Annotated in this window: 50 protein-coding genes, 4 tRNA genes and 1 other RNA gene (1 of these 55 only partly in view); 17 read left to right on the top strand and 38 right to left on the bottom strand. The window is 69.6% G+C overall.

The features are described 5' to 3' along the window. On the bottom strand, positions 1–548 hold the 5' portion of the coding sequence (gene rpoE, locus ACEJ41_RS08230) for an RNA polymerase sigma factor RpoE (protein WP_374011808.1). The gene continues 82 nt to the left of window position 1, outside the view; the window shows 548 of its 630 coding nt (coding positions 1–548); its start codon is at positions 546–548; its stop codon lies beyond the left edge, outside the window. A gap of 285 nt (positions 549–833) precedes the next feature. Between rpoE and ACEJ41_RS08235 the strand changes: the two genes are divergently transcribed. Then, positions 834–2,918 (top strand): 3-hydroxyacyl-CoA dehydrogenase NAD-binding domain-containing protein, encoded by a 2,085-nt coding sequence (locus ACEJ41_RS08235; protein WP_374011809.1) that lies wholly within the window; start codon positions 834–836, stop codon positions 2,916–2,918. A 52-nt stretch (positions 2,919–2,970) separates the two neighbouring features. Here ACEJ41_RS08235 and ACEJ41_RS08240 read toward each other — a convergent pair whose 3' ends face one another. The 15 genes from ACEJ41_RS08240 to ACEJ41_RS08310 form a co-directional block, all read right to left on the bottom strand. After that, positions 2,971–3,321 carry a hypothetical protein gene (locus tag ACEJ41_RS08240; protein WP_374011810.1) on the bottom strand — a complete coding sequence of 117 codons (351 nt, stop codon included), beginning with the start codon at positions 3,319–3,321 and terminating at the stop codon, positions 2,971–2,973. After that, positions 3,318–4,382, bottom strand: coding sequence for a DUF4380 domain-containing protein (locus ACEJ41_RS08245; RefSeq protein ID WP_374011811.1), 1,065 nt, complete (start codon positions 4,380–4,382; stop codon positions 3,318–3,320). Before ACEJ41_RS08245 ends, ACEJ41_RS08240 begins: the two co-directional genes overlap by 4 nt. Before the next feature lie 39 nt (positions 4,383–4,421). Further along, positions 4,422–4,775, bottom strand: a complete 354-nt coding sequence (locus tag ACEJ41_RS08250) for a PilZ domain-containing protein (RefSeq protein ID WP_374011812.1) — start codon at positions 4,773–4,775, stop codon at positions 4,422–4,424. Beyond that, the gene (locus tag ACEJ41_RS08255; protein ID WP_374011813.1) at positions 4,772–5,812 is read right to left on the bottom strand and encodes a DNA polymerase III subunit delta'; all 1,041 of its coding nucleotides are present in this window, start codon (positions 5,810–5,812) and stop codon (positions 4,772–4,774) included. The genes ACEJ41_RS08250 and ACEJ41_RS08255 overlap by 4 nt, the downstream gene beginning before the upstream one ends. Then, the gene (gene tmk / locus ACEJ41_RS08260; RefSeq protein ID WP_374011814.1) at positions 5,809–6,501 is read right to left on the bottom strand and encodes a dTMP kinase; all 693 of its coding nucleotides are present in this window, start codon (positions 6,499–6,501) and stop codon (positions 5,809–5,811) included. The genes ACEJ41_RS08255 and tmk overlap by 4 nt, the downstream gene beginning before the upstream one ends. Next, complete coding sequence (gene mltG, locus ACEJ41_RS08265) at positions 6,498–7,580, bottom strand: endolytic transglycosylase MltG (protein ID WP_374011815.1); 1,083 nt, start codon at positions 7,578–7,580, stop codon at positions 6,498–6,500. Before mltG ends, tmk begins: the two co-directional genes overlap by 4 nt. Positions 7,581–7,668: 88 nt before the next feature. Then, positions 7,669–9,027, bottom strand: a complete 1,359-nt coding sequence (locus ACEJ41_RS08270) for an aminodeoxychorismate synthase component I (RefSeq protein ID WP_374011816.1) — start codon at positions 9,025–9,027, stop codon at positions 7,669–7,671. Between the two features lie 118 nt (positions 9,028–9,145). Next, positions 9,146–10,384 (bottom strand): beta-ketoacyl-ACP synthase II, encoded by a 1,239-nt coding sequence (gene fabF / locus ACEJ41_RS08275; protein WP_374011817.1) that lies wholly within the window; start codon positions 10,382–10,384, stop codon positions 9,146–9,148. Between the two features lie 151 nt (positions 10,385–10,535). Beyond that, positions 10,536–10,775: an acyl carrier protein gene (acpP, locus tag ACEJ41_RS08280; protein ID WP_013535667.1), complete on the bottom strand. Its 240-nt coding sequence runs from the start codon at positions 10,773–10,775 to the stop codon at positions 10,536–10,538. A gap of 187 nt (positions 10,776–10,962) precedes the next feature. Next, entirely contained in the window at positions 10,963–11,709 is a 747-nt protein-coding gene (gene fabG / locus ACEJ41_RS08285) for a 3-oxoacyl-ACP reductase FabG (protein WP_374011818.1), read from the bottom strand. A gap of 59 nt (positions 11,710–11,768) precedes the next feature. Beyond that, positions 11,769–12,710: an ACP S-malonyltransferase gene (gene fabD / locus ACEJ41_RS08290; RefSeq protein ID WP_374011819.1), complete on the bottom strand. Its 942-nt coding sequence runs from the start codon at positions 12,708–12,710 to the stop codon at positions 11,769–11,771. A 102-nt stretch (positions 12,711–12,812) separates the two neighbouring features. Beyond that, the gene (locus ACEJ41_RS08295; RefSeq protein WP_374011820.1) at positions 12,813–13,610 is read right to left on the bottom strand and encodes a serine/threonine protein phosphatase; all 798 of its coding nucleotides are present in this window, start codon (positions 13,608–13,610) and stop codon (positions 12,813–12,815) included. 79 nt (positions 13,611–13,689) lie between these two features. Continuing rightward, positions 13,690–14,670: a beta-ketoacyl-ACP synthase III gene (locus ACEJ41_RS08300; RefSeq protein ID WP_374011821.1), complete on the bottom strand. Its 981-nt coding sequence runs from the start codon at positions 14,668–14,670 to the stop codon at positions 13,690–13,692. Positions 14,671–14,757: 87 nt separating this feature from the next. Next, complete coding sequence (gene rpmF / locus ACEJ41_RS08305) at positions 14,758–14,952, bottom strand: 50S ribosomal protein L32 (protein ID WP_374011822.1); 195 nt, start codon at positions 14,950–14,952, stop codon at positions 14,758–14,760. 96 nt (positions 14,953–15,048) lie between these two features. Further along, complete coding sequence (locus ACEJ41_RS08310) at positions 15,049–15,576, bottom strand: YceD family protein (RefSeq protein WP_374011823.1); 528 nt, start codon at positions 15,574–15,576, stop codon at positions 15,049–15,051. A gap of 119 nt (positions 15,577–15,695) precedes the next feature. On the opposite strand from ACEJ41_RS08310, the gene ACEJ41_RS08315 reads away from it, so the two are divergent. Then, positions 15,696–16,262, top strand: a complete 567-nt coding sequence (locus ACEJ41_RS08315; RefSeq protein WP_374011824.1) for a nucleoside triphosphate pyrophosphatase — start codon at positions 15,696–15,698, stop codon at positions 16,260–16,262. Positions 16,263–16,326: 64 nt separating this feature from the next. Here ACEJ41_RS08315 and ACEJ41_RS08320 read toward each other — a convergent pair whose 3' ends face one another. Beyond that, entirely contained in the window at positions 16,327–18,198 is a 1,872-nt protein-coding gene (locus ACEJ41_RS08320; RefSeq protein WP_374011825.1) for an ArnT family glycosyltransferase, read from the bottom strand. Between the two features lie 41 nt (positions 18,199–18,239). Here ACEJ41_RS08320 and ACEJ41_RS08325 point away from each other — a divergent pair, with 41 nt between their 5' ends. Genes ACEJ41_RS08325 through ACEJ41_RS08340 form a run of 4 tightly spaced genes read left to right on the top strand, consistent with a single transcriptional unit; the run spans position 18,240 to position 22,648 of the window. Further along, entirely contained in the window at positions 18,240–19,199 is a 960-nt protein-coding gene (locus ACEJ41_RS08325) for an AAA family ATPase (protein WP_374011826.1), read from the top strand. Then, positions 19,199–20,155, top strand: coding sequence for a DUF58 domain-containing protein (locus ACEJ41_RS08330; RefSeq protein WP_374011827.1), 957 nt, complete (start codon positions 19,199–19,201; stop codon positions 20,153–20,155). Before ACEJ41_RS08325 ends, ACEJ41_RS08330 begins: the two co-directional genes overlap by 1 nt. A 3-nt stretch (positions 20,156–20,158) precedes the next feature. Then, positions 20,159–22,105: a DUF3488 and DUF4129 domain-containing transglutaminase family protein gene (locus ACEJ41_RS08335; RefSeq protein WP_374011828.1), complete on the top strand. Its 1,947-nt coding sequence runs from the start codon at positions 20,159–20,161 to the stop codon at positions 22,103–22,105. An 18-nt stretch (positions 22,106–22,123) separates the two neighbouring features. Continuing rightward, positions 22,124–22,648, top strand: coding sequence for a Slp family lipoprotein (locus tag ACEJ41_RS08340; RefSeq protein WP_374011829.1), 525 nt, complete (start codon positions 22,124–22,126; stop codon positions 22,646–22,648). A 125-nt stretch (positions 22,649–22,773) separates the two neighbouring features. Here the strand turns inward: ACEJ41_RS08340 and ACEJ41_RS08345 are convergent, their stop codons facing one another. The 4 genes from ACEJ41_RS08345 to dnaX form a co-directional block, all read right to left on the bottom strand. Further along, complete coding sequence (locus ACEJ41_RS08345) at positions 22,774–23,124, bottom strand: histidine triad nucleotide-binding protein (protein ID WP_374011830.1); 351 nt, start codon at positions 23,122–23,124, stop codon at positions 22,774–22,776. 141 nt (positions 23,125–23,265) lie between these two features. Then, positions 23,266–23,859 carry a recombination mediator RecR gene (gene recR / locus ACEJ41_RS08350; protein WP_374011831.1) on the bottom strand — a complete coding sequence of 198 codons (594 nt, stop codon included), beginning with the start codon at positions 23,857–23,859 and terminating at the stop codon, positions 23,266–23,268. 67 nt (positions 23,860–23,926) lie between these two features. Further along, the gene (locus ACEJ41_RS08355; protein ID WP_374011832.1) at positions 23,927–24,247 is read right to left on the bottom strand and encodes a YbaB/EbfC family nucleoid-associated protein; all 321 of its coding nucleotides are present in this window, start codon (positions 24,245–24,247) and stop codon (positions 23,927–23,929) included. Between the two features lie 5 nt (positions 24,248–24,252). After that, entirely contained in the window at positions 24,253–26,061 is a 1,809-nt protein-coding gene (dnaX, locus tag ACEJ41_RS08360) for a DNA polymerase III subunit gamma/tau (protein ID WP_374011833.1), read from the bottom strand. A 129-nt stretch (positions 26,062–26,190) separates the two neighbouring features. On the opposite strand from dnaX, the gene ACEJ41_RS08365 reads away from it, so the two are divergent. Further along, positions 26,191–26,283: transfer RNA gene (locus ACEJ41_RS08365), tRNA-Ser, on the top strand. 121 nt (positions 26,284–26,404) lie between these two features. Then, positions 26,405–26,495: signal recognition particle sRNA small type (gene ffs / locus ACEJ41_RS08370), an RNA gene on the top strand. A gap of 65 nt (positions 26,496–26,560) precedes the next feature. Here the strand turns inward: ffs and ACEJ41_RS08375 are convergent. Both ACEJ41_RS08375 and ACEJ41_RS08380 read right to left on the bottom strand, forming a co-directional pair. Next, positions 26,561–27,319: an MBL fold metallo-hydrolase gene (locus ACEJ41_RS08375; protein WP_374011834.1), complete on the bottom strand. Its 759-nt coding sequence runs from the start codon at positions 27,317–27,319 to the stop codon at positions 26,561–26,563. A gap of 1 nt (position 27,320) precedes the next feature. After that, on the bottom strand, positions 27,321–28,070 hold the full coding sequence (locus tag ACEJ41_RS08380; RefSeq protein ID WP_374011835.1) for a 3-deoxy-D-manno-octulosonic acid kinase: 750 nt from the start codon (positions 28,068–28,070) through the stop codon (positions 27,321–27,323). A gap of 29 nt (positions 28,071–28,099) precedes the next feature. On the opposite strand from ACEJ41_RS08380, the gene ACEJ41_RS08385 reads away from it, so the two are divergent. After that, positions 28,100–29,137: a glycosyltransferase family 9 protein gene (locus ACEJ41_RS08385; protein ID WP_374011836.1), complete on the top strand. Its 1,038-nt coding sequence runs from the start codon at positions 28,100–28,102 to the stop codon at positions 29,135–29,137. A 48-nt stretch (positions 29,138–29,185) separates the two neighbouring features. Then, positions 29,186–32,296 (top strand): spermine synthase, encoded by a 3,111-nt coding sequence (locus ACEJ41_RS08390; RefSeq protein ID WP_374011837.1) that lies wholly within the window; start codon positions 29,186–29,188, stop codon positions 32,294–32,296. Here ACEJ41_RS08390 and ACEJ41_RS08395 read toward each other — a convergent pair. Further along, positions 32,275–32,703, bottom strand: a complete 429-nt coding sequence (locus tag ACEJ41_RS08395) for a hypothetical protein (protein WP_374011838.1) — start codon at positions 32,701–32,703, stop codon at positions 32,275–32,277. The genes ACEJ41_RS08390 and ACEJ41_RS08395 overlap by 22 nt on opposite strands. A 151-nt stretch (positions 32,704–32,854) precedes the next feature. Here ACEJ41_RS08395 and ACEJ41_RS08400 point away from each other — a divergent pair. Both ACEJ41_RS08400 and ACEJ41_RS08405 read left to right on the top strand, forming a co-directional pair. Beyond that, positions 32,855–32,945: transfer RNA gene (locus tag ACEJ41_RS08400), tRNA-Ser, on the top strand. Positions 32,946–33,094: 149 nt separating this feature from the next. Further along, a complete protein-coding gene (locus tag ACEJ41_RS08405; RefSeq protein WP_374011839.1) occupies positions 33,095–33,799 on the top strand; it encodes a PP2C family serine/threonine-protein phosphatase in 705 nt (234 codons plus the stop codon). A gap of 35 nt (positions 33,800–33,834) precedes the next feature. Here ACEJ41_RS08405 and dnaQ read toward each other — a convergent pair whose 3' ends face one another. The 3 genes from dnaQ to ACEJ41_RS08420 are packed head-to-tail and all read right to left on the bottom strand — an operon-like array spanning position 33,835 to position 35,694. After that, entirely contained in the window at positions 33,835–34,569 is a 735-nt protein-coding gene (gene dnaQ / locus ACEJ41_RS08410) for a DNA polymerase III subunit epsilon (RefSeq protein ID WP_374011840.1), read from the bottom strand. A gap of 11 nt (positions 34,570–34,580) precedes the next feature. Beyond that, complete coding sequence (gene rnhA, locus ACEJ41_RS08415; RefSeq protein WP_374014101.1) at positions 34,581–35,027, bottom strand: ribonuclease HI; 447 nt, start codon at positions 35,025–35,027, stop codon at positions 34,581–34,583. A 19-nt stretch (positions 35,028–35,046) separates the two neighbouring features. Then, positions 35,047–35,694, bottom strand: coding sequence for a hypothetical protein (locus ACEJ41_RS08420; RefSeq protein WP_374011841.1), 648 nt, complete (start codon positions 35,692–35,694; stop codon positions 35,047–35,049). A gap of 12 nt (positions 35,695–35,706) precedes the next feature. Here ACEJ41_RS08420 and gloB point away from each other — a divergent pair, with 12 nt between their 5' ends. After that, the gene (gene gloB, locus ACEJ41_RS08425; protein ID WP_374011842.1) at positions 35,707–36,468 is read left to right on the top strand and encodes a hydroxyacylglutathione hydrolase; all 762 of its coding nucleotides are present in this window, start codon (positions 35,707–35,709) and stop codon (positions 36,466–36,468) included. After that, positions 36,465–37,697, top strand: a complete 1,233-nt coding sequence (locus tag ACEJ41_RS08430; protein WP_374011843.1) for a transglycosylase SLT domain-containing protein — start codon at positions 36,465–36,467, stop codon at positions 37,695–37,697. The genes gloB and ACEJ41_RS08430 overlap by 4 nt, the downstream gene beginning before the upstream one ends. 85 nt (positions 37,698–37,782) lie before the next feature. Here ACEJ41_RS08430 and ACEJ41_RS08435 read toward each other — a convergent pair whose 3' ends face one another. Beyond that, positions 37,783–39,759 carry a peptidyl-prolyl cis-trans isomerase gene (locus ACEJ41_RS08435; protein WP_374011844.1) on the bottom strand — a complete coding sequence of 659 codons (1,977 nt, stop codon included), beginning with the start codon at positions 39,757–39,759 and terminating at the stop codon, positions 37,783–37,785. A gap of 542 nt (positions 39,760–40,301) precedes the next feature. On the opposite strand from ACEJ41_RS08435, the gene ACEJ41_RS08440 reads away from it, so the two are divergent. Next, the gene (locus ACEJ41_RS08440) at positions 40,302–41,537 is read left to right on the top strand and encodes a hypothetical protein (protein ID WP_374011845.1); all 1,236 of its coding nucleotides are present in this window, start codon (positions 40,302–40,304) and stop codon (positions 41,535–41,537) included. Here the strand turns inward: ACEJ41_RS08440 and ACEJ41_RS08445 are convergent, their stop codons facing one another. After that, positions 41,538–41,813, bottom strand: coding sequence for a hypothetical protein (locus ACEJ41_RS08445; RefSeq protein WP_374011846.1), 276 nt, complete (start codon positions 41,811–41,813; stop codon positions 41,538–41,540). A gap of 385 nt (positions 41,814–42,198) precedes the next feature. On the opposite strand from ACEJ41_RS08445, the gene ACEJ41_RS08450 reads away from it, so the two are divergent. Together ACEJ41_RS08450 and ACEJ41_RS08455 are read left to right on the top strand one after the other, a co-directional pair. Beyond that, positions 42,199–42,714 (top strand): hypothetical protein, encoded by a 516-nt coding sequence (locus tag ACEJ41_RS08450; RefSeq protein ID WP_374011847.1) that lies wholly within the window; start codon positions 42,199–42,201, stop codon positions 42,712–42,714. Positions 42,715–42,751: 37 nt separating this feature from the next. Continuing rightward, the gene (locus ACEJ41_RS08455; protein ID WP_374011848.1) at positions 42,752–42,976 is read left to right on the top strand and encodes a hypothetical protein; all 225 of its coding nucleotides are present in this window, start codon (positions 42,752–42,754) and stop codon (positions 42,974–42,976) included. Between the two features lie 32 nt (positions 42,977–43,008). Here the strand turns inward: ACEJ41_RS08455 and ACEJ41_RS08460 are convergent, their stop codons facing one another. The 9 genes from ACEJ41_RS08460 to tig form a co-directional block, all read right to left on the bottom strand. After that, the gene (locus ACEJ41_RS08460; protein ID WP_374011849.1) at positions 43,009–45,858 is read right to left on the bottom strand and encodes a class I SAM-dependent DNA methyltransferase; all 2,850 of its coding nucleotides are present in this window, start codon (positions 45,856–45,858) and stop codon (positions 43,009–43,011) included. A 52-nt stretch (positions 45,859–45,910) separates the two neighbouring features. Beyond that, positions 45,911–47,593 (bottom strand): DUF6538 domain-containing protein, encoded by a 1,683-nt coding sequence (locus ACEJ41_RS08465; protein WP_374011850.1) that lies wholly within the window; start codon positions 47,591–47,593, stop codon positions 45,911–45,913. Positions 47,594–47,677: 84 nt separating this feature from the next. Beyond that, a tRNA-Asp gene (locus tag ACEJ41_RS08470) sits at positions 47,678–47,754 on the bottom strand. Positions 47,755–47,829: 75 nt separating this feature from the next. Continuing rightward, positions 47,830–47,904, bottom strand: a tRNA-Val gene (locus ACEJ41_RS08475). Between the two features lie 34 nt (positions 47,905–47,938). After that, a complete protein-coding gene (locus ACEJ41_RS08480) occupies positions 47,939–48,211 on the bottom strand; it encodes an HU family DNA-binding protein (protein ID WP_374011851.1) in 273 nt (90 codons plus the stop codon). A gap of 193 nt (positions 48,212–48,404) precedes the next feature. Continuing rightward, positions 48,405–50,873, bottom strand: a complete 2,469-nt coding sequence (lon, locus tag ACEJ41_RS08485; protein ID WP_374011852.1) for an endopeptidase La — start codon at positions 50,871–50,873, stop codon at positions 48,405–48,407. A 188-nt stretch (positions 50,874–51,061) separates the two neighbouring features. Next, a complete protein-coding gene (clpX, locus tag ACEJ41_RS08490; RefSeq protein ID WP_374011853.1) occupies positions 51,062–52,351 on the bottom strand; it encodes an ATP-dependent Clp protease ATP-binding subunit ClpX in 1,290 nt (429 codons plus the stop codon). Between the two features lie 162 nt (positions 52,352–52,513). Beyond that, positions 52,514–53,137, bottom strand: a complete 624-nt coding sequence (gene clpP, locus ACEJ41_RS08495; protein WP_374014102.1) for an ATP-dependent Clp endopeptidase proteolytic subunit ClpP — start codon at positions 53,135–53,137, stop codon at positions 52,514–52,516. Between the two features lie 115 nt (positions 53,138–53,252). After that, on the bottom strand, positions 53,253–54,554 hold the full coding sequence (gene tig, locus ACEJ41_RS08500) for a trigger factor (RefSeq protein WP_374011854.1): 1,302 nt from the start codon (positions 54,552–54,554) through the stop codon (positions 53,253–53,255). Positions 54,555–54,787: the final 233 nt, after the last annotated feature.

Genomic DNA, 54,787 nt, shown 5'->3' on the forward strand with positions numbered 1-54,787 from the left:
AAGATCCGCGAACGCACCGTGCCGATCGGACACTGCATCTTCTGCGCGATCTCCTCGTAGCTCAAGCCGTCCACCTCGCGCAGGGTGATGGCGGTCCGGAGTTCTTCAGGCAATGCCTCGACGGCCTGCATGACCGTGCGCTCCAGTTCCTCGCGCATGGCTTCGCGCTCGGGGGTGTCGGTGTCGCGCAGGCGGATGCCGACGTCGTACTGCTCGGCGTCGGCGATGTCGATGTCACCCAGCGGCGGGCGACGGTTGTTGGCGACCAGGTGGTTCTTGGCGGTGTTCACGGCAATCCGGTGCAACCACGTATAGAACTGGGCGTCGCCGCGGAAATTCCCGATCGCGCGATAGGCACGCACGAAGGTGTCCTGGGCAACATCCTGGCACTCGCTCCAGTCGGCGATGTAACGCCCGATCAGCCCGACGATCCGGTGCTGGTACTTGCGCACCAGCAGGTCGAACGCCGTGCTGTCGCCACGCTGCACGCGGCGCACCAGCTCGAGGTCCAGCTCCTGGGGTGAATCCTTCTGCATTGCATCGGCCATGCCGGGCCGCACTCCTGTCAGCTCGGCCGTGGCCGTGCCCTGTGACCGCCGTTGCCCGGGAAAGTTCAGCGGCCTGGCGCGGGCCGCTCCGGTATTGGATGGGTCGCAGGCCTGTGCCTGCCCTGGCACGACGGTGGTTGCATCCTTGCAGAACCTTAACCGTGACACGGGCACGATCGCGCATGTCGCCGGTCACGCACCCGCACACCCATGTATGGGATTTGACGCGGTGGAAACAAGCTCGGGATGATAGCCGCTCGCCGTACACGACCGGATGGTTCACGCATGCTCGCAGGTTTCGACGGACTCCGATTCAGCCACTGGCAAGCCACCCGCCGCGAGGACGGCGTCGTGGTGCTGGCACTGGACCGCCAGGACGCCCCCGTCAACGCGCTCTCGCAGGATGTCCTGATCGAGCTTGACGACATCGTCGAGCGCCTGGCCATCGATCCGCCGGCCGCGGTGGTGTTCCGCTCGGCCAAGCCGTCGGGGTTCATCGCCGGCGCGGACCTGAAGGAATTCCAGGAATTCGACCGCAAGGGCACGGTGGACGACGCCATCCGCCGCGGCCAGGCCGTGTTCCAGAAGGTAGCCGAATTGCCCTGCCCCACTGCCGCTGCGATCCATGGCTTCTGCATGGGTGGCGGCACCGAACTGGCGCTGGCCTGCGACTATCGCGTCGCGTCAAACGACCGCTCCACCAGGATCGGCCTGCCCGAGACCCGCCTGGGCATCTTCCCGGGCTGGGGCGGCAGCGCGCGCCTGCCGCGCCTGGTCGGCGCCCCGGCGGCGATGGACATGATGCTGACCGGGCGCACGCTCTCGGCCTCGGCGGCGCGCGCGATCGGCCTGGTCGACCGGACCGTCGAAGCGGCGCTGCTGGAGGATGCGGCCGCCGCGCTGGCGCTGAAGGGCCTGTCGCGGCCGCTGGGCCAGCGCTTCAAGGGCTGGGCCAGCAACACCTGGCTGGCGCGCCAGGTGCTGGCGCCGCAGATGGTCAGGCAGGTCGCGCGCAAGGCGAAGAAGGACCACTACCCGGCACCGTATGCGCTGGTGTCCACCTGGCAAAGCGCCGGAGGCCGCGGCATCCAGGCGCGCCTGGACGCCGAGCGCCGCGCGGTGGTCAAGCTGGCCGGCACACCGACCGCCCGCAACCTGATCCGCATCTTCTTCCTCACCGAGCGCCTGAAGGGCCTGGCCGGCAAGCACGACAGCGGGCCGGCCCTGGCCCGGGTGCACGTGGCCGGTGCCGGGGTGATGGGCGGCGACATCGCCGCCTGGGCGGCATACAAGGGCTTCGAGGTGACCCTGCAGGATCGCGAGCAGCGCTTCATCGATGCGGCCATGGCGCGCGCGCAGGAACTGTTCGCCCGGAAGGTGAAGGACGAAGCCGCGCGCGCGACGGTGGCCGCGCGGCTCAAATCGGACCTGGCCGGCGATGGCGTTGCCCAGGCCGACCTGGTGATCGAGGCGATCATCGAGGACCCGCAGGCCAAGCGCGCGCTGTACCAGGCGCTGGAGCCGGCGATGAAACCCGACGCGGTGCTGGCCACCAACACCTCGTCCATCCCGCTCGACGAACTGCGCCTGCACCTGGCGCGTCCGGCGCAGTTCGCCGGGCTGCACTACTTCAACCCGGTCGCGTCGATGCCGCTGGTGGAGATCGTCCACCACGATGGCCTGGACGACTCGGTGACCCAGCGCCTGGCCGGCTTCTGCAAGGCGCTGGACAAGTTCCCGGTGCCGGTGGCCGGCACGCCCGGGTTCCTGGTCAACCGGGTGCTGTTCCCGTACATGCTGGAGGCGGCCGCGGCCCTTGCCGAGGGCATCCCGGGCGCGGTGATCGACAAGACCGCGGTGGCCTTCGGCATGCCGATGGGGCCGATCGAACTGATCGACACCGTCGGCCTGGACGTGGCCCGCGGCGTGGGTGCCGAGCTGTCGCCGTTCCTTGGCCTGCCGTTGCCGGAGGCGCTGGCCCAGGCGGAGCCCGGAAGGCGCGGCAAGAAGGACGGCCATGGCCTGTACCAGTGGGAGAAGACCGACAAGGGCAGCAGGGCGGTCAAGCCGGAGGTGCCGGCCGGCTACCAGGTGCCGGCGGACCTTGAAGACCGCCTGGTCCTGCCGCTGCTCAACGAGGCGGTGGCCTGCCTGCATGACGGCGTGGTCGCCGATGCCGACCTGCTCGATGCGGGGGTGATCTTCGGCACCGGTTTCGCGCCGTTCCGCGGCGGTCCGATCCAGCACATCCGCGCCACCGGTGCCGATGCGCTGCTCGAACGCCTGCGTACCCTGCAGGCGCGCCACGGCGAGCGCTTCGCCCCGCGCCCGGGCTGGGACAACCCGCTGCTGCGCCAGCCGCCAGACTGACCGGCGGCAGCGGCCCGGGCCGCTGCCGGCACGGCCACGCTCCCGGCGCCAGCTAAGCGGCCCGGCTGGCCAGCCACGCTGCGGCCAGCCAGAGCGCCGTCAGGGCCTGCACCGCGAGCGCGCCGGCAACCAGCAGTGCCCAGGGCCCGCGCCGCAGCCGCCACCAGGCCAGGGCACCCACACCCATGACCAGCACGCTGGCACCGGCCCAGGCCAGCCAGATGGCCGCGGCCACCATGCAGGCGAACCCCTCGCAGCGTTCGGCGCCGATCACGACAGCCGCCACGCACAGGGCAGCCACCGCCACCACGTGGACGCCGCCCACCCATCGCCAGAGTGTCTGCCGCGGCGCGGCGACCGGGGCGCGCACTGCCGGCGGCACCGTGCCCGGCGGCAGGCTCATTCCACGCCCGCCTCGTCCAGCATGCGTTGCAGGAACGCGACCTGCGCGTCGCGCCGGTCCGGGCCGTCGTAGCGGCGCACCACCCACCACTCGCGTGCGGTGACCGATGCACCCGGCTCCAGCGTCACGTAGGGCGCGTGGACCTCCAGTTCCATCAGCCCCGTGTCGGCCTGCTGCGGCTGCCAGTCCAGGTACAGCTCGATCTGGCCCTGGTCGGGATGGATCCGCTCCAGCGGCTGGTGTTCGAAATGGATCAGGAACGCCTGCCCGGAGGCAAAGGCGACCATCCAGCCAGCACTCGGCTGGATGAAGACCTTGCCGCGCCGCCCGTGCAGGCCTTCGCCCGGCGGCGCCAGTTCCAGCGAGAACAGGCCATCGGCCACGGTGCTGAGCAGGCCGTCATACCCATCGCCGGTATCGGAACGCACGCGCACGCCGCTGCCATCGGCGGCCACGGGCACGTACACCCGCGTCTCCGGCAGCACCCGGGTGTTGAACCAGATGTCGCGCGCGACCGGCTGCTTGCGCACATTGCGCATCTCCACCGCCAGTTCGACCGTGTCGGCGCGCTGCGGCGGGATGGAAATGGTCTGGGTGAGCTGCACACCGCTGACCGGGCTGGCCGCGCTCTCCACCACCAGGCGCGCGTCCTCATGCGCCAGCACCCGGGCTGGCGCGTGGGCAAGCCACGGATCCGGCGGCCATTGCGCACCGGCCTTGCGGCGGGCGGCGTTGAGGTTCTGGGAGCGCCACCAGTCGGCTTGCGGGCCGGTCCACACTTCGTGGCCGAAGTAGGCGATGTTGTCGGCGTTGGCATCCACTTCGGGATCGGGCTGGCTGGTGACCGCCTCGCCGACCTTGAGCAGGTTGGGCTGGTCGCGCAACGACAGGTGCAGCACCCGTCCGCCCAGCCGCGGCGAGACCTGCACGTCGAGCGTCTCGCTTTGCAGGACAACCCGGGCCGGTGAATCCCCGGCGGCAATCTCGGTGGCGTGGCCCGGCAGCGGGGCCAACAGGCATGCGGCCAGCAGGCCGGCGATCAGGTTCGGCGCAGCGCGCATGGCGTCCTCCGCAGGTTGTGCCGGGCCGGGCCCGGCCGTTCACATGGTCTGGGTCGGCTTGTCCGCGTTGAGCGTGCCGGCCAGCAGGGTTTCGACCCGGTTCTTCACCGCTTCACCGTCGCCGCCTTCGGGGAACTGCACGCCGATGCCGGCAGTGCGGTTGCCCTGCGCACCGGCCGGGGTCACCCACACCACCTTGCCGGCGATCGGCAGGCGGTCGCTCGAATCAGGCAGGGTCAGCAGCAGGAACACCTCGTCGCCCAGGAAGTAGCGCTTGGGCGTGGGCACGAAGATGCCGCCATGCTTGATGTACGGCATATAGGCGTTGTACAGCGCGGCCTTGTCCTTGACCGCCAGCGACAGGATGCCCTGGCGCCCGCTTGCAGCACTCATCGTCTCTCCCCTCCCCCTGCCCGCGCATCGTCGCGCCAGGCCAGCAACAGATCGGCCATCACCAGGTCCGCGCGCACCGTGCTGCGCAACAGCTCACGGGTACGGTTGGCCGTGTCGAACCACCCCGCCAGCTTGTGCAATCGGGCCGGATCGGTCAAGCCGGCTTCGCGGCCCCGGGCCAGTGCGTACTCGGCGGCATGACGCAGGCGTTCGTCAGCGCGCGCGTCGGCGCTCCAGCGCTGGGCGGCTTCCAGGGGATCGGCACGGCCGGCGGCAATCGCCTCCAGGTCGCCGGCGACCGCGCGCCGCAGCGACAGGCCATCGCCACGCAGCCATGCATCGGCCAGGCCCGGATGCCCGCGCGCGGCCTCCAGCGCTTCGGCGGCGGTGGCCGCGTCATGTCCGCGCCCTTGCAACCAGGCCAGCGCCTCCCCGCCTGGCGGCAGGCGCAGCTCCAGGCGCTGGCAACGGCTGCGGATGGTCGCCGGCAGCCGCGCCGGGTTGGACGCCACCAGCCACAGGTAGCGCCCGGGCAAGGGCTCCTCCAGAGTCTTGAGGATGGCGTTCCACGCGTTGTAGTTGACCGCGTCTGCCGGCTCGATGATGGCCACCCGGGCGCCGGAATCGGACGACACTTCCAGCCGCTCGGACAATGCGCGCATCTGGTCGATCACGATTTCGGTACGCATCCGCGCCGGGGTCGGCTTGAGCCGCCACTCGTAGCCGACCAGGATCAGGTCCGGGTGGGCACTGTGTCCGTGCGGTTGCGCCGGCGAACCATCCGGGCGCACCTCCAGCGGATCGCGCTGCGAGCGTGCGCCGAACAGGCGACAACTGCGGCAGTGCCCGCAGGGCCCGACCTGCGGCACGCGTTCACGACACAGCACGTACTGGGCCAGCGCCTCGACCAGGTCGCGCTTGCCCAGCCCCTCCGGCCCGCACACCAGCAGGCCATGCGCCAGGCGCCCGGCGTCCAGCGCGGCGAGCGCCTGCTGGTAGGCGCGTTGCTGCCACGGCGCGAAGTGCGCGGTGTTCATGCCAGGTCCGCATCCGTCAGCGTGGCCAGGTGCGCGGCCACCGCCGCTGCAACCGCCTCGCCCACCGCGGCCGGCGACTGCGCGGCATCGACCAGGCGGAACCGCTGCGGCTCGGCCTGCGCACGACGGCGGAAGCCCAGCCGCACCCGCTCGAAGAAATCGTCCTGCTCGCTCTCGATCCGGTCGGGCCAAAGGTCGCGGCCGCTGGTGCGTGCGCGGCCCTCGCGCACATCCAGGTCCAGCAGCAGGGTCAGGCCCGGGCGCAGGCCGACCGCACGCCGTTCCAGATCGGCGATCCACTGCGGATCCAGACCGCGACCATCGCCCTGGTAGGCGTAGCTGGAATCGGTGAAGCGGTCGCTGACCACGAAGGCGCCGCGGCGCAGCGCCGGGCGGATCACATGCTGCACGTGCTGCACGCGCGCGGCGAACATCAGCAGCAGTTCGGCTTCGGCGGCCAGTGGCTCGATCCCGGCTTCGCCGCCGAGGGTGTCGCGGGTGCCCAGCAACAGCGCGCGGATGCGCTCGGCCGCCACGGTACCGCCGGGCTCGCGGGTCAGCACCACTTCGTGGCCGCGCTGCACCAGCAGTTCGCGCAGCGAGGCCAGTGCGGTGCTCTTGCCCGCGCCCTCGCCTCCTTCCAGGGTGATCAGGCGCGGATGCCGCGGTGGCGCCGCGGTGCCGGTCACTGGCGATCTCCTGCGGCGGCGCCGCGTTCGGCGATGTCGGCCGGGCAGTTTCGACGGCGCTGGTAACAGTCCACCGCCGCGTTGTGCTCGGCATAGGTGGCGGAAAAGATGTGGGAGCCATCGTTGCGCGAGACGAAGAACAGCGCATCGCCATCGGCCGGGTTGACCGCGGCATTCAGGGCGGCGCGCCCGGGCATGGCGATCGGCGTGGGCGGCAGCCCGGCGCGGGTGTAGGTGTTGTAGGGCGTGTCGGTGGTCAGGTGATGGCGGCGGATGTTGCCGTCGTAGGCGCTGCCGATGCCGTAGATCACGGTCGGGTCGGTCTGCAGCAACATGCCCTTGCGCAGTCGCCGCGAGAACACGCCGGCGATCTGCGCGCGCTCGTGCGCCTGCCCGGTTTCCTTCTCCACGATCGAGGCCAGGATCAACGCCTGCTCGGGCGAGGTCAGCGGGGTGTCCGCCGCACGCGCTTCCCAGGCCTGGGCCAATGCCTGTTCCATCGCCGCATGGGCGCGGCGCAGCACGTCCAGGTCGCTGTCGCCACGCTGGTAGAGGTAGGTCTCGGGCAGGAAGCGGCCTTCCGGATGCTGGCCGGGATGGCCAAGCGTGGACATCAGCGCGGCGTCATCCAGGCCGGACGTGCGGTGCTCCAGCGGGTCGGCCACCGCCAGCGCCGCGCGCACCTGGCGCATGTTCCAGCCTTCGACCAGGGTGAACCGGTAGTGGATCACCTTGCCATCGCGCATGCGCTGCAGCAGGACCCGCGGGCTCATGCCGGGCTCCAGTGCGTACTCGCCCACCTTGAGCTTGCCGGCGGCATCCATCTGCGTGGCCAGCAGGCGCCATTCCAGGTCGTGGCCGGCATCGGCGCCGGCCTGGCGCAGCTTGCGCAGCACCGTGGCGAATCCATCGCCGGATGCAACCTGCACGCTGGCGGCGGCATCGGTGCCGAACGCCGGGGCGTCGATGAAGCGCTGATAGCGCATCCAGCCCCAGCCGCCTGCTGCTGCGGCCAGCAGCAACAGCATGCACAGCAGCAATGCGGTGATCTTCAGTACGCGCTTGAATCCGCCTGCCACGTTCCACATCTCCGGTCACGGTGCCGCTCAGGATACCGCGAGCGCCGGCCGCCACCCGCCGCCGTGGCGGCCATGCACGGCGCAGGCATCACTGGCCTGGTTCCAGCGCGCGCAGCAGGCCGCGGGCCTTGGCCCGGGTTTCGTCCAGTTCGCGCGCGGGGATCGAGTCGATCACGATTCCGGCGCCGGTACGGAACGTCACCTCGCAACCGCTCATCTCGGCACTGCGGATCAGGATGTTGAGGTCCAGGTCGCCGTCGCGGCCGAGCCAGCCGAATGCGCCGGTGTAGGCGCCGCGCGGCGCGCCCTCCAGCTCGGCTATGACCTGCATGCAGCGCACCTTCGGGCAGCCGGTGATGGTGCCACCGGGGAACACCGCGGCAATCACCTGCCCGGGCGTGGCGTCCTCGCGTAGCAGGCCGCGCACGTTGCTGACGATGTGGTGGACATGGGCATAGCTTTCCACCGTCATCAGTTCGTCCACCTCCACGCTGCCGGGCGTGCACACCCGGCCCAGGTCGTTGCGCTCCAGATCGATCAGCATCACGTGCTCGGCGCGCTCCTTGGGGTGGCCGACCAGCTCGCGGATGCGCGCGGCCTCGTCGTCGCCGGGGAAGCGGGCGCGGGTGCCTGCGATCGGCCGGGTTTCAACGCTGCGCCCGCGCACCGACACCAGCCGCTCCGGCGAGGAACTGGCCACCGCCCAGCCATCGCCGGCAAACAGGCCTGCGAACGGCGCGGGGTTGGCCTGGCGCATGCGCGCGTAAAGCGCCGCCGGATCGGGCGCGGTGGCGAAGCGCGCGCGCCAGCCACGCGAGAGGTTCACCTGGAACACATCGCCGGCACCCAGGTAGTCGAGGATGCGCTCCACGCCCTGGAGGAAGCGCTGCGGCGGCTCCTCGTCGATGGCGACCGGCGGCTGCCACGGCGCCAGCGGCGGGTGCGTGGGTGACGCCTCAAGATCGGCGATCAGCACGCCCAGCAACCCGGCGTGGGCCGGTTCGGCCAGCGCGATGCACTGACCGCTGTCGCGGTCGCGCAGCACCGCTGCCGGGCAGCGCAGCGCCAGCGCCAGCGGACGTCCGCCGGGGGCCGGCATCGGCAGGTCGAGCACCGGCTCGACCTGTGCGGCCAGTTCGTAATCCAGCAGCAATGCCCAGCCGCCGTCGAATGGCCAGGGTCGCTGCCGGGCCGGTACGCGCTCGTGCTGCCAATGTGCGTCCAGCACATCGAGGAAGGCGCCGGCCTGGACCTGGCCATCCAGGTCGCGGGTCAGCCCATCGGCGTCCAGCCGCAGGCCGTGGCCGTCGGCCGCCAGCAGCAGGTCCCAGCGCCCCTGTGCGGTGCCGTGTGCCACCGATTCCAGCAACAGCGGATAGCGGGCCGGCGCCCGCCGGTGCAGCGCCAGCAGGTCGGTGTGGGCCGGTAGCGGATGGCGATGGAGCATGGCGGCGGCGCGGTCCGGAGAAAGGTATGGCCTTCGCCGCGGCGCCCGTCCGCTGCGGATGTGCGGCCGCGGAAACGGGCAGCGGAGGTGCCGCGTGCGGCGGCCCGCGGGTCGGGAATCAGACCCGCCCGAACACCAGGGTGCCGTTGGTGCCGCCGAAACCGAAGCCGTTGGACAGGGCGACGTCGACCTTGGCCTCGCGTGCCACGTTGGGCACGTAGTCCAGGTCGCAGCCTTCGCCCGGGTTGGCCAGGTTGATGGTCGGCGGGACGATGCCGTGGTGGATCGCCAGCACCGAGAAGATCGCCTCCACGCCGCCGGCAGCGCCGAGCAGGTGGCCGGTCATCGACTTGGTCGAGCTGACCATCAGCCGGTAGGCGTGGTCGCCGAAGGCGCGCTTCATCGCCAGGGTTTCGGCCAGGTCGCCGAGCGGGGTCGATGTGCCGTGCGCGTTGAGGTAGCCGACCTGCGAGGGATCGACCTTGGCGTCGCGCAGCGCCGCCAGCATGCAGCGCGCCGCGCCATCGCCATCCTCGCTGGGCGCGGTCATGTGGCTGGCGTCGGCGCTGGCGCCAAAGCCGAGCAGTTCGGCGTAGATGCGCGCGCCGCGCGCCTTGGCGTATTCGTATTCCTCAAGCACCAGGATGCCGGCGCCATCGCCCAGGACAAAACCGTCGCGCTCGACGTCCCACGGGCGCGAAGCGCGCTGCGGATCGTCGTTGCGGGTGGACATGGCCTTCATCGAGCAGAAGCCGCCCATCGATGTCGGCGAAGAGCCGCGCTCGGCGCCGCCGGCCACCATCACGTCGGCGTCGCCGTGCTGGATCAGGCGCATGGCGGTGCCGATGGAATGGTTGGAGGTTGCGCAGGCCGACACGGCCGAGAAGTTCGGCCCCTTGAGCCCGCGCATGATGCTGAGCTGGCCCGGCAGCATGTTGATGATGGTGCTGGGCACGTAGAACGGCGAGATCTTGCGTGCGCCGCCCTCGAGATACTTGGCGGTCTGCTGCTCGATGCCGAGGATGCCGCCGATGCCCGAACCGATGATCGCACCGACGCGCTCGGCATTGGACTCGTCGATCTCCAGCCCGGAATCATCCAGGGCCATGAACGAGGCGGCCAGGCCGTAGTGGATGAACGGCTCCATCTTCTTGGCGTCCTTGGGCGGGACGAAGATGGTGGGGTCGAAATCACGGATCTCGCCGGCGATGCGGGTGCTGAACCCGCTGGCGTCGAAATTGGTAACCGGGCCGATGCCGGATCGGCCGTTGACGATGCCGTCCCAACTGCTGGCCAGGTCGTTGCCCAGCGGCGATACCATGCCCATGCCGGTGACCACGACGCGACGCTGACTCATTGGCGGCTCCTGACTGTCTCGGATCGGTTTTTCTGCGCTTGGTACCGGCGCGGATGCGGCCGCCGGATGCGGGCGGGGCCGCACGCAGCGGCCCCGTCCTTGGATGTAGCACCGCGAAAACCGGAGGTTCCGGCCGCGGTTGCGGCGCGCCTCAGCTCTTGACGTGCGCCTTGATGTAATCGATCGCCTGCTGGACCGAGGTGATCTTCTCCGCTTCCTCGTCCGGGATCTCGCACTCGAACTCTTCCTCGAGGGCCATCACCAGCTCGACGGTATCGAGCGAGTCGGCGCCCAGGTCGTCCACGAACGAGGCGCTGTTGGTGACTTCCTCTTCCTTCACGCCGAGCTGTTCGACGACGATTTTCTTGACGCGCTCTTCGATGGTGCTCATAGGTTTCTCTGCTCCAGACGGAGTTGTTGTCGATCGGACCGCCACGGGGTTGTGGTCGGTGCGGGTTTCACTTTCCAGCAAGGCGGATAGTGTAGTCAAAAGCCGCGGCGCCCGGGCACTCCAGGCAACCGCAGCCGAATCAAAAACTTACGAAATCTTTGAAATCCTCGGGTCAGGCCCCGGCCCCTCAGGCCATGTACATGCCGCCGTTCACGTGCAGCGTCTCGCCGGTGATGTAGCCGGCGTCGGGGCCGGCCAGGAACGCCACCGCGCGGGCGATGTCGTCCGGTTCGCCCAGGCGGCCCAGGGCGATCTGGCCAAGCAGCGCCTCCCTGGATTCGGCCGGCAGCTCGCGGGTCATGTCGGTGTCGATGAAACCGGGGGCCACCACATTGACGGTGACGCCGCGGCTGCCGATTTCCTTGGCCAGGGACTTGCTGAACGCGATGATCCCGGCCTTGGCCGCGGCGTAGTTGGCCTGGCCGGCATTGCCGGTGGCGCCGATCACCGAGGCGATGTTGACGATGCGGCCGCGGCGCGCCTTCATCATTCCGCGCATCACCGCCTTGCAGGTGCGGTACACGCTGCTCAGGTTGGTATCCAGGATCGCCTGCCAGTCCTCTTCCTTCATCCGCATCAGCAGGTTGTCGCGGGTGATGCCGGCGTTGTTGACCAGGATGGAGATGGCGCCGAACTCCTTGGCGATGCCATCGATCAAGGCTTCCACCGCGGCCGGGTCGGTGACATCCAGGCGGCGGCCGTGGCCGGCGTGCGCGGCCAGGCGCTGGCCGATGGCCTCGGCGCCATGGTCGCTGGTGGCGGTGCCGATGACGGTGGCGCCGCGCGCGGCCAGCTCGTCGGCAATGGCCGCGCCGATGCCGCGGCTGGCGCCGGTGACCAGCGCGATTTCACCGGTGAGGGGCAGGTTGGTCATTGTCGATCTCGTGTGATGTGTTCGGGCGGTGGCGCCAGGCGCCGGTCCGCGTGCGGAACTCAGCGCCAGTCGGCCAGCGCGGACTGGAAATCGCCGGGCGCACCCAGCGCACGCGCGTCCAGCGACTTGTCGATGCGCCTGACCAGGCCGGCCAGCACCTTGCTTGGACCGCACTCGCCGATGCGGGTGGCGCCGCGCGCGGCCAGCGCCTGCACGCAGCCGGTCCATTGCACCGGCAGGTACAGCTGGCGCACCAGCGCATCGCGGATCGCGTCCACGCCGTCGTGCGCGCGCGCGTCCACGTTCTGCACCACCGGCAGCGCCGGCGCATGCCATTCCAGCGCGTGCATCGCCTCGGCCAGGCGATCGGCCGCTTCCCGCATCAGTGGCGTGTGCGAGGGCACGCTCACCGCCAGCTTGACCATCTTGCGCACACCGCGCTCGGTGAGCAGCGCCAGCGCGCGGTCCACGGCCGCCGCGTCGCCGCCGATCACGATCTGCCCGGGCGAGTTGTAGTTGGCCGGAACCAGCACCTGGCCATCGGCGGCCTGCTCGCAGGCCTCCTGCACCAGCGCGTCATCGGCGCCGAGGATGGCGGCCATCGCGCCGCTGCCGGCGGGCGCGGCGTCCTGCATCAACTGGCCGCGCAGGCGCACCAGGCGCGCGCCGTCCTGCAGCGACAGCACTCCGGCGGCCACCAGCGCGGAGTACTCGCCCAGGCTGTGCCCGGCCAGCATCGCCGGTTGCGCGCCACCCTGCGCCAGCCACGCGCGCCACACCGCCACGCCTGCGGCCAGCAGCGCCGGCTGGGTGTATTCGGTGCGGTTGAGGGTCTCTTCCGGACCATCCTGGGACAGCACCCACAGATCCACGCCGACGCCGCCGGAGGCTTCGGCGAACGTCTGGCGGACCTGCGGGTACAGCTGCGCAAGTTCGGCAAGCATGCCCACGGACTGGGAACCCTGTCCGGGGAAAACGAAGGCGAGCGTCGGTTCGGTCACGCGCTGTGGCAGTACGGGAAAGAGCGGCGATGATACGGGCCACGCGCCGGGTTTGTCTGTACCCGGGCGTATGCCCATGGCCCGATGGGCGAGCCGCGCCCTTCACCCGACGATGGCCTGCAGCAGGTCGAGCTCGCCGTCGCCGATCCAGTCGATCAGCAGCAGCATCAGCGCCAGCGCCAGCCAGGCGGTGGCGCCGTGGATGACGAACACCGCATGCGCGAACGTGCGTGCCGAACGCCCCAGCTTCCGCGCCAGGCGCGCGATGCCATGCAGCCGCATCCCCACATGGCGCGCATGCCGGCCCACCTGCGGCGGCCCGGCGCGCATGACCTCCCCGAGCATCCGCGCCAACGCCTCGGGACGGTCGTGGTAGTACTTGGCCATGCCGAAGGCGAACAGCAGCCAGTCGCGTGCCTGCGCCTGCTCCAGCGGCATCACCTCCAGCGGATCTTCCTCGAAATCGATGAAACCGATGGCGCCGCCTGCATCCAGGGTGATGTTGCGCGGCAGCGGCTGCCCCAGGTAGGCGCCGCGCCGGTGGGCATCGGCGATGGCGGCGATCGTCCTGGCGGCCAGGCCGTCCGTCGCCTGCGGGTCGCCACGCACCGCACGCAGCTGCGTGGAGAGCGTGACGCCGATGTCGCCCAGCAGCAGCGTGTCCCCGTTCTCGCCCAGCACCTCGGGCACGCGTACGCCCAGCGCATCCAGTTCGGCGATGCGGCGGCGCTCGGTTTCCTTGGCCAGCGGGCCGCCATGGTGCGGCGGCGGCCGCAGCGCCGGCAGGTCGAGCTTGCGCGCCACCAGGTCCAGCGAACCCAGGCTCAGCCTGCGGCGGCCTTGCCCATAGCGCTTGATCCAGGCCCGGCGCCCGGCCAGACGCATCGATTGTACGGCCATGGCCTCTCCCTGCACCCGCGCGAAAAAGTGCGGACGATGCCCCATCCTTCCGGAAGGGAAGACGCGAAGACTCGCCCCATCAATAGCGCAGCAGCGCCGAGCCCCAGGTGAAGCCGCCGCCGAAGGCTTCCAGCAGCACCAGTTGCCCGCGCTGCACGCGGCCCGAACGCACCGCCTCGTCCAGCGCCAGCGGCACCGATCCGGCGGAGGTATTGCCGTGGCGGTCGACGGTGACGATGACGCGCTCCATCGGCATGTCCAGGCGCTTGGCCGTGGCTTCGATGATGCGCAGGTTGGCCTGGTGCGGAATCAGCCAGTCCAGGTCGCCACGGCCCAGGCCATTGGCGTCCAGGGTCTCGTCGACCACGCCGTCAAGCGCCCGGACGGCGTACTTGAACACCTCGTTGCCGACCATCTGGATGCGCACGCCACCCTGCGGGTCGCCTGCATCAAAGCCGCTGGACACGCCCGCCGGGCAGGACAGCAGGTCCTTCTTGCTGCCATCGGCATGCAGGTGCGTGGACAGGATGCCGGTTTCGGTGTCGGCCTTGAGCACCACGGCGCCAGCGCCGTCGCCGAACAGCACGCAGGTGGTGCGGTCGGTCCAGTCGACGATCCGGGTAAGGGTTTCAGCGCCGATCACCAGGGCGGTCTTCGCCGCACCGGCACGCACGAACTTGTCGGCCACGCTCAGCGCGTACACGAAACCGGAACATGCGGCATTGACGTCCATCGCCGCGCAGCCGGCAATGCCCAGCTTCTCCTGGATCAGGCATGCGGTGGACGGGAACACCACGTCGGGCGTGGTGGTGCCGACCACGATCAGGTCGATGTCCGAAACGTCGACGCCGGCCGCCTCGATCGCCTTCAGCGCGGCACGGTGCCCCAGTTCGCTGGTGGTCTGGCCGTCGGCCGCCACGCGTCGCTCGCGGATGCCGGTGCGGGTTCGGATCCATTCGTCGCTGGTGTCGACCACCTTGGCCAGGTCGTCGTTGGTCACCACCTTCTCCGGCAGATAGCTGCCGGTTCCGGCGATGCGCGAATAGATCCGCTCGCTCATGCCCACTCCCGCTGAAGGCTCCGCGCGGGAGCCGGACGATTGCCGCTGCATGGCACGCGCCCTCGTGGGCGCGCGCCGGTGCCGGGGTCAGTCTTCCTCGGCTGCCGAGGTCTTGGTCGCGATGACCTTCTTGCCGCGGTAGTAGCCATCGGCGGTGACGTGGTGACGCAGGTGGATCTCGCCGCTGGTGGGATCGGTGGACAGCTGCTTGGCGGTCAGCGCGTCGTGCGAACGGCGCTGGCCACGGCGGGACGGGGTGACTCGGGATTTCTGCACAGCCATGGGATTGCTCCAAACTCGGTTGAATTGCGTGTTCTGATGAGACCTCGAAGCCACCCGCCGGTGCCGTTCCAGGGCGCCTGCACGGCGGCGCGGCCGTTACTGCTTCTTCTTCAGAGATGCCAGCGCCGCGAACGGGCTGGCCGCCTGTTGTTCTTCCTCGCCGGCTGACCAGGTGCGGTCGACCGGCTCGCTGTCCGTCGCCACCGGAACCACCGGCAGCGCCAGGACCAGTTCATCCTCGACCAGGTCCAGTGGGCGCAGCTGGCCATCCTCCGGCACCAGCAACGCCTCGTAGCCCGGCGGCAACGCCGCTTCCTCGTCCTCGTTGCGGATCAGGCCCAGCCGCTGCACCGACTCCACCGCAAACACGAACCGGGCCAGGCTGCGCTGGCACACCAGCGGCAGACCGGCCTGGATCGACAGTTCGGCGAACGGCACCTGCAGGGTGTCATCGCGGCCAAACTCCAGCGCGAAACGGCATTCGCCCTCGGCATCGGCCAGGCTGCCACCGAGCCGGGACATCGCCGACAGCGGAAAGCTCCCCTCGAACCGCCGCCTCGCAGCGACCATCCGCCAAGCATCCAGTGTTTCGGGAACCTGCACGACGGACACACCCGCGGACATAAGCCGCTGAATGTTAAGGACCGTCCCACGCCCTGTCAAACACCCTCTGCCGCGCGGTGACGGGTTTGCCCGCCCTGCGCGCGCGCCGCACACTGGGCCGCGCTCGCACCCTGCCCGCCATGCTGATTCTCGCATCCACCTCGCCCTATCGCCGCCAGTTGCTGGAACGGCTGCGCCTGCCGTTCCGGTGCCTGGCCCCGGGCACCGATGAACGGGCGCTTTGCGGCGAACGCCCGGCAGACCTGGCCGGCCGCCTGGCCGCGGCCAAGGCCGCCGCGATTGCCCTGGCCCATCCGCAGGCCTGGGTGATCGGCTCGGACCAGTGTGCGGAGCTGGACGGCCACGTGCTCGGCAAGCCCGGCAACCGCCCGGCCGCCATCGCCCAGTTGCAGGCGATGAGCGGGCGCACGGTGGATTTCCACACCGCCGTCTGCCTGCGCCGCGGCGACCAGGTGCTGGCCGCCGCAGACCTTACCCGGGTGCGCCTGCGCCCGCTGGAACCGGCCGCGATCGAGCGCTATCTGGATGCCGAGCAGCCCTATGACTGCGCCGGCAGCTTCAAGTGCGAAGGCCTGGGCATCGCCCTGTTCGAAGCGATCGACAGCACCGACCCGACCGCGTTGATCGGCCTGCCGCTCATTGCCCTGGCCGGGCTGCTGCGCGCGACCGGGCACGCGGTGCCGTAGCAGGCGGCACCGGCCCGCGCCCGCAGCGGCGCCTGGCCGTGCATGACCTGCGCCGGCGGTGGAGTCAGTGGCCGCCGTGCGGCGCGACCACGCGCACCGGCTGCTGCGGCCAGTCCTCCACGCTGCCGTCGACGCCGTGCAGGCGCAGCCCCAGCCAGCGCCTGCCGGCCTGGCTGGCCGGCAGGTCGACCCGCGCCCGGAAGCCGACCGCCGGCTGCGCCGGATCGGTGGACTCGGGGAAGTACGCGTCCACCGGGAAGTGGAAGCCATAGTCGGCCTCGGCCACGACCGCCCCGTCCAGGGTCACTTCCACCCGCGACAGCCCCTGCCCGTCCTTGAACGCCCAGCCGCTGATCTCGAACTCCAGCGGCACCTGCTGCCGCGGCGCCGGGGTGTCGATCCACGCCATTGCCGGCGCGCTGCACGGTGCGCCTGCCATCGGCGCAGTGGCCCGCGCCGGTGGCAGGCGCAGCAGCAGGAAGCGTTGCGCACCATGGTCGACCGTCACCGTCCTGCGCACCGGCGGCAATGGCCCCAGCACCGCGCACAACCGGTGGTAGTGCTGCAGGCGCTGGCGCAACGGCAGGTGCTCCGGTGCCAGCACCAGCAGCGTCGGCGCAGGCGGCGGCGCATCGACCTGCAGGCCCCACTGGCGCAACTGCGGTGCGCGGCCGTGGGCGTGGTTGAGCGGATGGTCCAGGACCGCGATATCCGCATCGTCCAGGACGAAACCAAGGGTGGCACCCAGCTTGAAATCCCCGGCCAGCAGACGGGTGCCCGGTGGCATCGCGTCCAGCTCGGCGCGCACCGCGGCGGCTACCGGCGTGCCGCCGGTGAAGTTGCGCGGATAGTGCTTGCTGGCGGCGGTCGTGGCGCGCAGCGACGGGGACGCCAACGCCAGGACCAGGCCCAGCGCCACGCACATGCCCAGCGCCGTGGTGATCCAGGCCATCCGCCGCCAGCGCGGTGGCCAGCGCCCGATGATCATGGCCGCGGCCGGCATCAGCGCCAGCCAGGCCGGCGCGGGCCAGTGGAAGCTCACCCGCTCCTGGTCGGTGACAAAGCCCAGCACGAAGATGCCGCACAGCACGATGGCGCCGAAGGTTCCCAGGAACCGCCACTGCGGGCGGATCGCCCGCCGCGGCCAGGCATCGCGCCAGGCCGCGGCCAGCAACGCGGCGAACAGCATCGGCGTTACCAGCAGCGCCTGCGCCGGCAGGAACATCAGCCCGCCCGCGTGCAGCGCCCACGGGTGCCGGTCGAGCAACTGGAAGCGCAGCCCGGCCTCGCCGTTCTCCATGTTCCACAACAGCAGCGGCACCCAGGCCAGCAGGCCGACGGCCAGGGCCAGCAGCACCCGCGAATCACGCAGCAGGCGACGGCCCTGAGGCACCCAGCACAGGGCCAATGCACCGACCACGACCACGCCGCCGAAGCGGTAGTGGCTGGCAGCGCCCAGGCCCAGGCCCAGGGCCAGCTCCAGCACCGCGCCGGGCGAGACTTCGCGCAGCAGGCGGGTACCGGCACTCAGGCACAGCAGCGTGGCCAGGGCCAGCGGCACGTCCGGCAGCGCCATCACCCCGAGCATGCCCACCAGTGGCGCCAGCACCGCCAGGCTGCCGGCGCGCCAGCCGTTGATCGCACCGAACCACTGCCGGCCAATCCGCACCACCCACCACGGCAGCAGCGCCCCCATCAGCAGGAACGGCAGGCGCAGTGCGAACGGATGCTCGCCGCCCAGGGCCGTGCCCAGGCGCGCCAGCCATGCGGTCATGCCGGGCAGGTCGGAATAGGCGGCGGCCAGGTGCCGGCCTTCCTGCCAGTAGAAGGCTTCGTCCACGAACAACGGCAGGCGTGCGGCAACCACCAGCTTGGCCAGGCATGCCGCCACCCAGAGAGCGGTGAACGTGCGCCTTGCGCGTTGTTCTCCCTGCATACCCGCTACACTCCGGAGCGATCCAGGGACACAGGCACGCGATGGCGCACGACGCCCCCACTTCTTCCGCCCGAATCCTAACCGACGCGTTGCGCGACTCGCTCACACGCGCCCAGGAGCAGGTCAATGGCCTGGTCCTGGGCAAGCCGCAGGAAGTGCGCATGGCCTTCGTGGCCCTGCTCGCCGGCGGCCATGTGCTGATCGAGGACCTGCCCGGCCTCGGCAAGACCACCCTGGCCCACGCCGTGGCCGCGACGGTGGGGCTGTCGTTCCAGCGCGTCCAGTTCACCTCCGACCTGCTGCCGGCCGACGTGCTTGGCGTATCGGTGTACGACGCGGCCACGCGCCGCTTCGAATTCCATGCCGGCCCGGTGTTCACCCAGGTGCTGCTGGCCGACGAGATCAACCGCGCGCCACCGCGCACCCAGAGCGCCCTGCTGGAGGCGATGGCCGAACAGCAGGTCACGGTGGACGGGGTGACCCATGCCCTGCCCGAGCCGTTCTTCGTCATCGCCACCCAGAACCCGGTTGACCTGTCGGGCACCTTTCCGTTGCCCGACTCGCAGCTGGACCGCTTCCTGCTGCGCTTCTCGCTGGGCTATCCAGGCGCCGAGTCCGAACGCGCCCTGCTCACTGGCGCCGACCGCCGCGAGCTGATCGCGCAGGCGATGCCGGTGCTGGGCCAGGACGACGTGTCGGCGCTGCGCGCCGCCGCCGCGCAGGTGCATGCCAGCCAGGCGCTGGTCGATTACGTGCAGGCACTGCTGGCACGCAGCCGCCAGCACCCGGGCGTGCGCGTGGGCCTGTCGCCGCGGGCCGGCCTGGCCCTGCTGCGCGCGGCGCGCGCCTACGCGCTGCTGCTGGGCCGCGAGCACGTGCTGCCGGAAGACGTGCAGGCGCTGTTCGCCGCGGTGTCCGGGCACCGCCTGGTCCCGGAAGCCGAAGCCGGATCCGGTGCGGCGCTGGCCAAGGCCGTGCTGCACGCGGTGCCGGTGGACTGATGCACGCCGTGCTGCGCGGGCTGGGCGCGCGGCTGCGCTCGCTGGAGCGCCCGCGCACCCCGGAGCCGCTGCCGGTGACCATCGGCCGGCGCCGCATCTATGTGCTGCCCACCCGTTTCGGCCTGTTCTACGGCGTGCTGGTGCTGGCCATGGTGCTGGGTGCACTGAACTACAACAACAACCCGGCGCTGCTGCTGGCGCTGCTGCTGGGCGCGGCCGGGCTGGCGAGCCTGATCGCCACCCACCTGCAACTGTCGGGGCTGCGGCTGGAGGGGTTGTCCGCCGATCCGGTGCCGGCCGGCCGCCCGCTTGCCCTGCGCCTGACCTTCTCCAGCAGTGACCGGCGGCGCCGGCGCGGCTTGCGCGCCGACCTGGATGGCCAGCACGCGCGCACCAGCAGTACCGACGACGGCCATCTCGAATTCAGCCTGCCGCTGGCCACCGACCACCGCGGCTGGCTCGCGCCGGGACGCATCCGCCTGTCCACGACCCAGCCACTGGGCCTGGTGTTCGGCTGGTCGGGAGTGTGGCCACGGCAGCGTGTGCTGGTGTACCCGGCGGCGGAGGCCAGCCCGCCCCCGCTGCCCGAAAGCGGCGGCAGCACCGGCCATAGCAGGCTGCATCCGCTGGGCGAAGAACCGCACCAGCTGCGTCCCTATCGCGCCGGCGACCCCGCACGGACCATCGCCTGGAAGCACAGCGCGCGGCGTGACAGCCTGGTGGTGCGCGAGTTCGAGCGCAGCCAGGGCGTGGACCTGGTGCTTGGCTGGGCGGCGACCGCGTCATTGCCATATGAACGGCGCATCTCCCGGCTTGCCGCATGGGTGGACCAGGCCGAGCGCGAGGACCGCCGCTACCGCCTGCAGTTGCCGGGCCAGCCGACGCTGGGCCCCGGCCGTGGGCCGGACCATCGCCACGCCTGCCTGCGCGCGCTCGCGCTGCTGCCGCGGAACTGATCCATGGCCGATTCCGCCCCCTCGCCTGCACTGGATCCATCGGCACGTGGCTGGACCCTGGCCACGGCCGGCCTCGCGTTGCTGCCGCTGCTGTCGATCCTGCCACTGACGCTGGCGGCCGGCTTCGCCATCACCGCGGCATGCGTGGCCGCGCTGGCCTGGCGCGGCACCCTGCCCGGCTGGCTGCGCCTGCTGCTGACCCTGGCCATGGTGGGCGCGGTGTTCACGATCATGGGGACGCGGCTGGGCCGTGACACCGGCTGTGCGCTGCTGGCGGCAATGCTGGCGATCAAGCCGGCCGAGGCCCACACCCTGCGCGATGCGCGCAGCCTGCTCGGGTTTTCCCTGTTCGCCCCGTTCGCCGCGTTCCTGATGGACCAGGGCTTGCTGGTGATGGTGCTGGGACTTGCCGCGGTGCTGTGTGCGCTGCTGAGCCTGCAGCGCCTGGCCGACGCCGAAAACGGCGCGCCGCCGCTGCCGCTGCGCCAGCGCACGATGGTGATGGCGCGGCTGGTCGGCATCGGCCTGCCGCTGGCGCTGCTCGCGTTCTGGCTGTTCCCGCGGCTGGGCACCCCGCTGTGGGGCGTGCCCGAACGTGCGCTGGCGCGGCCGGGGCTGTCGGACACGATGGAGCCGGGTGGCTGGCTGGACCTCATGGCCGACGACGCCCCGGCGCTGCGCGCGGTGTTCCATGGCCCGGTGCCCGCCTCCGAACAGATGTACTGGCGTGGCCCGGTGCTGTGGCGCTTCGACGGCCGCAGCTGGTCGCGCACCGGATGGCTGGACGGCTTGCCGGTTCCGGAAATCCGCGCGTCGGCCACCACGTGGGATTACGAAATCGAACTGGAACCCACCGACCGCCGCCACGTGGTGGCGCTGGACTTGCCGCTGGCGGCGCCGGCGGGCAGCCGCATGGGATTCGACCTGGCGCTCAGCGCCGCACGCCCGCTGTCGGCGCCAAGCCGCTGGCGCCTGCGTTCCTCGCCACCGGCCGCGTTTGAAGCGGAGCTGCGCCCGATCCTGCGCAACATGGCGCTGGAACTTCCGGCCGGATTCAACCCGCGCACCCGTGCACTGGCGCAGCAATGGCGGCGCGATGCCGGCGCGGACGATGCCGCCATCATCGAACGCGCGCTGGCGTGGATCGGCGCCGAGTTCGGCTACACCATGGACGTGCCGCTGCCGGGCCGCCATGCAGTGGACGAGTTCCTGTTCCAGACCCGGCAGGGCTACTGCGAACACTTCGCCTCGGCCTACACCGTGTTGATGCGCGCCGCCGGCATCCCGGCGCGCGTGGTCACCGGCTACGTGGGCGGCTACCGCAACCCGTATGGCGGCTATTGGGTGGTGCGGCGCATGGATGCGCACGCCTGGGTCGAAGTGTGGCTGGACGGCCGTGGCTGGGTGCGGGTGGACCCGACCGCCGCGGTGGCCCCCGAGCGCATCTACGACACCCTCGAGCAGCGTCGCTTCGCCGGTGGAGGTGACGCCGACTTCGGGCTGCTGCGCCTGGGCAACCTGGGCGATTTCACCGACTGGATCAGGCGCGGCTGGAACGACCTGGTGCTGGGCTTCGACGCCAACCGCCAGCAGGCCATGCTCAGTCCACTGGGGCTGCACCAGCTGCAGCCGGCGCAACTGCTGGGCATGTTCGTGGCGCTGGCAGCCCTGGCCCTGGCCGGCATGGTCTGGGTGCTGGCCCGCGGCGAACGCGAGCGCGACCCGCTGCTGCGCGCCTGGCGGCAGCTGTGCCGACGATACGCCCGGCTGGGCCTGGGCCGGGCCACCCATGAGCCGGCACTGGCCTGGGCGGCGCGGGTGGCCACGGCGCATCCGCGCTCCGGCCCGGCGTTGCTGGCGCTCAGCCGACGTTTCGCCGCGTCACGCTACGCTGGCGACCAAACGGGGATGCGCCGGCTGATCGATGACCTGCGCCGGCACCGCCCCTGAAATCCCATGGAGGTCGCCATGCCTGTCCGCCCGTCCTTCCGTTTCATCCTGGCCGCCGCTGCCGCCGCAATGCTGGGCGCGTGCGCCACCGCACCACAGCCGCTGCAGGGCGCGTTTCCCGCGGTGACCCCGCAGCAGGTCGTGGCTGACCCGGTGCCCGGTACCAGCGTGCGCTGGGGCGGGCGGATCGTGGAAACCCTGCCCAAGCAGGATCGCACCTGCTTCCAGATGGTGGGGATGCCGCTCAACGCCAGCGGCCGTCCCGACAGCGGTTCGGCCGATGCCAGCCAGGGCCGCTTCATCGCCTGCCGGGCCGGCTTCTACGACCCGGCCGTGTTCACCCCCGGCCGCGATGTGACCTTCGTCGGCCGCATCGAAGGCACCGACACGGTCCGCATCGGCGAGTACGACTACCGCCTGCCGCGGATGTCGGCCGACATCGTGTACCTGTGGCCGGAAATCCGCGAGGTCGACGTGGTGATGCCGCCGCCGCGCGCGTATTGGGGCCCGTACTGGGGCCCGTGGGGCTGGTGGGGCTGGTAGCGCACTGGCGGCCGTAGCAGTGCGCTTGACCGACGCCGCCTGCGGGCGGCGTCGGCGTATCCGCGGTTGCAAAGCGCCGCGCCGGAAGGCATCGCGCCGGCACGCGGCCGCGCGACGCGCGCCGGTCAGGGTGTTCCGAACTGCCCCAGCGGCGCGCCGGCCAGCAGGTGCAGGTGGATGTGGAACACGGTCTGCCCGGCGTGTTCGCGGCAGTTCATCACCACCCGGTAACCGTCCTGGGCCAGGCCCTCGCGGCGCGCGTATGCGGCTGCCGCCAGCATCAGCCGGCCCAGCAGTGCGGCGTCCCCGGCCGCGGCATCGTCCAGGGTCGGGATCGGCTGGTGCTTGGGAATGAACAGCACGTGCACCGGCGCCTGCGGGGCGATGTCGCGGAAACCCAGGATGTCATCGTCCTCGTAGACGATGCTGGCCGGGATTTCGCGGCGGATGATCTTGCCGAAGATGGTGTCGGTCATTGGAATGCTCGGGAGTGGAAACGGAAGTGCGTCGCCCCCATTGTAGGAGCCGGCCTTGCCGGCGACCGCAGCACCACGGCAAGGCCCATGAAACCCGCGTGCGCGCAGCAGCCCCGATGGGCGTCGCCGCTTGCCCTGCTCCTACCGCGGCATTTCGGCGCGGCTGCCGAAGGCATGCGAGAGCGTGCCACGGTCCACGTATTCCAGTTCGCCACCCAGCGGCAGGCCCTGCGCCAGGCGGCTGGGCCGCACGCCATGCTGTCGCGCCAGTTGCGCCAGGTAGTGCGCCGTGGTCTCGCCCTCCACCGTGGCGCTGGTGGCGACGATCATCTCGCCCACTTCGCCGGCCGCCAGGCGCGTGGCCAGCGCTTCCAGGCCCAGTTCGCGCGGGCCGATGCCGTCCAGCGGCGACAACCGGCCCTGCAGCACGTAATACAGGCCGCGATAGCCGGTGGCAGTCTCGATGGCCAGGCGGTCGGCCGGGGACTCGACCACGCACAGCACCTGGCGGTCGCGGCCGCCACTGGCGCACACCGCACACACCTCGGTCTCGCTGAAATCCCGGCACTGGCTGCAGTGGCCGATCCGCTCGACCGCTTCGGCCAGCACCCGGGACAGGTCACGGCCGCCGTCGCGGCCACGTTCCAGCACGTGGTAGGCCATGCGCTGGGCAGTCTTGCGGCCCACGCCGGGCAACACCCGGAAGGCCTCGATCAGTTGTTCAAGCAGGGACATGGAGGCATGTACCGTGGGCTGCATGACCGGCGCCGCCCGGCCCTGCCGGCCTGGCGGATCCCGGGGTTCAGAACGGCAGCTTCATCCCCGGCGGCAGCGGCATGCCGGCCGAGGCCGCCGCCATCTTCGCCTTGGATTCGGCATCGACCTTGTTGGCGGCGTCGTTGAACGCGGCCGCAAGCAGGTCCTCGGCCATTTCCTGGTCGGACAGCACGGACGGATCGATCCGCACCTTGCGGCACTCCTTGGTGCCGCTGAGGGTGATGTGGACCATGCCACCACCGGCGCTGCCGGTGACTTCCAGCTGGGCCAGTTCTTCCTGGGCGCGCTGCAGGTTTTCCTGCATCTTCTGCGCCTGTTGCATCAGTTGGGCGATATTGCCGCGCATGTCGCTCACTCGTCGTAGGGGCGGATGGAATCGGGCACCACGCGTGCCCCGTGCTGTTCGATCAGGCGCCTGACGCCCGGATCGTTGAGAAAGGTCTGCTCGGCCGCGCTCTGGCGCGAGTCGCGCTCGTGTTCCTGGCGCTGGTGCAGGGTCGGTGCCTGCGCGGCCCCGGCCTCGATCACGATCCTCGGCGGCGACCCCAGCGAGGCGGCCATGGCATCGGCCAGCGCGGCGACCGAGCGCTCGCTGCGCAGGTACTCGAAGCCCGGCTCCAGGGCCAGGGTCAACGCACCATCGGCGTGGCCGACGAAGGCCGTGTGCGCGGCCAGTTGCCGGGCGGGCCCGTTGAGGTCGCAGGCGGCCACGCGCCGCAGCCAGTCCTCGGCATCGACCACGATCGCAGCCGGCGCGGACCCCGCCTGGCCGGTGGCGGGCACGGCCGGTGACGCAGCAGCCGGCGCGGCGGTGGACTCCGGCGCAACGGAGGCGGGCTGCATCACGATGCCAGGCTGCAGCGCGGGGGCTGCATCCCACGGTGGCGGATCCGCCCGCTCAGGCGCAGGCGCGCGCGGCGCCGGCGCCGGCACTGGCGCGGCCGCGGCGGGCGGATTGGACGCTGCCAGCGCGGCGGGTGCCACGGCCGACGCCACCGGCCGCGTCGGGCGTCCGGGCGCGGCCGCATCGCCGCCGGTACCTGCGCCTGCGCCCGGCCCCGCGGCCGGCGGACCGGCGTCGGCGTCGGGACGGAACGCCAGCATCCGCAGCACGCTCATCTCGAAGCCCACCCGCGGCGCAGGCGCCAGGTCGAGGTCACGGCGACCGTTGACCGCCATCTGGTACCAGAGCTGGACCACCTCCGGGCGCACCCGCGCGGCCCAGGCATCCACGGCCAGGCCACCGTCCTCGCGGGCGACAGCAGGCACCAGTTGCCGCACCTGGATCCGGTGCAGTGCCTCGGCCAGCGCCTCCAGCACGTTGCCCCAGTCCGGGGCGAAGCCGGCCAGCGCATCCACCGTGGCCAGCAGCGCCTGGCCATCACCATCGGCCAGCGCATCCAGCAGTGCGGCCACCTGGGTCCGGTCCACGCTGCCGAGCATCGCCCGCACCGAATCTTCGGCCAGGGCACCACCGGCATAGGCGATGGCCTGGTCCAGCAGCGACAGGCCGTCACGCAGGCTGCCATCGGCCGCGCGCGCCAGCTGGCGGATCGCGCCGGGGTCGGCCTGGATCTGCTCGGCGGCCAGGATCCTGGTCATCTGGCCTTCGATCTGGCCTTCGTCCAGGCGCTTGAGGTTGAACTGCAGGCAGCGCGACAGCACCGTGATCGGCAGCCGCTGCGGATCGGTGGTGGCCAGCAGGAACTTCACGTGCCCCGGCGGTTCTTCCAGGGTCTTGAGCAGGGCGTTGAATGCCTGCTTGGACAGCATGTGCACCTCGTCGATCAGGTACACCTTGTACTGCCCGCGCGAGGGCATGTACTGCGCGTTCTCGATGACCTCGCGCACGTCGTCCACGCCGGTGTTGGAGGCCGCGTCGATCTCCAGCAGGTCGATGTAGCGGCCGGCATCGATGTCGGTGCAGGCCGGGCATTCACCGCAGGGCTCGGCGCTGACGCCCTTCTGGCAGTTGAGCGACTTGGCGAAGATCCGGGCGATGGTGGTCTTGCCGACCCCGCGGGTGCCGCTGAACAGGAAGGCATGGTGGACCCGGCCGGTATCCAGGGCATTGCCCAGCGCGCGCACGACGTGTTCCTGCCCGACCAGCTCGGAAAAACGCTTCGGGCGCCATTTGCGGGCGAGGACGAGGTAGGACATCGGGCTGCCGCCTGGAACAGGACCGGCATTGTGCCACGCCCGTCCGCGCCGCCCGGCCTCGCTTGTGGACAACTGCGCGCGCAGCTAGAATCTGCGCCCCGTTGCACCGTCCGCGATGCAACGGGATCCGGAGGGGTGTCCGAGCGGTTGAAGGAGCACGCCTGGAAAGTGTGTAAGCGTCTAAACCGCGCTTCGGGGGTTCGAATCCCCCTCCCTCCGCCAGTTTCAGGGAAGCAGGTACCGGACCCGCCTGCTGCATCCCGTCCCGTTCCGCGCAGGCAGCCGCATGCGGTGCTGAACGGAACCGGGCCGCATCCACGATGCGCCCATGTCCATGGTGGCCCCGTCGGCCCCCCGCGACGCTAGGTCGAAAACTCCGCCAGGGCCGGAAGGCAGCAACGGTATCGATCGACGCGGGCGCCGGGGTCAGCCGGCGGGGCCGCCACCTTTCCGGCTCCCCACGCCTGCTTCCATGCCGCCTGCTTTCATGCCGGCGGCGTCATTGCGGCGCGCGCATCGCGGTCGGCTCGGCCAGCGCGTGCACTTCGCCCGGCCTGGCCACCGCATAGCCGCGCGCGGCCAGCGCCGCGGCATCGGCCTGGCTGGCGTAGTGGTACAGCAGCATGCGCTGGCGCAGGGCCTGGCTGTATTCGCGCTCCAGGTCGTCCAGCCCGGTGTGCGAGGGGTTGCCGTGCAGCGCGCAGTCATGGGCAACGAGTTCGCCATCATCGGCGTGACAGGCCAGCATCTCGGGGATCGGCCGGGTATCGCCGCTCCACACCAGGCTGCCGCGCAGGCGCAGGCCGAACGCCGTCTCCGGCCAGTGGTGGCGCACCGGGAACACCTCCAGGCGCATCCCGTCGTGCCAGAACGCATCGCCAACCGGGATCAGCTGGAAGGCATCCCAGAAATTGGCCCCGCCCTCGGCCAGCACGTTGGGGTAGTCGCCCACCCGCCGGTGCAGCAGCGGCACCACCGGCGCGGGCACGTACAGGCGCACGCGGCCACGACGCTGCGGATCGAAATAGGTGGACACGAACAGCCGCTCGAACCCGGCCACGTGGTCCAGGTGCACGTGGGTCAGGAAGATCGCCGCCGGTGCGCGACCGTAGAGTGCCTCGAATGCGGTGAGTCCTTCGGCGCCGCAGTCGATGGTCAGCCACGGCGCTCCGCCGCGCTCGATGCTGGCCATCGCCGATCCCAGCTCCACCGCCGATGCGTTGCCCACCCCATGCAGCCGCAGCGCCCAGCCGGACACCTCAGCAGCCTCGCTTCCAGGCCAGTTCGTAGGCGCGGCGCAGGCGGGCGAAGTCACGCTCCAGCTCGTCGCGCGCGCGGCCGCCGCGCAACTTGAGCAGCGAGCGGTACAGCCGGCGCAGGTTGCCCTCGCGCCAGCCGGTGGCCGGGATGCGCATGCGCCCGCGGTCGAAATCGATCATCCAGCCACGGCCATTGCCGTCGAACAGCAGGTTGTGGGCGTTGAGGTCGGCATGGTCCAGGCCTTCGCGGTGGAAACGCGCGATCAGGCGCCCGGCCTCCTCCCATGGTGCACCGCTGCCGGCCACCAGTGCGCGGTCGGCCAGTGAGCGCACGCCCTCCAGGCGTTCGAGCAGGATCGACGCGCGATAGCGCAGTCCCTCGCGCTGGTACGAGGCTGCCAGCGGCCGCGGGACCGGCAGCCCGCGGCCGAGCAGTTCGCGCATCAGCCGGAACTCGGCAAAACTGCGCGTGCGGGCAACCCCGTGCCACAGGTAGCGATCGCGCGAGATGCGCGCGGCCAGGCCCCCGCGCAGGTAGTGGCGCAGCACGCAGGCACCGAACGGCGCATCCACGAACCAGGCGCCGCCGCGCCCGCCCGAATCCACCGGACGCGCACGCTCGCCCCACTCGGCCGGCGAGAACAGTTCGGCCCCGGCTTGCCGCAGCCGCTGGCGGTCGAACAGAATGGCCCCGTACCCGCGATCGGTCCGGTACGGCGTCAGGGCTTCATTGGCGTCGAACGCAACCATTCGCGCGAGTCTAACAACAGCCGAGAGCGATGCGACCCTCGATCTGCCTGCTGCGCCTGTCCGCCCTCGGCGATGTCACCCACGTGGTGCCGCTGGTACGCACCCTGCAGCGTGCCTGGCCCGATGCGCCACTGCACTGGATCATCGATCCGGCCGGCCACCGCCTGCTGGAGGGGCTCGATGGGGTGGCCTTCCACGTCTATGACAAGCGCACCGGCCTGGCCGGCATGCGCGCGCTGCGGCGTACCCTGCCGGACGGTGGGTTCGACGTGCTGCTGCACCTGCAGGTGGCCGCCCGCGCCAACCTGCTGTCGGCCTTCGTGCCCGCGCGCCGCCGCGTGGGCTACGACCGGGCCCGCTCGCGCGACCTGCACGGCCTGTTCGTCAACACGCGCATCCCGGCACGCGCCGGCACTCATGTGCTCGACGCCATCGGCAGCTTCTGCGAACCGCTGGGGCTGCGCCAGGAGCAGGTGACCTGGAACCTGCCGGTGCCGCAGGCCGCGCACGACTGGGCGCATGCCCAGTGGCCGGACGACGGCGCTCCGGTGTTGATGATCTCGCCCTGTTCCAGCCATGTGCGCCGCAACTGGTATCCGCAACGCCATGCGGCCCTGGCCGACCACGCCGCCGCACAGGGCTGGCGGGTGGTGCTGTGCGGTGGCCGCAGCGCGCTGGAGCGCAGCACCGCCGACGCCATCGCCGCAGCGATGCACGCACCGGTGCTGGACCTGGTGGGCAAGGACACCCTCAAGCAGTTGCCGGCGCTGCTGGCACGCGCCGACCTGCTGGTCACTCCCGATTCGGGTCCCATGCATATCGCCAACGCAATGGGCACCCGGGTGCTGGGCCTGCACGCGGCCAGCAACCCGGCGCGCAGCGGCCCGTATTCGGACCGGCGCTACTGCGTGGATCGCTACGACGACGCCGCGCGCCGGTACCTGGGCAAACCCGCCGCCGCACTGAAGTGGGGCACCAAGATCGAGCACGACGGGGTGATGGAACTGGTCACCGTGGACGATGCGATCGCCGCGTTCGAGCGCTACCGTGCCGACCACGGCCGCTGACGTGCCTGCCCGCGTGCCGGCCATGGCATCGACGGCGCAGCCGCCGCAGTGACGGCCACCGCGCCCCTGCATCGCGCCTCCCCGGCCACGCCGCCGGGAATCGCCATCCTGGTCCTGTTCGTGCTCTCCGGCGTGGCCGGGCTGATCTACCAGTCGCTGTGGTCGCATTACCTGGGCCTGGTGGTGGGCCATGCCGCATACGCGCAGAGCCTGGTGCTCGCAATCTTCATGGGCGGCATGGCCGCGGGCGCATGGCTGGCGGCGCGCATGGGCCTGGGCTGGCGCCGGCTGCTGCGCGCCTATGCGCTGGCCGAGGCGGCCATCGGCGTGCTGGGCCTGGCCTTCCATCCCCTGTTCCTGGGCCAGCAGCGCGTGGCCGAAGCATTGCTGCCGATGCTGGGCAACGGTGTCGGCGGCCACCTGTATCCGTGGCTGGCCGGGGCGGTGCTGATCCTGCCGGCCTGCATCCTGCTGGGCGCCACCTTCCCGCTGCTCAGCGCCGGTTGGCTGCGCGCCGGCGGCAGCGCCGCCGGGCGGGATGCGCGGGTGCTGGGCGGGCTGTACTTCGCCAACAGCCTGGGGGCGGCGCTTGGCGCGCTGTGCGCGACCTTCCTGCTGCTGCCGCGGCTGGGCATGCCCGGTGCACTGGCCGTGGCCGGCGCCATCAACCTGGTGGTGGCGGCGATGGCATGGGTGCTGTCGCGGCGCCACGAGCGCGGCCCGGGCATCGCTGCTGCGGCCATACCGGCGCCGCCGCCGGCCACCACGCACGGCGCCACGCACAGCAGTACCCACGGCAGGGCACCATCCACGCTGGCACGCACGGTGCTGACGGTCGGGCTGCTCTCCGGCGCGTGCTCCTTCGTCTACGAGATCGGCTGGATCCGCCTGCTCAACCAGGCCCTGGGCACCACCGTGCACAGCTTCGAGCTGATGCTTGCGGCTTTCCTGCTGGGACTGGCCATCGGTGGCGCCTGGGTGCAACGCCGGGCCGCACGCCTGCACGATCCGCTGCACACCGCGGCCCTGGCCCAGGTGGCGATGGGCGTGGCCACCCTGCTCTCGCTGCTGGCCTTCGCCCAGTCCTTCGACTGGAGTGCCGCGCTGGTGCAGGCGCTGGCGCGCACCGACGGCGGCTACCGGCTGTACCTGCTTGGCAGCGCCGGAATCGCGATGGCGGTGATGTTGCCGGCCGCATTCTTCGCGGGCACGACCTTGCCGCTGTTCACCCTGGCGTTGCTGCGCGCCGGTGCCGGCGAGGCCGGGATCGGCCGGCTGTATGCGGCCAATACCGTTGGCGCCATTGCCGGGGTGCTGCTGATGACCCACGCGCTGATCCCGCTGCTGGGCGTGCGCATCGGCCTGGTGCTGGCCGCCGCCGGCGACATCGCCCTGGGGTTCTGGCTGCTGGCGCATGCCCGCACCGAACTGGGGCCACGACGCCTGCAGGCGCTGGTGATCGGGGTCATCGGTGCCCTGGCCATTGCCCTGGCCTGGGGCCAGCCGGACCCGCGCGCGCAGCTGTCCGGAGCGTTCCGCACCGGACACGCACGCCTGGACCCATCACTGCAGGTGCCATTCCTGCGCGACGGCAAGACCGCCACCATCGGCGTGGCGCACTCGCCGGCCAACGGCACCCTCTCGTTGCTGACCAACGGCAAGTCCGACGGCGCGATGGCGACCGGCCTGGATGGCCCGCCGGGCGGCGACGAGCTGACCATGGTCAGCCTGGGTGCGCTGCCGCTGGCGTTGCACCCTGCCCCGCACGAGGTCGGCGTGATCGGCTGGGGGCTGGGCCTGTCCACCCATACCCTGCTCGGCAGCGACCGCGTCCGCCGGGTCGAGACGGTGGAGATCGAACCGCTGGTCCATGCCGCCGGGGCGCAGCTGTTTTCCGCGCGCATCGGCCGGGCCCTGCACGACCCGCGTTCGCAGGTGCATTTCGATGATGCCCGCCGCTTCTATGCCAGCGCCCAGCGCCGCTATGACGTGATCGTCTCCGAGCCGTCCAACCCGTGGGTCAGTGGCGTGGCCGGGCTGTTCACCACCCAGTTCTACGGGTTCCTCGCCGGGCACCTGGCCGATGACGGCCTGCTTGTGCAATGGCTGCAAACCTACGAGATCGACGACGCATTGCTGGCCAGTATCGTTGTTGCGCTGCTGCAGAATTTTCCGGACGTGGCGGTGTACCTGGCCCAGGACAACGACCTGGTGGTCGTCGCCTGCCGCAGCACCTGCCCGGCCGCCGATGCGACCCGGCTGCAGGCCACCGCCGCGCTGGCACGGGAGACGGCGCGGGTGGGCCTGACCTCCGACCCGGCGCTGGCACTGCGCCGGCTCGGCGGACGCGGGCTGCTGGCCACCTACGCCAGTGCGATGCAGGCGCAGCCGCACAGCGATTTCCACCCGCTCGTTGCCTTGCAGGGCCCACGCACCCGCTTCCGCGGCGACCGCGCCGACACCCTGCAGCGCCTGGCCGACAACGGCCTTCCGGTGCTGGACCTGCTGGAGGGCCGCGTCCCGCCGGCTGCCGACGCGCCGGTCCCGGTATTGCCCGGGCACAGCCTGTTGATGGCGCGCGGGCATGCGCAGGAACTGGTCCAGGCGCTGCGCAGCGGCGGCCGGGTGACCCTGCTGCCGCGGCGCCAGCACGCACTGGCCGATGCGGAGATGGAGCTGCAGGCCTTGCTGGGCATGTCCACCGGCGTGGTCGAAGACCCGGCCACCTGGGCACGCGCCGCCTCGGCCGTGGCGATGGCCACGCTGGGCCACCTGCCGGCCGCGGACCTTCACGGCGCCTGGATCGATCCGGCGTGGATCGATCCTGCAGCCCAACCCACGCCGGTGCGGGCGATGCTTGCCATGTACGCCGCCGCAGCCGCGCGCGATGCCGCCGCCATGCGTGCGCACGGCGAGGCGCTGCTGCAATTGCCGCACGTGCTGCCAATGGAGGTGCAGGAGCAGGCCCTGGTGATCGCCCAGCTCGGTGCGCTGGGCCTGGGCAAGCCCCAGGACGTGGAGCGGCTGCGCGCAGGGTACGGCGTGGCCCTGCCCCACAGCGCGCAGCTGCGCATGGTCCGGCACATGGTCAGGATCCGCGCGCTGGAAGAGGCGGCGCGCAGCCGCCCGGCAGCGGGTCAGGACGGCTCGGCGCGGTAGTCCTGGTAGGACTTTTCCTCGACATAGGCCGAACCCAGGGCCAGGTTGATCGCCTTCTTCACCCGCGCGCGTTCGTCGTTCTCGAAGTACACGCTGCGCGCCAGGCGCACGAACTCCTCGTCGAACTCCTGCGCCCGCTCCTTGAGCCGGATGTCGTCCTCGATCTGCCACAGGCGCTCGTTGACCGCCTTGAGCTGCGCGCGCAATTCGGCAATGCCCGCGCCCGACGGCGACCCCGGCACGCTGCCAGCCGCAGGATGCTGCATCCAGGTGCGCTCGAGCGCCGACAGCTCGTTGCGCACGTTGGCCAGTTTGGCCGCATCGCTCATGCGCTCGGACTTGATCTGCAGGATCGCGATCTTGTCGAGCAGTTCACCGAAGGAGACTGGAACCAGGATCTCGGACATGGCTCTGGTGCTGGCAGGCTGGAAGGGCCGCCAGTCTAGGCCATGGCGCATGTACCGCGCCCGCCCGCCGGCATCGCCGCGAGTTGTGCCAGGTCCTGCGCTTCCCTTATGATGCCCGCCCCGCGGTGGTGACCACGCCGCGCGGGACCCCGGAAAGGTGGCAGAGTGGTCGAATGCGCCGGATTCGAAATCCGGTGTACCGGTCTCCGGTACCGTGGGTTCGAATCCCACCCTTTCCGCCAGTTGCGCAAGAGACGGGCCCCGGCCCGTCTCTTTTTCGTTCGGCAGCGCCCGTTTTCCTGCCGTGCCCCGCCGCAGCCCGCCGTGACCGGCTCTTACGGGCATGCCGTATAGGTTTACCCTGTCCGTCAAGGAACCGGCTGCCGCTGCCATGATCGAATTCGGACACCTCACCCACGTCGGCCTGCGCCGGGCGCTGAACGAGGACACCTACTACGGCGACAGCGAGCTGGGCCTGTGGCTGGTGGCCGACGGCATGGGCGGCCACGCCTGTGGCGAGGTGGCCAGCGCACTGGCCCGCGAGGCCATCGTGCGCGAGGTCCGCGCCGGCAACCAGCTGGCCGGCGCCATCCTGGTGGCCGACGAGGAAATCATCCGCGCCTCGCGCCGACGCAACGACAGCCTGCCGATGGGCACCACCGTCGTGGCCGCACGGATCCAGGGCCCGCGTTTCGAGGTGGCCTGGGTGGGCGACAGCCGTGCCTACCTGTGGCGCGATGGCCGCCTGGCCCAGCTCAGCCAGGACCACAGCTACGTGCAGGACCTGATCGCCCAGGGCAGCCTCACCCCCGAACAGGCGCGCTCGCACCCGCAGCGCAACGTGGTCACCCAGGCCCTGGGCGTCACCGACCCGGCGCACCTGAACGTGGCACGGATGGCCGGCGAGCTGCGCCCGGGCATGCAGTTGCTGCTGTGCAGCGATGGCCTGACCGAAGACGTGGGCGATGCGCTGATCGCGCAGACCCTGGGCCTGGAAGAATGCAGCGCGCAGGAATGCGTGGACATCCTGGTGGCCGCGGCGCTGGATGGTGGCGGTTCGGACAACATCACCGCGGTGCTGGTGCGCTGCCACTGAGCGCGGCGGGCACTGCACACCGCAGCTGACGCGGCTCAGGCTTCCAGAGCTTCGGATTCGGCCGCCGGCTCCAGCACGTCCCACAACGCGCGGCCCGCCTTCCGGCGCAGGTGGGCAAGCCGGCGCAGGTGCGCTTCCTGCTCGGCCTGCGCCGCGGCGATGCGCGGCCGCTGCGCCGTCACGGGCGCGAAGCTGACCACCGTGGCGGTACCGGCACCGGCGTCCTCGATGCCGCCAAAGCCGATTTCCTCCTGGCCGGAGGTCAGGGCGATGTAGACGTCGGCCAGGATCTCCGCGTCCAGCAGCGCGCCATGCAATTGCCGGTGCGCATTGTCCACGCCCAGGCGCTTGCACAGCGCATCCAGCGAGTTGCGCTGGCCGGGAAAGCGCTCGCGCGCCAGTTGCAGGGTATCGACCACGGTGACCCGGTCCAGGATGCGGCCGAAGCGCTCGCCAAGGCGCGACAACTCGTTGTCCAGGAAGCCCAGGTCGAAGGCAGCGTTGTGGATGATCAGCTCGGCGCCGTCGATGTAGGCGAGGAATTCCTCGACCACCTCGTCGAACCGCGGCTTGTCGGCCAGGAACTCCAGGGTCAGCCCGGTCACTTCCTGGGCACGGGCCTCGAACGCGCAATCCGGCTTGAGGTAGCGGTGGAACTTGCCCCCACTGCGGCGGCGTTCAAGCAGCTCCACGCAGCCGATCTCGACGACGCGGTTGCCTTGCTTCCACTCCAGGCCGGTGGTTTCAGTGTCGAGGACGATCTGGCGCATCGTCGGCAAGTCTACCGCGTCGCGTCGCGGACCTGCTCGGCGGCCGCCCGCGCCAGCGTGTCGACCCGTTCGTTGTCGGGATCGCCGTTGTGGCCCTTGACCCAGCGCCAGTCGATCTGGTGCCGCGCCGCCGATGCATGCAGGCGCTCCCACAGGTCGCGGTTCTTCACCGGGTCGCCGCCGGCGGTCTTCCAGTTGCGCCGGACCCAGCCCGGCATCCACTCGGTGATGCCCCGACGCACGTACTGCGAATCGGTATGCAGGGTCACCACGCAGGCCTCGCGCAGCGCGTCCAGGGCCATGATCGCCGCGGTCAGCTCCATGCGGTTGTTGGTGGTGTCCGGCTCGCCGCCGGCAAGCTCGCGCTCGTGCGCGTTGTAGCGCAGCAGCGCAGCCCAGCCGCCGGGGCCGGGGTTGCCCAGGCAGGCACCGTCGGTGTGGATCTGGATGTTCTTCATTGTTTGCAGGGCGAACGCCTCAGGCGGCCGGGGCAGCGCCATGGCGCCAGCGCATGGGTGCGGGTGACAGTGGCAGGGCCACGCGCTTCTCGGCTTCGATCATGCAGGTCGCGCGCAGGCACAGGACCGAATCGCCATCGGCGCCGGCCGGCTCGCGCAGTTTCCAGCGCGGGCCGATGAAGCGCGGCTCCACGCAACTGAGCCCGGCGCGGGCCAACTGCCGGCGCCAGTGCGCGGGCGCGGACATGGCCCAGTCCGCGCCGGTGCCACGCCAGCGAAACGGGCTGCAGGGATTGGCCACGCACAGCCACAGGCGGCCGCCGTCCACCAGCACCCGGCAGCACTCCTCGATCAGCTCGTCCAGCCCGGCCTGCGGCGGATGTTGCAGGATGACGTCGCCCAGGCATTCGCTGGGCAGCGGCAATGGCAGCCGGCAATGCACGCTGCCGGCATAGCCGGCGCCTTGCGGATGCAGCAGCAGGCCGCGTCGCGACGGCAACGCCGCGTCCTGTGCGGGCACCGGCGCAACCCACAACCATGCCTGCGCCGGACGCGCCTCCAGCCGCGAGGCCAGCCAGCGCCGTTCCGCGGCGAGCAGCCACTGGCCCTCGTGCCCGCTGAACCAGGTCGGGGCGCCGGGTTGACGGCTGGGCGTGATGGCGGGCATGGTCGCGATTCTATGCGACCCAGCGCCCTGCCCGCATTGGAGGACAACTACATCTGGGTCCTCGGCGAAGGATCCGGGGCCGTGCTGGTCGATCCGGGCGAGGCGACGCCTGTGCTTGCCGCCGCCGAACGCGGCCTGGTACCGCAGGCGGTGCTGCTGACCCATCATCACGCCGACCACTGCGCGGCAGTACCGGCGCTGCGCGAGCGCTGGCCGGCACTGCCGGTGTATGCGCCGGACGATGCACGGATCGAGCTGGACTGCGAACGCGTGGCGGACGGCGCACGCCTGACCCTGCCGGGGCTGCAGATCGACGTGCTCGCCGTCCCGGGCCACACCCGCAGCCACATCGCCTACCTGTGTGCGGGCAACCTGTTCTGTGGCGATGCGCTGTTTAGCCTGGGCTGCGGACGCATGTTCGAAGGCACCCCCGCGCAGATGCATGCCTCGCTGCAGCGCATGGCGGCGCTGCCGGGCGATACCCGCGTGTGCTGCGGCCACGAGTACACCGTGGCCAACGCGGCCTTCGCCATGGCGGTGGAGCCGGAGAACCAGGCGCTGCGCACGCGGCACGCACAAGCCGTGGCCCAGCGTCGCGCCGGACAGCCGACGGTGCCGGCCATCCTGGCGTCGGAGCTGGCCTGCAATCCATTCCTGCGCTGCGCCGAACCGCCGGTGCGGGCGGCAGTGGAAAAGCACCAGGGGCGCGCGATGAGCGACGAGGTGGAAACCTTCGCCGCACTGCGGGCCTGGAAGGATGGATTCGCCGGATGAATCGCGCCGGCGCCGTGGCCGTGGCGATCGCGCTGGCACTGCCGACATTGGCAGGCCCAGCCACGGCCACCGATGCACCTGCGGTGCCGCTGGCACACGCGCACGCACCGGTGGCGGACACGTCCACGGACGAGGCCGCAGCTTCCAGCACCGGCGCGCCTGACCCGGCGCAGCCATCCATCACCGGCACCGCGCCCTCCGATCCGGATGCAGCGGCCACGCGCAGTGGGCTGGAGATCTACGATGCATTCCGCCAGGGGCTGGCCGATCCGGAGTGTCACGACAGTGGCAATGACCGCTGGCTGCGCCACTTCGCCCACGCGCCCGCGCGCCTGGCCGACCCGGACAGCGATGTCCTGCCCCTGTTCGGGCACGTGGTCGATTCCTTGCGCCAGGCGCACCTGCCCACCGAGTTCGCGTTGATTCCATTCGTCGAGAGCGGCTATGCACCGGCCGCGCGGGCCAAGGCCGGACCGGCCGGGCTGTGGCAACTGGTTTCGATCACCGCGCGCCACCATGGGCTCCGCGTCAACGAGGGCTACGATGCGCGGCTGTCGCCCGCCGCATCCACGCGTGCGGCAGTGCGTTACCTCAAGACCCTCAACGGCATATTCGGCGGCAACTGGCGCCTGGCGGCGATGGCCTACAACACCGGCGAATACCGCCTGCTGCACGCATTGCGCCGCAGCGGCACCACCGCAGTGGAGGCCACGCCCGCCGACCTGCCGGGGGTGCCGGCGATCACCCGCGCCTACGTGGACAAGCTGCATGCGCTGGCCTGCGTGCTGCAGCGCGCCGGGGACAACGGGCAATGGCGCGCGGCCCTGGACCGCCCGGTGCCGCGCCTGCATGCGCAGCACCTGGAGGGCAGTGCGCGACTGGCTGCCTGGGCGCGGCGCAACGCCCACGACCCCGCCCAGCTGGAGCGTCTCAATCCGGCCCTGGCCAACGGCCGCTGGCCACGTGGGGCGCCGCCGCTTGCGCTGGTCCCGGCACGCACGGCGGATGCCGCTGCGGCCTCCAGCGCGGCAGCAGGCATCACGCCGACGGCGGTCACTGCATCGCCGGCATCCGCGGATGCACCCGCACGCTCCCACGTGGTGCGCCGCGGCGAATCGCCCTGGAGCATCGCCCGGCGTCACGGGATGCGCCTGGATCGCCTGCTCGAACGCAACGGCCTGGGCCCGCAGAGCATCCTGCGCCCCGGGATGGTGTTGCAGATCGACTGAACCAGCGGCGCCGGCCGGGGCCGCACATGCAAAGGGCGCGGGATTGTCTCCCGCGCCCTTTGCCGGCCACCGCCTGTCGCCGCGGTTACAGCTGGCTTTCTTCCACCACCACGATGAAGCGCTCGCGCAACCGGCGCACGTAGTCGTCGGCCGCCGCGGTGCCGTCGATCTGGGCCAGCTGGGCACGCAGCTGGGTGCGCTGCTCCGGGGTCAGTTTTGCCGGATCACCCGGATGCACGGCGGTCAGTACGAACACCGCCTGGCGCCCGTCCTCCAGGCCGAAGCGGCCAACCGACGGCGTCCCTTCCACCGGCAAGGCGGCTTCGAACAGCACATCGTTGGCGGCTGCGGTGGGCACGGGCGCGCCACGCGGCAGGCCGTCCAGCGGCACCACCTCGGCGTTGGCGGCCGCGGCCACGTCCGCCAGCGCTTCGCCGGCGCGCAGCCGCTCCACCAGCGCCTCGGCTGCGGCGACCGCGGCCTTGCCGCGGCGGTCGGCGCGGACCGCGGCAACCACGGTATCGCGCACCTCGGCCAGCGGCCTGGGTTCCTCCGGCGCGTGGTCGATCACCCGGATCACGACGCTGTGGCTGGGTCCGATCTCGATTGGATCGCTGGCGGTCCCGTCCTCGATCAGCGACTCGGAGAACGCAGCGCGCTTGACCTCCGGCGAAGCGGCCACGCCGATGGTCTGGTCGCGCGAGAACGGCCCCAGCTTCTGTACCTGCAGCCCGGTCTCGCGCGCGGCCGAATCCAGGGTCGACGGGTTCTGGTAGATCACGTCGGTCAGGCGCCCGGTCAGCTCGCTGTAGGCGCGCTCGCGGTCGGCCTGCGCCTGCTCCCGCGCCAGTTCTTCGCGCACCTGCTCGAACGGCTCCTGTGCGCCGGCCTCGACCTGGCGCAGCTGCAGGACGTGATAGCCGAAATCGGTCTGCACCGGGCCGCGCACCTGGCCGGGCTGCATGGCGAACAGCGCCTCCTCGAACGGCGCCACCATCACGCCCTGCTCGACCCAACCCAGGTCACCGCCGTCCTCGCGCGAGCCAGGGTCCTCGGAATTGGCCCGGGCCAGCGCAGCGAAATCGGCGCCATCGGCAGCGGCCTCTTCGGCCAGGCGTGCGGCTTTTTCCTCGGCCGCCTTGCGGGTGGCCGCATCGGCGTCAGCATCCACCCTGATCAGGATGTGCGACGCCAGCCGGCGCTCGGGCTCGACGAAGCGTGCCTTCTCTTCCTCGTAGCGGCTGCGCAGGGTGGCTTCGTCGGCCTGCTCCGGTGCCGGCACTTGTTCGGGGCCGACCTCCACGTACTCGATGGTCACCGTCTCGGGGCGCATGAAGTCGCCCTTGTGCGCGTCGTACCACGCCTGCGCCTGGGCATCGGTGACCTCGGCGGTGTCCTCCTCATGCGGCGGCAGCAACGCCACCTGCGCATCGCGGGTTTCGTCGGCCAGGCGCACGATGCGGTCGACCTCGGCATCGGTGGCGAAGGTCGAGGTGGCGATGCCGGTCGGCAGCAGCGACTGCTGCAGCGACTGGCGCACCAGCGCCTCGAACTGGCGCGGCGTCTGCGGCGGCATCTGCGAGGACAGTGCCAACTGGTAGCGGGTGGCGTCGAAACGGCCATCCACCTGAAACGCGGGCATGCCCTGGATGTAATCGCGCACCGCCACGTCGCCGACAACGACGCCGGCGCGCTCGGCTGCCAGCAGCAGCGCCTTCTCGTCGATCAGGCTGTCCAGCACCGTGCGCTTGTTCTCCAGGCTTTCGAACGCGCGCGGATCGAAGTCGTCGCCCTGTGCCTGGCGCTGGCGCATGCGCTCCTGCTCGAAGCGCTGGCGGAACTCGTCGGTGCTCACTTCCTCGTGCCGCCACAGCATCGATGCCGGCCACCAGGACGGAGCACCCGCCCACCATGTCGGCGGCGCCTTGACCTGGGCCACGCTGTTGGCGCCCACGCCGCCCAGGTAGCCCTGGTCGACGACGAGAAGGAACGGAAGCGTCAGCAGCCCGATGACGATCGTGGCAGCCCAACCCGAAGTCCGGTCGCGGAGTTTCTGCAGCATTGTCCCAGCCCAGTCGTAAGCGGCGAATGTAAGCGCGGGAGTGTAACCCGTCGCGTTGCGCAGGTGGGACGGGGGTGCCTTGTACGGGCCGGCCGCGCAAAGGAAAACGCCCGCAGGTCGGGGGACCTGCGGGCGTTCTTTATAAGTGGCGGAGTGGACGGGAGTGTCCCACTCAACGCCGGAAACACAACAGCCGTAAGGCCTTACCCCGCAAGGACACTCGCGGGAGTGTGCTCCGGTGAGTGTCCCAAGAGTGTCCCACGCTCGCGGCTCTCGGTTCAACGCCTCGCCGCCCTTGCTTTGCCCGGTTCCCGTCGCACAGTGGAAGCGGCTCCGCACATTGTCGGCACTGGCCGACAATGTGCCCTCTCGAAACCCTAGCCGCATTAGCGCCAGGGAGAAGAGAGGCCGCCCGGCCCTGTTGACGCGTCCAGCGGCGACAGGGAAAGCGGGAGCGACCGGGCGACGACCAACGCGCCAGCGGTGGGCGAAGGGACACAGGCGGGAGCCTGGGGCCTGCTCTTGATCTGCCTGGGGGACGAATGAACCGCAACAGCACGCCAGCCACCGACACGCCCCCCGCCGATCACGGCGCGGGGCTGTCGGTGGGTCTGCGGGCGCGATACGCCGACCAACTGACCCAGGCCCACACCCTGGCCCAGGCCGAAGGGTTGCGCCTGCGCACGCCTGCCGGGGTGGCGATGGATCGGGCCATTCGCATGGTCCTGGACGAGGCCACCGCCACCGGGGCGAACCCCTCCCCGGCGACCGTGGCCGCCTACCGGCGCGACCATGCCCGGCTGTGGGCCGCCGGGGCGACGCCCCTGGACCACGCCAGCACGCGGGCGCATTTCGACCGGCTGCGAAGTGCCTGCCGGTGGGTGGAGGCCCAGGAAATCGCCCGGCTCCGTACCCTGGCCGAGACGGCACGCAAGGCCAAGGACACGGACGCCATGCGGGCCTATACCCTGGCCGCGTTCGAGCGGGCCACGGTGTTTCGGGCGCTGTACCTGGCCCCGGATCGCCCCACCTGGGCGCACAAGGCGGCGGCCCTGCGCGCTGCCGGTCTGCGCCCGGCCAGCAAGAGCAAACGCAAGGCCGGACGCCAGGCCCTTTCTCCGGATCGCCTCCTGGTTGCCCTGGCCCGCCAGCCTGGGCGCTGCGCCCGGGCTGAGTCCCTGGCCTGCGTCTTTGCCCTGTTCGGCATTCGCCCGGCGGAACTGGTGCGGGGGGTGGTGCTGGAAAAGACCGCCACCGGCCTACGCCTGGCGGTGGCCGGGGCCAAGGTGGACGCGGTGCGAGGCCAGCCCCTGCGCGTGCTGGAAGTGGAACCAACCCGGCGCGGGCAGTCCGCGCTGGCCGTGGCTTTCCTCCGGGCCTATGTCGATGACACCGGCGGCGACCTGGCCGCCACGCCTGCGGATGTGGTGGCGGTGCGTCGTGCCATGCGCCAGGTTCAGCCGGGCTTATCGCCGTATGCGTACAGACACGCGCGAGCGAGCGACGCCAAAGCCACCCAGGGGCGCGCAGGTGTCGCCGCCTGGCTCGGCCATTCCAACGACCGCACCCAATCAGGCTACGGCCACGCGCGAAGCGGACGCGGCGCGGTGGCGATCAAAACCGCCACGGCGTCGCGCCCAGTACGGCAAACGAAAACCCTGCCGCCCACCCTGGCCCAGCGGTTCGCCAAGGTGGCGACACGGCTGGCCGCGCGGACTTCTTCGCAATCTGCAACTAATGCGCCGACTCGGCGGCGCAGTCCGCGCCCGCGCTGGTGATCAACGCGGGCGACGCTTAGCGCGTGTCTTTGGCGCAGGCTTGGGCCGAAGATCAAGGCCAAACGGCTCGCTGCCACCGCCGCTCTCGCTGTCGTCCCACCAGTTGCCCTCACGCTGACCCCGCTCGAACTCTTTGACGTTTACGCGCGTCTTGTATCCAGGCGGCGGATAAAAAGCCTCCATTTCCGTTTCCGCTTTCGGATGGGCCAGTGATTTCTCCATCTCGCGGAGAAGTGCGCGCAATAGCGCCTGCGTGGTTTTGCTTTCGTCTGCCATGTGCTTGCCTCGGTGTGGGTGGTCATCCACCAATAACCGAACGCGCCACGCGCGCAAGCGTCGACGCCCAGGATTGAAGCAATGGAGACGATGTGTCCGCTGCCCGCGTGCTGACGCGCCCAGGAATGGCGACATTTCGTCGCTGGCATTTTTCCGCGCTGGTCGCGCGGCAATCATTCGCCACAGGAATATCCGCACCACCCGGCCCCTGCGATAACGCCCTGAAATGCTGTGCGTTTTTCGCTCCTGGCTTTTTTCCTCCTCTACCTCTTTGTTCTTTCCTCTTTCTTCTTTTCTCTTCGCTGTATTCCCTTCTGGAACTATCACCCCTCGACAACCGCGATTTTTTTCCTACAAGTGGAACTCCTCCACTTCCTCCACCCCCATGCCTCTCGACACCACCACCGGCGAACAGATTGCCAGCGCTATTGATACCGTCCAGACCCGCGACGACGACGCGGGAACCGTTCAAGTCCACGTCTCGAAAAAGCGCAAGCACATCGACCCGCTCAACCCCTTCGCGCTGTGCTTCGTGGGTTCGCTCTCGACCATCATCCAGAAACGGAAACTCACGCCCACGGCGCTGGCGTTGCTGTTCCTGCTGCTCGATCTGTCCAGGTTCGGCAACCTGGTTAGCGTCAATCAATCGGGCCTCGCTAAGCGGCTCGGCGTCAAGCAACCGGCCATCTCGAAAGCGCTGGCGAAACTGGAAGCCGCCGCGATCATCTTGAACCTGCCCGATGGCCAGTTTTTCAATCCGCAAATCATCACGAAGCAGGGCCTAGACACCGTGGCCCGCAACTACCCCGCCAGCGTTGCCGCCGGTATCCAGGCGCTGAGCCAACTAGGCATGTCGGCTAACTGGGAACTGCCCAAGTCCGCGCAAGACGCCACCCCCTAACCGCTCCACCCACCCCCACCACTCAGGAAATCACGCCATGAACGACACGACACAGCAACAACTCAACGCGCTCGCCCAGCGCATTGCCGACGCTCTCACCGCGAAACGCGGAACGCTTACGCAAGTCCATCAACGCCACCACGCCGACGCCTCGGCCTTCTGCCTCGGCCAGTACGGCGCGACGGTGCTGGTCAAGGCCGAAACGCCTGGCGAACTTCTCGCCCAGGGCACGGGGTTCCTGGAAGGCCTGCGGTTCCAGTAAACGACACAGGGGCGGATTTCCGCCCCTGTTGCTTATGCCTGGCTGCGTGCCTGGTTCAACTCGAACAGGCGGCGCAGGATTTCATCATCGGTTAGCGGCCAGTCCCAGCCATAGGCTGCGGCCACGGCTTTATCTAGCGTCGCATGTAGGTTGGCTAGCCACGCCGGGCGCTCGTTGTAGAGGTTGGTTAGCGTGCGTTTTTTTAGCGCCGCTTCGTGCCCAGGTTTGGCAACGGGGCGCGCCGGAAACCCCGCGGCTTCTTCTTCTGGCGTGCGTTGCCAGTCCACCCAATCGGCAGGGTTCAGCCAGCGGTCGCGGACTTCCACAAGTGCCCGCGCTGCGTCGCCAATGGCCTGCGCGTGCGGGTTGGCCGCGTAGTCCTGGGCGGGAATGTCAGGCGTCAGTCCTTCCGGAAACGGGAACGTTTCGAACGTGGTGGATGGTGTGTAGCGCGGACGGTCTTCCAGACTGGTGCCCATGCGCAACGCCCAGAGTTCATGGAAGCGCGAATGTAGAACACCCAGTGTGGTGTCGTCGTCGCGGGCAGTAATCATCAAGTTTTTATCTGGCGCAACTGGGCGCGGCAACCAAATGAAAACCCGGTGTTTCGACACTTCCGGCGTGGCAATCACGCGCGCCATGCCTTGCCATGCTTCGCGCATGTCGGGGCGCGCACGCCACAGACGCCACCATGTGGACATCAACGCGGCGCGTGCGTTGTCGTCCTTCACCTTCGACGCCAACCGTTCCGGCTTCACCGTCTTTTCAAGGTAATCGAACGGCGCCGCATACATGGCGGCGTCTTGCTCCAACATGCTTGGCCCAGTGTCGATAATCCAGAAATCTCTCGGCCTGCGCGTTGCGTCCATGCCGTTCCAGTAAGGCGCAAGAATGTCCGCATTGCTGCGACCGTTCGGGTTGCCTGCGTCGCGCAACATTTCCCGCGCCATGTCTCCGGGAATGTCGAACGCGCCGGTTTTTTGATAGCCCACGAAACAGCGTCCAGCGTTCTCGGCCAACTTCGCCGCGCTGGTCAGGTCTGTGCCTTCTCCGTCCTCATTGCTGGCTGTCAGGTCGGCAAAGATAGCGCCGACCGGTTCGCCGTCCAGTTTCGCGTCCTGTTCGCTGTGCCCGAAACAGACCAACGACACGCGCACGGCTGCGCCTTCGTTCGTCCATTCCTCATCGTCCCATGCCTCGAAAATCCGCGTTGTCTCCGCCGCATGTTTCAAAACTTCGCGGCTCGCGCCGCCACGTATGCTGTTGGTGGCCACAAGGCCAGCGCGCTGCGTGTTGCCCGCCTTGATCGCGTCGTTCGCTTTCTCGAACCAGTAGCAGACGAAATCAGCGCCACCCGGTACGCGCCCCGCGTAGGTCTTGCGCACCTGGGCGGCATAGTCAGCCCCCAGTTCGCCAACCATCTTTTTGTCGCCAATAAACGGCGGGTTGCCAACGATCACATTGGCCGCTGGCCATTGCGCCTCGCTCCCATCCGCGTTCATCAGCGCGTCGCGGTTCTCAATCCCGCCCAGGGCTTGGAGGATCGGGTTCGTGCGAACGCCGAAACCGTTCTGGACCATCCACTGGATTTCGCCAATCCATACCGTAATGCGCGCCAGTTCCGCCGCGTACTCGTTCAACTCGATCCCCAGCACATTGACCGGGCCAATCGCCGGAACCTGGCGGCCCAGGCCCAGCGTTTCGGCCTCGAACAAAATGCGGTTTTCCAGGTCCTTCAACGCACGCAAGGACACGAACAGGAAATTGCCGGAACCGCACGCCGGATCAAGCACGCGGAAGTTTCGCATGCGTTCCAGAAACGCATTTAGCCGGTCCTGGGCGGCCTTTGGTATGCCTTTGGCCTTCGACTTTTCCAGCGTGGCGGCGATAGCCGCCTTCTCCGTTTCCCACTCAGCCAACAACGGCGCAACCACCACCGGGCGCACGATCTTCATGATCGTGTCCGGGTCGGTGTAATGCGCGCCCAACTGGCTGCGCTTGCTCGGGTCTAGCCCACGCTCGAACAGCGTGCCGAAAATGCTGGGGTCGATTTCCGCCCAGTCCAGCGTCGCGGCTTCTAGCAGGGTTTTCAGTTCCGCCGCTTCCAGCGCCAGCGTGGCCGCGTCCTCGAACAAGCCACCGTTGAACCATTCGATAGCGTTCAATGCGAAATCGCCGCCGTCCTTCATCGCCGCGAACAACGAGGCGGCGCGGCTCTCGAACTGGTCGGGCTTGTCCTGGACGCTGCGGACCAACTTGGAAAAGATGTGGTCGGGCAACAGGCCGATATCCTCGGCGAACATACAGAACAGCAGGCGGTTTAGAAAATGCGCCACCGCGTGCGGCTCGTGCCCGCGCTTGCGCAGGGCTTCGGCCAGGGTGGCGAACTTGCCCGCTGCTTCTTTCGTAATGTCCGCACGCGTCGTCCCTGGGCGCAGTTGCTGCGGATCGTTGAACGCGGCGGCCAGCAGGCGGCGCGTGTCGTGGTTGGCCAGGTCTTCCACCGTGAACCGGTGGACCTGCTTTACCGCGTTGGTGAAGTTGGTGTGTATCTCGAACCGTTGGAGATCGCACACGATCAGCAACGGCGGGTTTTGCAGCGCGTCCGCGTACATTTTCAGTTGCGCGTAGGCCTTGTCCAGGTCCTTGCCGGTGCCCTTGGCCTCGAACCCGAAAAATCCCCGCTTCCAGGCGTCCGCCCAGCCTTCGCCCCCGCTGGTCTTGTTGGCCCCGTATTCGTAGGTGAACCACTTGTGTTCCGGGTCCGCCTCGCGCGGCGTCGGGTGGTTCATCAGCCGGCACAGGTCGTCAAAGAACGATTGAAAATCGCGGCGCTCGTCGCCGCCGTTCTTCCATTTGGCAATAAAGTCCTGTGGTGTCATCCGTTGCTAACCGCGCTCGTCCCCTGGTGGGGTCGATTATGACCCCCCGGCGTCATTCCTCGCTGTCGCTGTCCTTGTCGTCCTCGTCGGCGCTATCCAGCCCCGCCAGCAGTAGGGGGCGAAGCGCGGCAATGTCGATCACGCCCCTATCCGCCCAGTTCAGCGGCGGATGGCAAATCTCTGCCAGGGCCGCGAGCGTTTCCACGTCGTAGGCCGTGCCGTGCGGCGTGTCCTTGACGGATTTGCGCTCGCTCTTGTCATGGCCCACGTACTCCTCGCGCCAGGCCTGGCCCACCTTCGCCATCTTCAACGCGCCGATGGCCGTATCACGGAACGAATGGAGGCCCATCAAGCCCGTGCGCGGCTCGATCTTCAACGCCTGGCGGTAGCGCGTAAATGCCCGCTGGGGCGCTGCGGAGGGGCCATTGACGGCGTACATGTTCAAGCCTGGGAACAAGAGCGTTTGACCATCCGCGCGCAACGCCTCCACGCGCTCCATCAGGCCCAGGGCAATCAGGTCGGGATGGATCGGTGTCTTGCGCGGGCTGGTCTCGGTTTTCAGGGTCTTGAACTCGCCCAGCAGGTTGAAGTCCAGCACGGGCACGCCTTCCTCCTCGTCCGGCCCCACGTCGAGCAGTTCCAACAGCGTCAACTCCTTGGCCCTGGCCCCCGTGTACAAGCCGAGCACGGCCATCCAACGGTTGCGCGTACCCTTCAAGCGCACGAGGTTGACCGGGTCGAACATGCTGCACAGTTGGGTGAGGTTGAACGCCTGGAACCCGTTGCGCTGGCTGGCCGCTTTCTTATCGGCCTTGGTCCGGTGAACGTGTCCTTCTGCCGGATTGGCCCGATCCTGCGGGTAGTGCCTCGCCTTGACGGCCCATGCGAAAAAATCGCGCAGCCAGGACTGCTCATTGATCGCGGTGGACGTGTCGATCGTCAGCAGGCGGCCCTGGATGAACTTCGACACCGTGGCCCAGTCGATCGTATGGACTAGCGTCCTGCCCCCCGCGCTGGCAGCGAACAGGTCGATGGTCCTGCGGTGCGCCCGGAGGTTCTTCCCCTGGTTCGGCTTCTGGAACTTGATCGCGATGATCTTCATCCAGTCGTCGGCGGCGGCTTTCAGGCTCTTGGGCTTGATCCCTGGGGGCGGCCCGCCTTTCGGGAGCATGTCCACGATATCGGGCACGCGGGCCTGCGTGATCGCAGCCGCCACGGCCCCGGCCGGTGCCCCGAGGCTTTCCAGGTGGTGCGAGGCGGCCACCTGGCGGCGCAGGTCGGCGTCCGGGTCGTCGGTGTCCTTGCCTTCCAAGCGTCGCCCGTAGGCGTCGCTCACGCTCCACTCCTTCGGGTCGCGCCCAAGGGTCAGGCCCAGCGCCTCGGCCAGTTCGTCATCAGCGGACACGGGCGCGCGACGCGAGGCCGGGGGCCTGGCCTCGGTGCCATCGTCGGGCAGGACCCTGCCGATTTCGTCGATCTCGCGGGCGGTCTTGCCCGTGAGCCGTCGTAACTTCGCGTCTTGGTCTGCCATCAGTGCCCCCTGTGCCACTGACTGGAAGGCTAACTGATAGCGACGGGCCAGCGCCAACGCCCACGCCTGCGCGGTGGCGGGGTCGTGGGTGTGGAGGGCGTGCTTGATGACGGTGCGCCCGAACGCCCGGCGCAGGCGCAGGGGAACGATCAGGCGGAAGGCGAACCCGCCAGGGCGGCGGACGAGATAGTTGGGCAGTCGCATTGGGGTGTTTGTCCCAATGAGTGTCCCAGCGGGGTTTTTCCCACATAAGAAAAAACCCCGGAAAAACCGGGGTTTTTGTGTAAATGGCGGAGTGGACGGGACTCGAACCCGCGACCTCCGGCGTGACAGGCCAGCATTCTAACCAACTGAACTACCACTCCGCGCTTGAAACACATTGTACGTGGGATGCCTGCGCTTGCGCTAGACCATCCCGCGTTTTTGCACCGCCCGAAAGCTGGTGGGTGCTGAGGGTTTCGAACCCCCGACCCTCGCCTTGTAAGGGCGACGCTCTACCGCTGAGCTAAGCACCCGGGTGCATGCACCCTGCCCTCGGCAGCGGGCCGATCAGTTTACAGCGTCCTTCAACGCCTTGCCAGCCTTGAAGGCCGGATTGTTGGAGGCAGCGATCGTGATGGTGTCACCGGTCTTCGGGTTGCGGCCGGTACGGGCGGCGCGCTTGCGCACCTGGAAGGTACCGAAGCCAACCAGCGTCACCGCGTCGCCCTTCTTCAGCGCCTTGGTGATCGAGCTGATCACCGCATCCACGGCGCGGGTGGCCTCAGCCTTGGTGAGGTCGGATGCGACGGCGATGGCGTCAATCAATTCGGTTTTATTCATGCGTATGTGCTCCCTGTGCGGCCACGCCGCGAGATGGTGACCGGGCCCGCGCGACCACGCAGGACGTGCCCGATGTTCGGGTCCGCCGTGCAACCTGACAGTGCCGGCGGGTGCGCCCGTTATACAGGGCGGCACCCCATGCGGCAAGCCGGAAATCCAGCAGTGGCGGGGTTTTCGCCGCGATGCAGCGCGCTCAGTGCTTGACGTCCGTGCGCCCCTGCGACGACCGCTGGCGCCGCCCGGGCGACTTGCCCACGCGCGCGGCAGGTTGGCCCGCAGCCGGCACCAGCGGCCGCTCGAGTGCCAGGTCGAGCACCTCGTCGATCCAGCGCACCGGCACGATCTTCAACCCGTCGGTGACGTTGGCCGGGATGTCGGCCAGGTCCTTGCGGTTCTCCTCGGGGATGACCACCGTGCGGATGCCGCCGCGCAGCGCCGCCAGCAACTTCTCCTTCAACCCGCCGATGGCGGTGACCTTGCCGCGCAGGGTGATCTCGCCGGTCATGGCGATATCGGCGAGCACCGGCACCTTGGTCAGGGTCGATACCAGCGCGGTTACCATGGCGATGCCGGCGCTGGGGCCGTCCTTGGGCGTGGCGCCGTCCGGCACGTGCAGGTGCACGTCCTGCTTCTGCAGGAAATCGTTGTCGATGCCCAGCCGCTCGGCACGCGCGCGCACCACCGACAACGCGGCCGAGGCCGACTCCTTCATCACGTCCCCGAGCTGGCCGGTCAGGATCAGTTGCCCCTTGCCCGGAACCAGGGTCGCCTCGATCTGCAGCAGGTCGCCACCGACTTCGGTCCAGGCCAGGCCGGTGACCAGGCCGATCTCGTTCTGTTCCTCGGCGCGGCCGAAATCGAAGCGGCGCACGCCCAGATACTTGTCCAGGTTCTTCGCATCCACCTTGACCAGCGCCGACTTCGGCTTGCGCGCGGCGGTCTTCCTGGCGGTCTTGCGCACCGGCTGCGGCCCCTTCAACGCGATCTCCTTGACCACCTTGCGGCAGATCTTGGCGATCTCGCGCTCCAGGTTGCGCACGCCCGACTCGCGCGTGTAGTAGCGCACGATGTCGCGGATGGCGGACTCGGCAACGGCCAGCTCCTCCGGCTTGAGGCCGTTGGCCTTGAGCTGCTTGGGCACCAGGTAGCGCGCGGCGATGCTCAGCTTCTCGTCCTCGGTGTAGCCGGGGATGCGGATGACCTCCATGCGGTCCAGCAGCGGGCCGGGGATGTTGAGCGAGTTGGACGTGGCCACGAACATCACTTCCGACAGGTCCAGGTCGACCTCCAGGTAGTGATCGTTGAAGGTGTGGTTCTGCTCGGGGTCCAGCACCTCCAGCAGCGCCGAGGACGGGTCGCCGCGGAAGTCCATCGACATCTTGTCGATCTCGTCGAGCAGGAACAGCGGGTTGCGGGTGCCGACCTTGTTGAGGTTCTGCACGATCCGGCCCGGCATCGAACCGACATAGGTGCGGCGATGGCCGCGGATCTCGGCCTCGTCGCGCACGCCACCCAGGCTCATGCGCACGAACTTGCGGTTGGTGGCCTTGGCGATGGACTGCCCCAGCGAGGTCTTGCCCACGCCAGGCGGGCCGACCAGGCACAGGATCGGGCCCTTCATCTGCTTGACCCGCGACTGCACCGCCAGGTACTCCAGGATGCGCTCCTTGACCTTGTCCAGCCCGTAGTGGTCGGCGTCCAGGGTGTCCTGCGCGGCCTTGAGGTCCTTGCGCACCTTGCTGCGCTTCTTCCACGGCACGCCCAGCAGCCAGTCCAGGTAGTTGCGCACCACCGCGGCCTCGGCCGACATCGGCGACATCTGCTTGAGCTTGTTGAGTTCGTTCCTGGCCTTGGCCTCCACCGCCTTGGGCATGCCGGCCTCGGCGACCTTGCGCGCCAGCTCTTCCAGCTCGCCCGGCGAATCGTCCAGGTCGCCCAGTTCCTTCTGGATCGCCTTCATCTGCTCGTTGAGGTAGTACTCGCGCTGGCTGCGCTCCATCTGCGACTTGACCCGGCCGCGGATGCGCTTTTCCATCTGCTGCACGTCGATCTCGCCCTCGACCAGGCCCACCAGCAGTTCCAGCCGCTCGCCGGTGTCCTCGCTCTCCAGCAGCCGCTGCTTGTCGGCCAGGCGCACGCCGATGTGCGCGGAGATGGTGTCGGCAAGGCGGCCCGGGTCGTCGATGCCGGCCAGGGTCTGCAGCAGTTCCGGCGGCAGCTTGCGGTTGGTCTTGACGTACTGCTCGAACAGGCCGGACAAGGTGCGCGCCACCGCCTCGATCTCGCGCGGGTCGCGGCCGCTGCCGGCATCGATCAGTTCGCCATGGCCCTGCAGCGCGCCGTCACGCTCGGCGATCCGGCTGACCTGCACGCGCGCGCTGCCCTCCACCAGCACCTTGATGGTGCCGTCGGGCAGCTTGAGCAACTGCAGCACCTGGGCAAGCGTGCCCACGGTGTACAGGTCGGCGGCGTCCGGGTCGTCGGTTTCGGCCGACTTCTGGGCCACCAGCAGGATCTGCTTGTCGGCCTCCATGGCCTGCTCCAGCGCACGCATGGACTTGTCGCGGCCGACGAACAGGGGGATCACCATGTGGGGGAATACCACCACGTCCCGCAGCGGCAGCACGGGCAGGTCGAGGGCGTCGGTTCGGGTGCGGGACATGGGGGCTCCGAAGATCTTGGGGGGACGATCTGTGCCGTCCCGGCCCGTTATGGGGGTTCACCGTTGGCGATGCAAGACGCACGCCAATAAAGCCATCGAATCAATGGCTTGCATAAAACAAAACCCCCGCCGCGTCAGCGCGGCAGGGGTCGGTCGGACGGGCGCACGCCGGACGGCGGCGCCTCGGGCTACTCGCCGGAGGCGACCTTGGGCGCGGCCGGTGGCGAGGCCTGGTAGATCAGGTAGGGCTCGGTCTTGTGCTCGATCACCGACTCGTCCACCACCACCTTGCTCACGTTCTCCTGCGAGGGCAGGTCGTACATGGTGTCCAGCAGCACCGATTCGACGATCGTGCGCAGGCCACGGGCGCCGGTCTTGCGCTTGAGCGCCTTGCGCGCGATGGCCGCCAGCGCGTCGGGGCGGAACTCCAGCTCCACGCCCTCCATCTCGAACAGCTTCTTGAACTGCTTGGTGATGGCGTTCTTCGGCTCGCTGAGAATCTTCACCAGCGCGGCCTCGTCCAGCTCCTCGAGGGTGGCCACCACCGGCAACCGGCCGACGAACTCGGGGATCAACCCGAACTTGATCAGGTCCTCGGGTTCGACCTCGGCCAACAGCTTGCCCACCTCGGCCTTGCGCGTGCTGCTCTTGACCTTGGCGCCGAAACCAATGCCGCCGGCCTCGGTGCTGCGCTGCTGGATGATCTTGTCCAGGCCGGCGAAGGCGCCGCCGACGATGAACAGGATGTTCTTGGTGTCCACCTGCAGGAATTCCTGCTGCGGATGCTTGCGCCCACCCTGCGGGGGCACGCTGGCCAGGGTGCCCTCGATCAGCTTGAGCAGCGCCTGCTGCACGCCCTCGCCGGACACATCGCGGGTGATCGACGGGTTCTCGCTCTTGCGCGAGATCTTGTCGATCTCGTCGATGTAGACGATGCCCTGCTGTGCCTTGTCGACGTCGTAGTCGCACTTCTGCAACAGCTTCTGGATGATGTTCTCCACGTCTTCGCCGACGTAGCCGGCCTCGGTCAACGTGGTGGCATCGGCCATGGTGAACGGCACGTTGAGCAGCCGCGCCAGGGTTTCGGCCAGCAGGGTCTTGCCCGAGCCGGTCGGGCCGACCAGCAGGATGTTGGACTTGGCCAGCTCCACGTCCTCGTTGCGCTGGCGGCTCTCGATGCGCTTGTAGTGGTTGTAGACCGCCACGGCCAGGGTCTTCTTGGCGCGGGGCTGGCCGATCACGTACTGGTCCAGCACCTCGAGGATCTCGCGCGGCTTGGGCAGCGAACTGCGCGCCGACTGCGCCTTCTCTTCCAGCTCCTCACGGATGATGTCGTTGCAGAGCTCGACGCACTCGTCGCAGATGAACACGCTCGGGCCGGCAATCAGCTTGCGGACCTCGTGCTGGCTCTTGCCGCAGAAAGAGCAGTACAGGATCTTGTTGCTGTCGCCGGAACGGCCTTGCCGGTCTTCGCTCATGCTTCGCTTTTCCAGTATTTCTGCCCGCCGGGGCGGGATTTCGGGGCGAGAATAGCACAGGGCCGGAACCGCGCCAGAAGCGCGCCGGACCTGGCTTCACGATGACTTGCAAGCCACGTGCCGCGCACATGGCAGGCGGCACGGCGGCTGCGGCGGGCTGGATCAGCCAGCCTGGACCGACTCGTCGGGACGCCGCTCGAGGACTTCGTCCACCAGGCCATAGGCCACGGCTTCGGCCGCGCTCTTGAAGTTGTCGCGCTCGGTGTCGCGGGCGATCGTCTCGATGCTCTGGCCGGTATGCTGGGCAAGGATCTCGTTCAGGCGCGCGCGCATGCTGAGGATCTCGCGCGCGTGGATGTCGATATCGGTGGCCTGGCCCTGGAAGCCGCCCAGGGGCTGGTGGATCATCACCCGCGAGTTCGGCAGCGCGTAGCGCTTGCCGGCCGCACCGGCCGCCAGCAGCACCGCGCCCATGCTGGCCGCCTGGCCGACGCAGATGGTGTTCACGTCGGGCTTGATGTACTGCATGGTGTCGTAGATCGCCATGCCGGCGGTGACCAGGCCGCCGGGCGAATTGATGTACAGGCTGATGTCCTTTTCGGGATTCTCGGCCTCCAGGAACAGCATCTGGGCAATGATCACGTTGGCCACGTGGTCCTCGACCGGGCCGACCAGGAAGATCACCCGCTCCTTGAGCAGGCGCGAATAGATGTCGTAGGCGCGCTCGCCGCGGCTGGTCTGCTCGACCACCATCGGCACCAGGTTCAGGGCTTTGGTCGGAATCATGCTCATGCTTGCTGGCGCCTCGTGGTTGGACATGGGATTCGCGGCTGGCGCCCACTGCGGACGCCGGCTGCGGCAGCGGGCTACCCCGTGCGGGGGCGGCTCCGCCGTGACGCGATCATCCCCGGACCGCGTCCTGGAACGACAATACCTGCTCGGTGAGCTGTGCACGCCCGGCGATCCAGTCGATCACCTGCTCTTCCATCACCCGGGCCTGCAGTCCCTGCATCAACTGGGGGTCGTTGCGGTACATCTCAATGACCTGCTCCGGCTCCTCGTAGGTGGAGGCGATCAGGCGCAGGGTTTCGTTCACCCGCTGCGGGTCCAGGCGCAGGTCATGGCGGCGGGCCAGCTCACCGACCAGCAGGCCGGCCAGCACGCGCTTGCGTGCGGCTGCCACGAACTGCTCGTGGGCGTCGGCCGGGGGCTGGCCCGGATCGCGGCCACTGCGGCGGATCTGCTCGACCTGCTGGGCCAGCATGCCGCGCGCCTCGCCTTCGACCAGCCGCGGCGGAAGTTCCACGTGGGCCCAGGTGGCGGTCAACTGCTCGCCGACTTCGCGCCGCAGGCGGGTCATCAGGGCGCCGCGCAGCTCGCGCTCCAGGTTGGCACGGATGTCCTGGCGGAACTTGTCCTCCTGCCCATTCTTGACCCCAAAGCTCTTGATGAACGCGGCATCGACCTCCGGCAGCACCGGCTCGGACACCTGGGCCAGGGTCACGTGGACCTTGGCCGTCTTGCCCGCCAGTTGCGGCTGGCGCCAGTCCTCCGGGAATGCCACTTCCAGCACCTGCGCCACACCGGGCTCCAGCCCGGCCAGCCCGTCTTCCAGCGACGAGAGCAACTGGCCCGAACCGATCACCGTGCTGAAACGCTCCTCGCCTTCGGCCGGCTGCCGGTAGTCACCCGCCTCGGTCCACAGCGCACCGGCGACCAGGTCGCCCGCCTGCGCCTTGCGCTCGACCGGGTTCCAGGTGCGGCGCTGCAGGCGCAGGTTCTCGACCATCTGGTCGATGTCCGCATCGGTGACCTCGGCCGTGTGACGGACCACGGTGAGCTTGGACACGTCCACGTCGCCGAAATCCGGCACGACCTCGAACGTGGCCACGAACTCCAGCCCGTCCTCGGCATCACCGGCGCGGTCGATGCGCGGATTGCCGGCCGGGCGCAGGTCGTTCTCGCGCACTGCCGAGTCGAAGGCCTGGCGCACCAGGCTGCCCAGCACTTCCGCCTTGACCTGCTCGCCATAGCGCTGCGCGACGATCTTGGCCGGCACTTTCCCGGGGCGGAAACCCTTGATCCGGACCGTGCGCGCGAGCTCGCGCAGGCGGCCGTTGACGCCCGACTCCAACTGCTCCGCCGGCAGGCTGAAGTTCATGCGGCGTTCGAGGTTGCCGGTGGATTCGACAGAGACTTGCATGGTGATCTGGCTCCTGCGGCCGCGGGCGCCTGCCGCGGCTGAAATGCATGTATGGTGGATGTCTGGCGACGGCCGTGCAGCCGGCGCCGGCGGAAACGAGCTAGTTTCGCCGATCAGCCGCCACGACGCCAGTACGGCGCGCGTTGCGGCATTGACAGCCGCGTGGGCCATCCCGAACAATAGCCGGCCTCGCGGGGCGCCCCCCAAGGCATCACGCGAACCGGGCTCGGCAA

The organism is Pseudoxanthomonas koreensis (assembly GCF_041890415.1).
In the GTDB taxonomy this organism is placed as follows: domain Bacteria; phylum Pseudomonadota; class Gammaproteobacteria; order Xanthomonadales; family Xanthomonadaceae; genus Pseudoxanthomonas; species Pseudoxanthomonas koreensis_A.

Excerpts from the sequence above, each read along its gene's own strand:
- ACEJ41_RS08440 (WP_374011845.1), top strand. The coding sequence starts at position 40,302 with ATGAACCGCAACAGCACGCCAGCCACCGACACGCCCCCCGCCGATCAC.
- rpmF (WP_374011822.1), bottom strand. The coding sequence starts at position 14,952 with ATGGCTGTGCAGAAATCCCGAGTCACCCCGTCCCGCCGTGGCCAGCGC.
- dnaX (WP_374011833.1), bottom strand. The coding sequence starts at position 26,061 with ATGTCCTACCTCGTCCTCGCCCGCAAATGGCGCCCGAAGCGTTTTTCC.
- ACEJ41_RS08255 (WP_374011813.1), bottom strand. The coding sequence starts at position 5,812 with ATGAACACCGCGCACTTCGCGCCGTGGCAGCAACGCGCCTACCAGCAG.
- ACEJ41_RS08385 (WP_374011836.1), top strand. The coding sequence starts at position 28,100 with ATGCGACCCTCGATCTGCCTGCTGCGCCTGTCCGCCCTCGGCGATGTC.
- ACEJ41_RS08435 (WP_374011844.1), bottom strand. The coding sequence starts at position 39,759 with ATGCTGCAGAAACTCCGCGACCGGACTTCGGGTTGGGCTGCCACGATC.
- ACEJ41_RS08300 (WP_374011821.1), bottom strand. The coding sequence starts at position 14,670 with ATGAGCGAGCGGATCTATTCGCGCATCGCCGGAACCGGCAGCTATCTG.
- ACEJ41_RS08420 (WP_374011841.1), bottom strand. The coding sequence starts at position 35,694 with ATGCCCGCCATCACGCCCAGCCGTCAACCCGGCGCCCCGACCTGGTTC.
- ACEJ41_RS08355 (WP_374011832.1), bottom strand. The coding sequence starts at position 24,247 with ATGCGCGGCAATATCGCCCAACTGATGCAACAGGCGCAGAAGATGCAG.
- lon (WP_374011852.1), bottom strand. The coding sequence starts at position 50,873 with ATGTCCCGCACCCGAACCGACGCCCTCGACCTGCCCGTGCTGCCGCTG.
- ACEJ41_RS08310 (WP_374011823.1), bottom strand. The coding sequence starts at position 15,576 with ATGTCCGCGGGTGTGTCCGTCGTGCAGGTTCCCGAAACACTGGATGCT.
- ACEJ41_RS08430 (WP_374011843.1), top strand. The coding sequence starts at position 36,465 with ATGAATCGCGCCGGCGCCGTGGCCGTGGCGATCGCGCTGGCACTGCCG.
- ACEJ41_RS08480 (WP_374011851.1), bottom strand. The coding sequence starts at position 48,211 with ATGAATAAAACCGAATTGATTGACGCCATCGCCGTCGCATCCGACCTC.
- fabF (WP_374011817.1), bottom strand. The coding sequence starts at position 10,384 with ATGAGTCAGCGTCGCGTCGTGGTCACCGGCATGGGCATGGTATCGCCG.
- ACEJ41_RS08240 (WP_374011810.1), bottom strand. The coding sequence starts at position 3,321 with ATGAGCCTGCCGCCGGGCACGGTGCCGCCGGCAGTGCGCGCCCCGGTC.
- fabG (WP_374011818.1), bottom strand. The coding sequence starts at position 11,709 with ATGACCAACCTGCCCCTCACCGGTGAAATCGCGCTGGTCACCGGCGCC.
- ACEJ41_RS08270 (WP_374011816.1), bottom strand. The coding sequence starts at position 9,027 with ATGCTCCATCGCCATCCGCTACCGGCCCACACCGACCTGCTGGCGCTG.
- ACEJ41_RS08250 (WP_374011812.1), bottom strand. The coding sequence starts at position 4,775 with ATGAGTGCTGCAAGCGGGCGCCAGGGCATCCTGTCGCTGGCGGTCAAG.
- ACEJ41_RS08465 (WP_374011850.1), bottom strand. The coding sequence starts at position 47,593 with ATGCGACTGCCCAACTATCTCGTCCGCCGCCCTGGCGGGTTCGCCTTC.
- ACEJ41_RS08315 (WP_374011824.1), top strand. The coding sequence starts at position 15,696 with ATGCTGATTCTCGCATCCACCTCGCCCTATCGCCGCCAGTTGCTGGAA.
- ACEJ41_RS08330 (WP_374011827.1), top strand. The coding sequence starts at position 19,199 with ATGCACGCCGTGCTGCGCGGGCTGGGCGCGCGGCTGCGCTCGCTGGAG.
- gloB (WP_374011842.1), top strand. The coding sequence starts at position 35,707 with ATGCGACCCAGCGCCCTGCCCGCATTGGAGGACAACTACATCTGGGTC.
- ACEJ41_RS08395 (WP_374011838.1), bottom strand. The coding sequence starts at position 32,703 with ATGTCCGAGATCCTGGTTCCAGTCTCCTTCGGTGAACTGCTCGACAAG.
- ACEJ41_RS08405 (WP_374011839.1), top strand. The coding sequence starts at position 33,095 with ATGATCGAATTCGGACACCTCACCCACGTCGGCCTGCGCCGGGCGCTG.
- ACEJ41_RS08450 (WP_374011847.1), top strand. The coding sequence starts at position 42,199 with ATGCCTCTCGACACCACCACCGGCGAACAGATTGCCAGCGCTATTGAT.
- tig (WP_374011854.1), bottom strand. The coding sequence starts at position 54,554 with ATGCAAGTCTCTGTCGAATCCACCGGCAACCTCGAACGCCGCATGAAC.
- rnhA (WP_374014101.1), bottom strand. The coding sequence starts at position 35,027 with ATGAAGAACATCCAGATCCACACCGACGGTGCCTGCCTGGGCAACCCC.
- ACEJ41_RS08235 (WP_374011809.1), top strand. The coding sequence starts at position 834 with ATGCTCGCAGGTTTCGACGGACTCCGATTCAGCCACTGGCAAGCCACC.
- ACEJ41_RS08295 (WP_374011820.1), bottom strand. The coding sequence starts at position 13,610 with ATGGCCGTACAATCGATGCGTCTGGCCGGGCGCCGGGCCTGGATCAAG.
- ACEJ41_RS08245 (WP_374011811.1), bottom strand. The coding sequence starts at position 4,382 with ATGCGCGCTGCGCCGAACCTGATCGCCGGCCTGCTGGCCGCATGCCTG.
- recR (WP_374011831.1), bottom strand. The coding sequence starts at position 23,859 with ATGTCCCTGCTTGAACAACTGATCGAGGCCTTCCGGGTGTTGCCCGGC.
- ACEJ41_RS08320 (WP_374011825.1), bottom strand. The coding sequence starts at position 18,198 with ATGCAGGGAGAACAACGCGCAAGGCGCACGTTCACCGCTCTCTGGGTG.
- ACEJ41_RS08325 (WP_374011826.1), top strand. The coding sequence starts at position 18,240 with ATGGCGCACGACGCCCCCACTTCTTCCGCCCGAATCCTAACCGACGCG.
- dnaQ (WP_374011840.1), bottom strand. The coding sequence starts at position 34,569 with ATGCGCCAGATCGTCCTCGACACTGAAACCACCGGCCTGGAGTGGAAG.
- ACEJ41_RS08380 (WP_374011835.1), bottom strand. The coding sequence starts at position 28,070 with ATGGTTGCGTTCGACGCCAATGAAGCCCTGACGCCGTACCGGACCGAT.
- ACEJ41_RS08345 (WP_374011830.1), bottom strand. The coding sequence starts at position 23,124 with ATGACCGACACCATCTTCGGCAAGATCATCCGCCGCGAAATCCCGGCC.
- ACEJ41_RS08460 (WP_374011849.1), bottom strand. The coding sequence starts at position 45,858 with ATGACACCACAGGACTTTATTGCCAAATGGAAGAACGGCGGCGACGAG.
- ACEJ41_RS08340 (WP_374011829.1), top strand. The coding sequence starts at position 22,124 with ATGCCTGTCCGCCCGTCCTTCCGTTTCATCCTGGCCGCCGCTGCCGCC.
- ACEJ41_RS08455 (WP_374011848.1), top strand. The coding sequence starts at position 42,752 with ATGAACGACACGACACAGCAACAACTCAACGCGCTCGCCCAGCGCATT.
- clpX (WP_374011853.1), bottom strand. The coding sequence starts at position 52,351 with ATGAGCGAAGACCGGCAAGGCCGTTCCGGCGACAGCAACAAGATCCTG.
- acpP (WP_013535667.1), bottom strand. The coding sequence starts at position 10,775 with ATGAGCACCATCGAAGAGCGCGTCAAGAAAATCGTCGTCGAACAGCTC.
- ACEJ41_RS08335 (WP_374011828.1), top strand. The coding sequence starts at position 20,159 with ATGGCCGATTCCGCCCCCTCGCCTGCACTGGATCCATCGGCACGTGGC.
- clpP (WP_374014102.1), bottom strand. The coding sequence starts at position 53,137 with ATGATTCCGACCAAAGCCCTGAACCTGGTGCCGATGGTGGTCGAGCAG.
- ACEJ41_RS08445 (WP_374011846.1), bottom strand. The coding sequence starts at position 41,813 with ATGGCAGACGAAAGCAAAACCACGCAGGCGCTATTGCGCGCACTTCTC.